General features: G+C 59.1%; 50 protein-coding genes (1 of these 50 only partly in view). 27 read left to right on the top strand and 23 right to left on the bottom strand.

Translation table 11 applies throughout. The features are described 5' to 3' along the window. The first annotated feature begins 34 nt into the window (after positions 1–34). The 9 genes from PQU94_RS08865 to PQU94_RS18200 all read left to right on the top strand — a co-directional run bounded on the left by PQU94_RS08865 (position 35) and on the right by PQU94_RS18200 (position 11,531). Positions 35–811 (top strand): DeoR/GlpR family DNA-binding transcription regulator, encoded by a 777-nt coding sequence (locus PQU94_RS08865; RefSeq protein WP_272741100.1) that lies wholly within the window; start codon positions 35–37, stop codon positions 809–811. Between the two features lie 244 nt (positions 812–1,055). After that, positions 1,056–3,845 carry a TonB-dependent receptor gene (locus PQU94_RS08860; RefSeq protein WP_272741099.1) on the top strand — a complete coding sequence of 930 codons (2,790 nt, stop codon included), beginning with the start codon at positions 1,056–1,058 and terminating at the stop codon, positions 3,843–3,845. A 128-nt stretch (positions 3,846–3,973) separates the two neighbouring features. Continuing rightward, entirely contained in the window at positions 3,974–4,612 is a 639-nt protein-coding gene (locus PQU94_RS08855) for a sulfotransferase family 2 domain-containing protein (protein ID WP_272741098.1), read from the top strand. Then, entirely contained in the window at positions 4,609–5,220 is a 612-nt protein-coding gene (locus PQU94_RS08850) for an aspartyl/asparaginyl beta-hydroxylase domain-containing protein (RefSeq protein WP_272741097.1), read from the top strand. The genes PQU94_RS08855 and PQU94_RS08850 overlap by 4 nt, the downstream gene beginning before the upstream one ends. Continuing rightward, on the top strand, positions 5,220–7,130 hold the full coding sequence (locus PQU94_RS08845; protein WP_272741096.1) for a tetratricopeptide repeat-containing sulfotransferase family protein: 1,911 nt from the start codon (positions 5,220–5,222) through the stop codon (positions 7,128–7,130). Before PQU94_RS08850 ends, PQU94_RS08845 begins: the two co-directional genes overlap by 1 nt. 3 nt (positions 7,131–7,133) lie before the next feature. Next, positions 7,134–8,924, top strand: a complete 1,791-nt coding sequence (locus PQU94_RS18205; protein WP_368407070.1) for a sulfotransferase — start codon at positions 7,134–7,136, stop codon at positions 8,922–8,924. A 53-nt stretch (positions 8,925–8,977) separates the two neighbouring features. Then, entirely contained in the window at positions 8,978–9,460 is a 483-nt protein-coding gene (locus tag PQU94_RS08830; RefSeq protein WP_272741095.1) for an RHS repeat-associated core domain-containing protein, read from the top strand. Positions 9,461–10,095: 635 nt separating this feature from the next. Next, complete coding sequence (locus PQU94_RS08825) at positions 10,096–10,536, top strand: hypothetical protein (RefSeq protein ID WP_272741094.1); 441 nt, start codon at positions 10,096–10,098, stop codon at positions 10,534–10,536. Positions 10,537–11,192: 656 nt separating this feature from the next. Further along, positions 11,193–11,531: a helix-turn-helix transcriptional regulator gene (locus PQU94_RS18200; protein ID WP_368407069.1), complete on the top strand. Its 339-nt coding sequence runs from the start codon at positions 11,193–11,195 to the stop codon at positions 11,529–11,531. A gap of 843 nt (positions 11,532–12,374) precedes the next feature. On the opposite strand, the gene PQU94_RS08815 is transcribed toward PQU94_RS18200, so the two are convergent. From PQU94_RS08815 to PQU94_RS08805, 3 genes are all read right to left on the bottom strand, one after another. Then, positions 12,375–13,283 (bottom strand): DUF5694 domain-containing protein, encoded by a 909-nt coding sequence (locus PQU94_RS08815; protein ID WP_272741093.1) that lies wholly within the window; start codon positions 13,281–13,283, stop codon positions 12,375–12,377. 209 nt (positions 13,284–13,492) lie between these two features. Then, positions 13,493–14,977: a carotenoid oxygenase family protein gene (locus PQU94_RS08810; RefSeq protein WP_272741092.1), complete on the bottom strand. Its 1,485-nt coding sequence runs from the start codon at positions 14,975–14,977 to the stop codon at positions 13,493–13,495. Between the two features lie 17 nt (positions 14,978–14,994). Continuing rightward, positions 14,995–15,435 (bottom strand): DUF2141 domain-containing protein, encoded by a 441-nt coding sequence (locus PQU94_RS08805; RefSeq protein WP_272741091.1) that lies wholly within the window; start codon positions 15,433–15,435, stop codon positions 14,995–14,997. A 421-nt stretch (positions 15,436–15,856) separates the two neighbouring features. On the opposite strand from PQU94_RS08805, the gene PQU94_RS08800 reads away from it, so the two are divergent. Next, positions 15,857–16,636, top strand: a complete 780-nt coding sequence (locus PQU94_RS08800) for a LytTR family DNA-binding domain-containing protein (RefSeq protein ID WP_272741090.1) — start codon at positions 15,857–15,859, stop codon at positions 16,634–16,636. A gap of 196 nt (positions 16,637–16,832) precedes the next feature. On the opposite strand, the gene PQU94_RS08795 is transcribed toward PQU94_RS08800, so the two are convergent. Together PQU94_RS08795 and PQU94_RS08790 are read right to left on the bottom strand one after the other, a co-directional pair. Then, positions 16,833–18,485, bottom strand: a complete 1,653-nt coding sequence (locus PQU94_RS08795) for an alkaline phosphatase family protein (protein ID WP_272741089.1) — start codon at positions 18,483–18,485, stop codon at positions 16,833–16,835. 165 nt (positions 18,486–18,650) lie between these two features. Beyond that, positions 18,651–19,973, bottom strand: coding sequence for an ABC1 kinase family protein (locus PQU94_RS08790; RefSeq protein ID WP_272741088.1), 1,323 nt, complete (start codon positions 19,971–19,973; stop codon positions 18,651–18,653). Positions 19,974–20,147: 174 nt separating this feature from the next. Here PQU94_RS08790 and PQU94_RS08785 point away from each other — a divergent pair, with 174 nt between their 5' ends. Next, positions 20,148–21,200: a pyridoxine 5'-phosphate synthase gene (locus tag PQU94_RS08785; protein WP_272741087.1), complete on the top strand. Its 1,053-nt coding sequence runs from the start codon at positions 20,148–20,150 to the stop codon at positions 21,198–21,200. Positions 21,201–21,202: 2 nt separating this feature from the next. Here the strand turns inward: PQU94_RS08785 and PQU94_RS08780 are convergent, their stop codons facing one another. From PQU94_RS08780 to PQU94_RS08770, 3 genes are read right to left on the bottom strand one after another with little or no spacing between them, the layout of a single operon-like run. Beyond that, complete coding sequence (locus PQU94_RS08780; protein WP_272741086.1) at positions 21,203–21,658, bottom strand: DUF3429 domain-containing protein; 456 nt, start codon at positions 21,656–21,658, stop codon at positions 21,203–21,205. Between the two features lie 13 nt (positions 21,659–21,671). Then, positions 21,672–22,844 (bottom strand): FAD-binding domain-containing protein, encoded by a 1,173-nt coding sequence (locus PQU94_RS08775; protein ID WP_272741085.1) that lies wholly within the window; start codon positions 22,842–22,844, stop codon positions 21,672–21,674. Continuing rightward, the gene (locus PQU94_RS08770; protein ID WP_272741084.1) at positions 22,834–23,778 is read right to left on the bottom strand and encodes an NAD(P)/FAD-dependent oxidoreductase; all 945 of its coding nucleotides are present in this window, start codon (positions 23,776–23,778) and stop codon (positions 22,834–22,836) included. The genes PQU94_RS08775 and PQU94_RS08770 overlap by 11 nt, the downstream gene beginning before the upstream one ends. A gap of 194 nt (positions 23,779–23,972) precedes the next feature. Here PQU94_RS08770 and PQU94_RS08765 point away from each other — a divergent pair, with 194 nt between their 5' ends. From PQU94_RS08765 to PQU94_RS08755, 3 genes are all read left to right on the top strand, one after another. Beyond that, positions 23,973–25,004 carry a PAS domain-containing protein gene (locus PQU94_RS08765; protein ID WP_272741083.1) on the top strand — a complete coding sequence of 344 codons (1,032 nt, stop codon included), beginning with the start codon at positions 23,973–23,975 and terminating at the stop codon, positions 25,002–25,004. Positions 25,005–25,316: 312 nt separating this feature from the next. After that, positions 25,317–27,017, top strand: coding sequence for a methyl-accepting chemotaxis protein (locus PQU94_RS08760; RefSeq protein ID WP_272741082.1), 1,701 nt, complete (start codon positions 25,317–25,319; stop codon positions 27,015–27,017). Next, the gene (locus tag PQU94_RS08755) at positions 27,014–27,340 is read left to right on the top strand and encodes a hypothetical protein (RefSeq protein WP_272741081.1); all 327 of its coding nucleotides are present in this window, start codon (positions 27,014–27,016) and stop codon (positions 27,338–27,340) included. The genes PQU94_RS08760 and PQU94_RS08755 overlap by 4 nt, the downstream gene beginning before the upstream one ends. A 74-nt stretch (positions 27,341–27,414) precedes the next feature. On the opposite strand, the gene PQU94_RS08750 is transcribed toward PQU94_RS08755, so the two are convergent. After that, positions 27,415–28,833, bottom strand: a complete 1,419-nt coding sequence (locus tag PQU94_RS08750; protein ID WP_272741080.1) for an alkaline phosphatase — start codon at positions 28,831–28,833, stop codon at positions 27,415–27,417. 505 nt (positions 28,834–29,338) lie between these two features. Between PQU94_RS08750 and PQU94_RS08745 the strand changes: the two genes are divergently transcribed. From PQU94_RS08745 to PQU94_RS08720, 6 genes are all read left to right on the top strand, one after another. Next, positions 29,339–31,045: a methyl-accepting chemotaxis protein gene (locus PQU94_RS08745; RefSeq protein ID WP_272741079.1), complete on the top strand. Its 1,707-nt coding sequence runs from the start codon at positions 29,339–29,341 to the stop codon at positions 31,043–31,045. A gap of 523 nt (positions 31,046–31,568) precedes the next feature. Beyond that, positions 31,569–31,991, top strand: a complete 423-nt coding sequence (locus PQU94_RS08740) for a Ros/MucR family transcriptional regulator (protein WP_272741078.1) — start codon at positions 31,569–31,571, stop codon at positions 31,989–31,991. 226 nt (positions 31,992–32,217) lie between these two features. Then, complete coding sequence (locus PQU94_RS08735) at positions 32,218–33,582, top strand: TolC family protein (protein WP_272741077.1); 1,365 nt, start codon at positions 32,218–32,220, stop codon at positions 33,580–33,582. Further along, complete coding sequence (locus tag PQU94_RS08730) at positions 33,579–34,493, top strand: efflux RND transporter periplasmic adaptor subunit (protein ID WP_272741076.1); 915 nt, start codon at positions 33,579–33,581, stop codon at positions 34,491–34,493. Before PQU94_RS08735 ends, PQU94_RS08730 begins: the two co-directional genes overlap by 4 nt. A 1-nt stretch (position 34,494) precedes the next feature. Next, positions 34,495–37,575: an efflux RND transporter permease subunit gene (locus PQU94_RS08725; RefSeq protein ID WP_272741075.1), complete on the top strand. Its 3,081-nt coding sequence runs from the start codon at positions 34,495–34,497 to the stop codon at positions 37,573–37,575. 279 nt (positions 37,576–37,854) lie between these two features. After that, complete coding sequence (locus PQU94_RS08720; protein ID WP_272741074.1) at positions 37,855–38,559, top strand: LuxR family transcriptional regulator; 705 nt, start codon at positions 37,855–37,857, stop codon at positions 38,557–38,559. A gap of 397 nt (positions 38,560–38,956) precedes the next feature. Here the strand turns inward: PQU94_RS08720 and PQU94_RS08715 are convergent, their stop codons facing one another. From PQU94_RS08715 to PQU94_RS08705, 3 genes are read right to left on the bottom strand one after another with little or no spacing between them, the layout of a single operon-like run. After that, the gene (locus PQU94_RS08715; RefSeq protein WP_272741073.1) at positions 38,957–39,271 is read right to left on the bottom strand and encodes a hypothetical protein; all 315 of its coding nucleotides are present in this window, start codon (positions 39,269–39,271) and stop codon (positions 38,957–38,959) included. 11 nt (positions 39,272–39,282) lie between these two features. Beyond that, positions 39,283–40,962: a methyl-accepting chemotaxis protein gene (locus PQU94_RS08710; protein ID WP_272741072.1), complete on the bottom strand. Its 1,680-nt coding sequence runs from the start codon at positions 40,960–40,962 to the stop codon at positions 39,283–39,285. A 35-nt stretch (positions 40,963–40,997) separates the two neighbouring features. Beyond that, complete coding sequence (locus PQU94_RS08705) at positions 40,998–42,650, bottom strand: methyl-accepting chemotaxis protein (RefSeq protein WP_272741071.1); 1,653 nt, start codon at positions 42,648–42,650, stop codon at positions 40,998–41,000. Positions 42,651–42,922: 272 nt separating this feature from the next. Between PQU94_RS08705 and PQU94_RS08700 the strand changes: the two genes are divergently transcribed. The 3 genes from PQU94_RS08700 to PQU94_RS08690 all read left to right on the top strand — a co-directional run bounded on the left by PQU94_RS08700 (position 42,923) and on the right by PQU94_RS08690 (position 45,922). Then, the gene (locus PQU94_RS08700; protein WP_272741070.1) at positions 42,923–45,088 is read left to right on the top strand and encodes a putative bifunctional diguanylate cyclase/phosphodiesterase; all 2,166 of its coding nucleotides are present in this window, start codon (positions 42,923–42,925) and stop codon (positions 45,086–45,088) included. A gap of 224 nt (positions 45,089–45,312) precedes the next feature. Next, positions 45,313–45,711: a hypothetical protein gene (locus PQU94_RS08695; RefSeq protein WP_272741069.1), complete on the top strand. Its 399-nt coding sequence runs from the start codon at positions 45,313–45,315 to the stop codon at positions 45,709–45,711. Between the two features lie 7 nt (positions 45,712–45,718). Then, entirely contained in the window at positions 45,719–45,922 is a 204-nt protein-coding gene (locus tag PQU94_RS08690; RefSeq protein WP_272741068.1) for a hypothetical protein, read from the top strand. Positions 45,923–45,961: 39 nt separating this feature from the next. Here PQU94_RS08690 and PQU94_RS08685 read toward each other — a convergent pair whose 3' ends face one another. From PQU94_RS08685 to PQU94_RS08670, 4 genes are all read right to left on the bottom strand, one after another. Next, the gene (locus tag PQU94_RS08685) at positions 45,962–46,348 is read right to left on the bottom strand and encodes a helix-turn-helix domain-containing protein (RefSeq protein ID WP_272741067.1); all 387 of its coding nucleotides are present in this window, start codon (positions 46,346–46,348) and stop codon (positions 45,962–45,964) included. A gap of 81 nt (positions 46,349–46,429) precedes the next feature. Continuing rightward, positions 46,430–46,867 carry a hypothetical protein gene (locus PQU94_RS08680; RefSeq protein WP_272741066.1) on the bottom strand — a complete coding sequence of 146 codons (438 nt, stop codon included), beginning with the start codon at positions 46,865–46,867 and terminating at the stop codon, positions 46,430–46,432. Positions 46,868–46,881: 14 nt separating this feature from the next. Beyond that, entirely contained in the window at positions 46,882–47,241 is a 360-nt protein-coding gene (locus PQU94_RS08675; protein ID WP_272741065.1) for a hypothetical protein, read from the bottom strand. A 60-nt stretch (positions 47,242–47,301) separates the two neighbouring features. After that, positions 47,302–47,988: a response regulator transcription factor gene (locus tag PQU94_RS08670; RefSeq protein ID WP_272741064.1), complete on the bottom strand. Its 687-nt coding sequence runs from the start codon at positions 47,986–47,988 to the stop codon at positions 47,302–47,304. A gap of 581 nt (positions 47,989–48,569) precedes the next feature. On the opposite strand from PQU94_RS08670, the gene PQU94_RS08665 reads away from it, so the two are divergent. Next, a complete protein-coding gene (locus tag PQU94_RS08665; RefSeq protein WP_272741063.1) occupies positions 48,570–49,847 on the top strand; it encodes an O-acetylhomoserine aminocarboxypropyltransferase/cysteine synthase family protein in 1,278 nt (425 codons plus the stop codon). Between the two features lie 239 nt (positions 49,848–50,086). Here PQU94_RS08665 and PQU94_RS08660 read toward each other — a convergent pair whose 3' ends face one another. The 7 genes from PQU94_RS08660 to PQU94_RS08630 form a co-directional block, all read right to left on the bottom strand. Then, entirely contained in the window at positions 50,087–50,368 is a 282-nt protein-coding gene (locus PQU94_RS08660; RefSeq protein ID WP_272741062.1) for a type II toxin-antitoxin system RelE/ParE family toxin, read from the bottom strand. Further along, a complete protein-coding gene (locus PQU94_RS08655) occupies positions 50,355–50,651 on the bottom strand; it encodes a type II toxin-antitoxin system RelB/DinJ family antitoxin (protein WP_303651402.1) in 297 nt (98 codons plus the stop codon). Before PQU94_RS08655 ends, PQU94_RS08660 begins: the two co-directional genes overlap by 14 nt. 471 nt (positions 50,652–51,122) lie before the next feature. Beyond that, entirely contained in the window at positions 51,123–51,788 is a 666-nt protein-coding gene (locus PQU94_RS08650) for a tetratricopeptide repeat protein (RefSeq protein WP_272741061.1), read from the bottom strand. An 18-nt stretch (positions 51,789–51,806) separates the two neighbouring features. Continuing rightward, a complete protein-coding gene (locus PQU94_RS08645; protein ID WP_272741060.1) occupies positions 51,807–52,562 on the bottom strand; it encodes an SDR family NAD(P)-dependent oxidoreductase in 756 nt (251 codons plus the stop codon). Next, complete coding sequence (locus PQU94_RS08640; protein ID WP_272741059.1) at positions 52,552–53,235, bottom strand: iron-containing redox enzyme family protein; 684 nt, start codon at positions 53,233–53,235, stop codon at positions 52,552–52,554. Before PQU94_RS08640 ends, PQU94_RS08645 begins: the two co-directional genes overlap by 11 nt. Beyond that, entirely contained in the window at positions 53,232–54,695 is a 1,464-nt protein-coding gene (locus PQU94_RS08635; protein WP_272741058.1) for an AMP-binding protein, read from the bottom strand. The genes PQU94_RS08640 and PQU94_RS08635 overlap by 4 nt, the downstream gene beginning before the upstream one ends. Before the next feature lie 3 nt (positions 54,696–54,698). Then, a complete protein-coding gene (locus PQU94_RS08630; RefSeq protein WP_272741057.1) occupies positions 54,699–55,412 on the bottom strand; it encodes a thermostable hemolysin in 714 nt (237 codons plus the stop codon). Between the two features lie 173 nt (positions 55,413–55,585). Between PQU94_RS08630 and PQU94_RS08625 the strand changes: the two genes are divergently transcribed. The 3 genes from PQU94_RS08625 to PQU94_RS08615 all read left to right on the top strand — a co-directional run. Next, positions 55,586–56,110, top strand: coding sequence for an RNA polymerase sigma factor (locus PQU94_RS08625; RefSeq protein WP_272741056.1), 525 nt, complete (start codon positions 55,586–55,588; stop codon positions 56,108–56,110). A gap of 109 nt (positions 56,111–56,219) precedes the next feature. Beyond that, positions 56,220–57,254, top strand: coding sequence for a FecR family protein (locus PQU94_RS08620; RefSeq protein WP_272741055.1), 1,035 nt, complete (start codon positions 56,220–56,222; stop codon positions 57,252–57,254). After that, positions 57,208–57,671 carry the beginning of a TonB-dependent receptor gene (locus PQU94_RS08615; protein ID WP_272741054.1) on the top strand. It continues 1,918 nt past the right edge of the window, so the window shows 464 of its 2,382 coding nt (coding positions 1–464); its start codon is at positions 57,208–57,210; the stop codon falls past the right edge of the window. The genes PQU94_RS08620 and PQU94_RS08615 overlap by 47 nt, the downstream gene beginning before the upstream one ends.

The raw sequence follows: 57,671 nt of genomic DNA, 5'->3' as shown, positions 1-57,671 counted from the left end.
GTTGCGGCAAAACAAAACACAACAGAAGCGTCGTATGTTTATTCTCCCCCGGGGCCGTATGCTTCAGGATACCCGCCAGTCCGAAATCTACAATCTGCTTCAGGTGCATCGGACCTGCACGATCACCGATCTGGCGCAACGTTTCGACGTTAGCGACGAGACCATCCGCCGCGACATCCGTCAGCTTGAGGAGGAAGGCTTCGCCTTCCGGGTGCGCGGCGGGGTGACGCTCAAGGAAACGGCGGCCGAAGCCCCCTATCTTGTGCGTCGCAACCAGAATGCCGAGAAGAAACAGGCCATTGCGCTGAAGGCGGCGGCTCTGGTCGAAGACGGCATGACCATTCTGATCGACTCGGGCTCGACCTCCTACTGGCTGAGCCGGGCCCTGACCAAGCCGCGCAATCTGACCGTCATTACCAATGCGCTCGATGTGGCGCGGGAAATGACCGGCCGCAATGGCTGCAAGGTGTTCTTTGCCGGGGGCGAAATCGACTATGACTATCAGTCGTGCTTTGGCCCGGACACCGAAGCCTTTATGAATCGCTTTACGCCGGAAATCGCCTTCTTTGCCATCGGGGCGGTGGACTCGCGGCGCGGGCTGCTCGACTTCCACTATCCCGAGGCCTCGCTGAAGGCGGCCATCTGTGCGCAGGCCTCGCGCGTCGTGGCTCTGGTCGATTCCACAAAGTTTGAGCGGCAAGGCATCATCAAGGCGCTCGATTTCAAGCAGATCGACATTTTCGTCACCGACCAGACACCGCCGCCGCAATTGCTGACGGCGCTGAACGAGGTTGAGGTCCTGATCGCCTAGGCCCTACCCCAAGGCGCATGTGTGTGGATTTAGCCGCGAGCGTGTGTGGAAAAGCCCTGAAAACGCGGCTTTTTTCGGGTTTTGCCAACACCGTTGCACAAAAACCTCACAAAAACTCACATTTTCAGCTCCAAAATACACATCTGTCACAAACCGCGGCTAAATGTGTCCTCCGCAGCCGGCCGCGGGGGGCATCTTCCGTGCATCGCGATCGCTCGGCGCGCTCATCCACGGAGACATTCCTATGAAGATGCTTATGACAGGGGCCGCCGCCGGCGCGCTGTTCTTCATCGCTGCGCCGACCTATGCGCAGACCACCACCCCGACCGCTCCGAAGGCGGGTCAGGCCGAAAGCGACGCGATTGATACGGTTGTCGTCACCGGCTATCGCGGCTCGCTAACCAAGGCGCGCAAGCTGAAGCGTGAATCGAACGTCATCAAGGACGTGATCGTCGCCGAAGACATGGCCAAGTTCCCGGAACTGAACCTCGCGGAATCGCTGCAACGCCTGCCGGGCGTGCAGATCAACCGCGAAGCCGGCGAAGGTCGCCGCATCTCTCTGCGCGGTCTGGGGCCTGACTTTGCCCGCGTGCAGCTCAACGGCATGGAAGTGCTGGGCAATGTGGACTCGGCGCAGGACAGCCGGGGTCAGCGTTCGCGCGACCGCGCCTTTGACTTCAACATCTTCGCGTCCGAACTCTTCTCGCGCGTCGAGGTCGAAAAGACCTATCAGGCCGCGCAGCACGAAGGTGGCATGGCAGGTACGGTCGGTCTGTTCACGGGCAAGCCGTTTGATTACCCGTCGGGCACCAAGGGCGCCCTTTCGGTGAAGCTCGGCACCAACGAGTACACCAAGGACACCCAGCCGCGCATCGCTGCGCTCTACAGCCGCAACTGGGACGACAAGTTCGGCGTCGCCCTGTCGATCGCCTACGGCAAGCGCGAAACGACCGAGCAGGGCCACAACACCTATAACTACTCTAAGCCCAGCGCCTCGACCCTGGCGGGTCTGGTGACCAAGGGTCTCAACATTTCCAAGCTGAGCAGTGCGCAGCAGGCCAAGTTCCTGTCGGGGGATCTCTATTTCGCCGACGGCAACCGCATCTCCTCGTGGAACGCCAAGATGGAGCGTCTGGGCCTGACGGCCGCCGTGCAATGGAAGCCCGCTGAAAACGTGCTTCTGACGCTCGACGCCCTGCACGGTCAGTTCACCACGGAGCGCAGCGAACTGCACCTGGCGACGCGCCCGCTGGCTTCGACCGGCTCGGTGGCTTTTGATACCGCCGCCAGCACTGTCTGGCCCGCCGCCTTCCAGACGAATTCGGTGATCAACAATATCGCCTGGGACAGCACCAACTACGTCACAATGACCGACGTGACGAACATGACCTTCGGCAGCGAAAACCGCCGCTCGCGCAACGAAAACCGCTTTGACCAGCTGGTGCTGACGGGCAAGTGGGATGTCTCCGAGCGCCTGTCGTTCGACGGCCATATCGGTTATGAGAAGTCCACCTATAAGACGCCTTATGACGACAAGCTCTATATGCGCGCCAAGGGCAACCTGATCGCCAACTACGGTTCGGACGGCCGTTCGGCGTCATTCCAGTATCCGGGCTGGGACACGACCAATCCGGCCAACTATGCGCTCGATTCCTTCTACTACCGCGGTTTCAACAACTCTTCGGAGCTGAAGGAAGCGGTCTTTAATGGCCGTTACTCCCTGTCGGACGTGTGGACCCTGCGTGCGGGCGTGGCCTATCACGAGTTCACCCAGGACGGCATCGACAAGTTCTATGACGACAACGTCAACGGCACCCGCAGCAAGATGCGTGGCAAGCCGGTGGCCGACGTCACGACGGTCTTCACCAACAACTTCGGTTCGTGGCTGATCGGCGACTACGCCAAGACCTTTGCCAAGTATAACGAATATCACCGCTTTGGCCCGAACACCGACGGCACGGGCGGCGCGCTTCAGGACATCGAAAACGTCTATACGACCAGCGAAAAGACCACCTCGGTCTATGTGCAGGCCGATTGGGACAGCGACATCGCGGGTAAGCGTTTCCGCGGTAATGTCGGCCTGCGCGGCTATCAGACCGACACCAACTCGACGGGCTGGATTCAGGGCGACTCCTACGCCTATCTCGGCACGACCGACGTGGACGGCAACTATAGCGGCGTCCTCCCGACGCTGAACACCGTGCTCGAAATGACGCCGGAAGTTCTGGTGCGCTTCTCGGCCACGCAGAACCTGAACCGTCCGGGCATGGGGTCGATGGCCGCCAAGGGCAGCGCCTTCAAGGATGACACGAGCGGCGAAATCAGCGCCTCGCGCGGCAATCCGAACCTGAAGCCCTATAAGGACACCACGCTCGATCTGGCCGTCGAATACTATTTCGGCAATGTCGGCCTGGTGTCGGCCGGTGTGTTCCAGAAGGACGTCAAGAACTTCATCGGGTCTGCCGATTACAGCACCAAGGATAATAACGCTCTGACCTTTGCTCAGGCGGGTATCCCGATCTCTTCGATCCCCGGTGCGACGGCGAATACGATCATCAACGACTTCTCCATGCCGATCAATATCGAGGGCACGCAGCGCATCAAGGGGATCGAACTGGCCGGTCAGGCGCAGTTCACCTTCCTGCCCGCGCCCTTCGATAAGTTCGGTATGCAGGCCAACTATACGTCGCTGGATATCCCGGAAAAGATCACCGGCATTTCCAAGACCAGCTATAACGCCACGGTGTTTTACGAAACCGATCTTTGGGGGGCGCGCGCCTCGCTTAGCCATCGTGACCTGTGGTACAGCGGTCGCAACGACTCTGTGATGAGCGCCAGCACCCGTGGCTTCGAAGCCGGCACCTATGTCGATGCGTCGGCCTTCTGGAATGTCAGCAAGAAGCTTCAGCTCACGCTGAACGGCATCAACCTGACCAATCAGAAGGACACGCAGTTCTGGGGTCAGAACCGCTACCTCTATAACCAGAACCAGAGCGGTGCCACCTATATGGTCGGCCTCAGCTACAAGTTCTAAACCAAGGACGGGACACGGGTGCGCCGTCGTTCACAAGATGACCGCTCGCTCTGTCGCCCCTTCCGGTAATCCGGCGGACGCCCTCTTCTCAGGAAGGGGGCGTCTTCCGCCTTCTGTTCAGAGCGTTCATGATCGTCTCTCACCGTCACCGCTTCGTCTTCGCCGCCGTCCCGAAGACCGGCACCCATTCCGTGCGGCAGGCCCTGCGCGAGCAGATGGGGGATGAGGATGTCGAACAGGTGGGCCTGTTCGTCAACAAGCGCTTTCCGTGGGATGATCTGGCCGCCATTCGTCACGGCCATCTGTCCCTGCAACAGGTCCGCCCCTATCTGGGCGAAGAGGCCTTTGCCGCCTATTTCAAATTCGCCTTTGTGCGCAATCCGTTCGACCGTTTCGTCTCCTATTGCGCCTTCATGACGCGCGACAGCGACGTCTTTGCGCAACGACCTCGCGACGTGATGCACCACTTCCTGTTTGTCGCACCGCCGGAGGGGCATATCCTCTTTCAGCCGCAGTCGGCCCTGCTGGTCGATGCGGACGGACGCACCCTTCTGACCGACCGCGTCGGACGCGTCGAAGACATGCAGGGCTCCTATGACGCCATCTGTGCGCAGATCGGCCTGGCCACCCGCCCGCTCGACCGCGTCAACGGCAGTCGTCACGGGGATTATCGCCACTATTATGACCAGAGCTTGCAAGACGCCGTAGCCGCGCGCTACGCTTTGGATATTGACCTGTTTGGCTACACGTTCGAAGGCCTGAGATGAGCGAACCCGCTGCCAATCCGCGCAAGACGACGGGTGTGCGCGCGCTCGGGAAGGTCGATGTGGCGGCCCTGACCGAGGCCGTTCTGGGCATTCCCGAAGCCGTGTGGGCAGCGGAAAATGCGGCCAAGCCCAACAAGTTCGGCGTGTTGGAAGACACCCGTCACATCGTCTTTCGCTTTGTCGATAGTCCGCGCGACTGGCGCGGGTCGCACGACCGGCCGCTATGGGCGGGCTGGCGCGCGCAGCTTGAGCCGGTGCTTGCAGCGGCGGTGCGCGACTATGGCTATGCGCGCGGCGTCTTTCCGCGCATCATGCTGGCGCGTATGCCGGTGGGCGGCGTCATCCAGCCGCATATCGACGCCAATCCCGCTGCCAAATGGCCGCACAAGATTCATGTGCCCCTGACCACAAATCCCGGCGTCATCTCCTTTTTCGGTGGGGCGGAGTGCCATTTTGCGGTGGGCGAAGCCGTCGAGGTCGATAATCTGGGGCCGCACTGGGTGCGCAATACGGGCGACTGCGATCGCATCCATCTGATCTTTGAATATTATGACGCCGACCAGCCGGACCCGGCATGGCTTGAGCCCTTTTTGCGCGGTGGCGCGTGATGAGCACAATGGCCGAGCGTGACCGTCGCCTGCGCGACGCGCAGACCCTGCGTGCGCAACAGCGGCTGTCCGACGCCCTGCACGCCCTGTCACAGTTGGAAGCCCTCTATCCGCGTTTCAGCCGCCTTTATCAGGAACGCGGTCACTGTCAGATTCAATTGGGCAATGCCCCGGCGGCCATCGACGCCCTGCGTCAGGCCGTGGCGCTCAATGCGACCCTGCCGACCAGTTGGGATATGCTGGCGCAGCTTTACCGCCTGAGGGGCGACAAGACACAGGCGGACGCCGCCGAGCGGCATCTGGAGACGTTGCGCCAACTGCCGCCGGAAATCGTCGTGGCCAACAGCCTCTATGCCGACGGCGATCTGGAGCCGGCCGAAGAGGTGCTGCGGGCCTATCTGGAACAGGCGGACGACAATGTCGGGGCCTTGCGTCTTCTGGCGCGTATCTGCTTTGAGCGCGGCGCGTCCGAAGAGGCCGAGGCGCTGCTGGCGCAGGTGTTGGAACTGGCGCCCGACTATCACGCGGCGCGTTTCGACTACGGCATGGTGCTGCTGCACCTTCAGAAGCCTCTGGCGGCGCGGCAGGAGGCCCTGCACCTGCTGCGTATTGAGCCGGATAATCGCGACTATCTCAAACACTATGGCGCGGCTTCTGTGGCGCTGGGCGATCATGAGCCGGTCATCGACCTCTATGCACGGTTGCTGGCCACGACGCCCGCTGTGGGAGCAGAGGCCGCCGACCTGCGCCTGTGGCGGGCCAATGCGCTGAAGGTCACGGGGCGTCAGGCGGAGGCGATTGCCGACTATCAGGCCTCGCTTGTCGCGCGGCCCGATAATGGCGTGGCGTGGTTCAGCCTGGCCAATCTCAAGACCTATCGGTTCTCCGAGGCCGATATGGCTCGCCTGCGCGCCGCCGAAGCGCGGCCGGATACGCAAGCGATGGATCGCATCTATCTCAACTTCGCTCTGGGCAAGGCGTATGAGGATCGCGGCGACTATGCCGCCTCCTGGGCGCACTATGAACGCGGCAATGCCCTGCGGCGGACGCTGAGCCGCTGGCGGCCGGAGGTGGCCGAGGCGTGTGCGCAGCGTCTGCGCACGGTCTTCACGGCAGAGGTGTTCCGTGACCGGGCGGGCTTCGGCGTTGACGACGCCGACCCCATCTTCATTATCGGCCTGCCGCGTTCGGGCTCGACCCTGATCGAGCAGATACTGGCCTCGCACCCGCAGGTCGAGGGGACGCAGGAGCTGACCGAGATCAGCCGTTACGTGGCCGAACGCTGCGGGCGTGATCCGGAATGCGGCCTGCCGCTTGAGCCCGAAGCCCTGTTACGGCTCAGCAAGACCGAGGCGCAGGCGCTTGGGGCGCGGTATCTGTCAGAGACGCGCACCTACCGGCGGCTGGGGCGACCGGTGTTTCTTGACAAGATGCCCAACAATATCTGGCATATCGGTCTGATCCAGCTCATCCTGCCCAGGGCGAAGATCATCGAAGTACGCCGCGAACCGATGGCTTGCGGTTTCAGTAATCTCAAGCAGTTGTTCGGCACCACCAATCAGGAATTTACCTACGACGCACAGGATATTGGCCGCTACTATCGCACCTGTCTGGAGCTGATGCGCCACTGGGACACGGTGCTGCCGGGTCGCGTCCTGCGCGTGTCTTACGAGGATCTGGTCGAAGATCTGGAGGGCGGGGTGCGGCGTCTGCTCGACTATTGCGGCCTGCCGTTCGATGCCGCCTGCCTGCGTTTTCACGAGACGCAACGCAGCATCCGCACCCCCAGTTCCGAACAGGTGCGTCAGCCCTTAAGCCGTGACGGCCTTACCCAATGGCAGGCCTATGCGCCGTGGCTGGGTGATCTGCGCGCCGCGCTGGGTGATGCCGTAAACCGATATCGGGAGTAGCCGATGCGTCTGTCGCGTCCCTTCTATCAGTTGCCCGTCCTGTTCGATGTGGCGCGTTTGCAGGCCGAGGTCGCCGCCTTGCCGCCGCAGGCCTTTGTGCCGCATCCGGACCGGGTACCGGGCAACAGCGCCGTGCGCCTGATCAGTGCCGAGGGGCAGGAGACTGATGCCGTGCACGGCACGATGCGCCCGACGCCGTGGCTGGAGGCCATGCCCTATCTGAAGCAGGTCCTTGCCGGGTTTGGTGTTGTGTGGAGCCGCTCGCGCCTGATGCGTCTCGATCCCGGTACCGGCGTGCCCGAACACGCCGACATCAACTATCACTGGCACACCCGCGTGCGGCTGCACATACCGGTTTTTACCCGCCCCGAAGTGCGCTTTCACTGCGACGGCGAGGCCGCGCATATGGGCGCAGGCGAGGCGTGGATTTTCGACAACTGGCGGCGGCACCACGTGGAAAATCGTGCGGACCACCCGCGCATCCATCTGGTGGCCGACACGACCGGAACGGCGGCCTTCTGGCAATTTGCCACGGCCGCAACACCGCCGCGCGATCAGTGGCCGCGCGTTGCCTTCGACCCGCAGGCGCAGATGCCGTTGCTGACCGAAACCAATGAGCGCGCGGCCGTCATGCCCGCCGCCGAGGTGCAGGGGCTGGTTGAGGATTTACGCGGCGAGCTGGTGGCCACAACGACGCAGACGCAAGGCGAGGCCTTCCATACCCTGCTGGAAAACTTTGTATTCGACTGGCGGCAACTGTGCGCCCTGCACGGCACGTCGGGCGAGGGGCTTGACGCCTTCCGGCATCTGGCGACGGCGGTTCAGGTCAGGGCGGGTGAGTTGTCCGAGGGACTGGTCATGCGCACCAATGGGGCCAGCGCCCGGCTGGTGCTCGAAAAGCGCGTCCTGCAACACCTGGTGGCCGAACCGCAGCCACGCGCCCCGGCTGGGGTGCGGTCAAAGGCTAAGGGGCCGCTGGACCGCCCCGTCTTTATCATTGCCGCGCCGCGATCGGGCAGCACCCTGCTCTATGAGACGCTGGCCGCGACGCCCGGCTTCAACAGCTTTGGCGGCGAAGCCCACTGGCTGATCGAGGATCACGCGGACTTACGTCCCGGCGCGCCGGGGATGGATTCCAACCGGCTGGGGGCGGCCGAGGCGACGCCTGACCTGATCGCGGCCATCCGGGAAATAGCCTCTAACCGGCGGCGGGGTCCGCAAGGGACATCCCCTTCTGAGGGCGCGCCGCTGCTGGAGAAGACGCCCAAAAACGCTTTGCGTATCCCCTTCCTGAAACGGGTCTTCCCCGATGCGCGCTTCATCTTCCTGTGGCGCGATCCGCGCGAGAACGTCAGCTCGATCATGGAGGCGTGGAAGGCCGGGGGCTGGGTCACCTATCGCACCCTTCCGGGCTGGGAGGGGCCGTGGTCGCTGCTTCTGCCCCCCGGCTGGCAGATGATGAGCGGGGCCCCGCTGGAGACGGTCGCCGCCTGGCAGTGGCGCAGCGCCAACCAGATCGCGCTCGATGATCTTCAGTCCCTGCCGGATGAAGATTGGACCGCGGTCGCCTACCACGATTTTCTCGCCGATCCGGCGGGCGTCACGCGCCGCCTGTGCGACTTTGCCGGCGTGTCATTTGATGCGGCACTTCAGGCCCGCACGGCTGCCCCCCTGCCGCTGTCGCGCCATACCCATACGGCGCCTGCGGCCGACAAGTGGCTGCGTAATCGCGAATCCATAGAGCGCGTGCTGCCGGGCCTTGAAGCCCTCTGGTACCGGCTGGCGAATCTATAGGGCTCAGGCGAACCTGAGCCGGCTCCAATATGACCAATGATGGGGCGCATCAGATGACGTACGACCTCTACAACCGCATGCTGACCCTCACGGGTAATGGCCAGAACCTTCAGATGACCTATGACCCGGAAGGTCGTCTGGCGAGCTACACTGTCAATGGCGCGACGACCACCTTCCTTTATGATGGCGTGAAGCTGATTGCAGAGTATAACGGCGCAGGGCAGATGCAGAAGCGCTATCTGCACGGCATCGGGACCGACGATCCCTGGGCCGAGGTCAATGGCTCTGATGTCACATCGTTGAACACGAGCTACCTTTACGCCAACTACCAGGGCTCTATCTTCGCCCTGGCCAATGGCAGCGGTGCAGTCACGGACGTCTACAAGTACGGTCCCTATGGTGAGCCGAAGAATGCACTGAACCAGACCAGCTTCGCAGGGAGCCGTTTCCGCTACACAGGTCAGACGGTGCTACCGGAGGCGCAACTCTACTACTACAAAGCCCGCGTCTACGACCCCATCCAGGGACGCTTTTAACAAACTGACCCGGTAGGTGGCGATGATGATTTAGATCTTTATACATATGTTGGCGGAGATCCAGTTAATAAAAGTGATCCAAGTGGGCTCTATACTTGTACAGACTCCGGATCCAAAAAATGTGAAGATCTTGAAAAGGATCTATCTACACTGCGCGCAGCTCTTCAAGGCGACGGATTAACAAAAAAGCAGAGAGGTTACATAGAACAGGTTGTTAATGCCTATGGTGCAGCAGGTGTCAAAAATGGAGTTTCGGTCAAATTTGCTGATTTAGGACGTGGTACTCAAGGGCTGACTTCAGACGTAGTGAATGGAAACGTCACTGTAACATTTAAAAACAGCCTCTACGGAAGGACAAAGGGTCAGGGACCCCTGAGAGGCACCTTCTCTTCTAGAGGAGCTGTTGTCATTCACGAGGGTTACCATTTGTATCGGAGGCTAGCGTATGGTAATCTAATCTGTGATGGTGGTAGGCCTTACAAATCGTCAGTGTACCAGGATGAACTTGCCGCTTACACCGCGCAAAAGAGTTTTCTTGAAAAGAATGTCCCTGATACCGCAGCGTCTTTGAATGTAGAGGAGGGGGCTGAAAAAAGCGCGGCATCTGTTTGCAAAATTAATCAGAAAGATGAGGCATGTTGGTGATGAAAAAAGCATGGCTGTTATCTATACCTATTGTAGTCTTGGTCCTGTGTGGACTAGGTGTTATTGCACCAAAGGATGTGAGGTTCGCAAATAGGACGTTTGATTACTATCCAGGATTTGTAGATATTGAAGGTGTTGTTAATGTTTTCGGACAAAAAGTTTTTCTCAATAGCAAAGCATGTGACGCAGGATTTGAGATAATCCCTACAAAAAATGATGTTATCGCTTATAACAACATCAAAGCGCTCGCACGGGAATATAATGAAAGAAATTTGGTTTTGTACGCTCAAGCAGAATACAAGTACGTTGTGAAGGGTGGGGATAGAAAGCTAGGAATTGTAAAATTGAAAAAGTCATTTTTTATATCCCCAGAACAGGCTCATAACTATGCTGTTTCCGATAAGTGTTTCGCTGATCTACAGTTCGGATAGCTTCCTTACTACGTGATTACCATGTTTTTGGATCTCTTTATTAGCATCGTTTGATGCGCCTTCTCCCTAGAAGGGGATTAGATGTAAAGTTGAAGTGCTTTTGTGCAAATCGGGATTCCTTCATATTCAGCTGGATCAAGAGCGCACGGGATATGCTGATCGAGCACCCGTTATATCTACGGATGTAGCTATCACGACGTTGCCCCTTGGAATTGATCCTGCTTAGAGTTCGTTCTCGCAGATTGTGACCTGGTGGGACGGATGGCTCTCCAGTGTTGTGATCTTCGACAGTCAAAGTGTGGCGCTCAGATGCCGTGAGCGGGAGCAGTCCATCCCATCAGGTCACTGATAGGCTGACGATGTAGACGCACCGTTAAGGAAGTCGTTGATTTGCCTGTGCTGGCGCCATTATTGAATGTGTGTCTAACCTTTTATATTCTTTTGTTATTGCCAAAACCTCCGCGCCTACCAATTTTTCTCAAAAAATATTGTCTTTCTGTCTTTTTTGGCCGTTGAAGTGAGTTGGACACTTGGGTTAGACACTTTTCGTCTGATAATGGTATGTGTGTCGACTTTCTTCATAGCCACTTTCGCCACGCTTTTCTGGTTCACGTCAGCGGTGTAAAGAGCCGCTTACTTGATGGCGGAGCCACGGTATGTTGTACCCTGCCGCAAAGTCTCCGCTGGCCTCTACACATTGCTATGCTTCCAGGCATGATGCGTTGACTACTCTTCAAGAACGGGAGGCAGCAATGGCTGTTACCGCGAAACATGAAAACGCTGCATTGCAAACACCGTCACCGATGAGAATCGTCCGATTGCCCGAGGTGAAGGCGCTCACGGGCCTTAGTCGCCCTACAGTTTATGAGCGTATAAGGGACGGAGAGTTTCCTAGGCCGGTTGGACTCGGTGGACGCACTGTCGGATGGGTCGAAGGGGAGGTGACGGCTTGGATCCAGGGGCGGATAGCGATCGCCCGGGGCCACGATTCCTAACGGTTTCCGATGGGAGCTCATTGGGGGGCTTGGGAGCCAGATTGGGGTAGGGGCCTGTCATTTCAAACCGGCCCTCACTCCGCGCATGCGGGACTGTATTTCCCGGAGTCGATTTGGCCGCCATGACGGCATTTCCGTGACCGTGTCCATGCCATAGTCGGTCCTCAGCATCGCGACGGGTTTCACATGCTCTCCAACTGATCTGCCCTGTCTCCGCGGGTGGTTCGCCCGTCGGATAGGACGGAACCTGTTTCAGCTAGTTGGTCGTATTGCCCTCATTCGAACCAATTGGTTTGGCTGTGTTGAGCACGGGATAACGTCAATGTAACCGAATCTCGGCCGACCAAAGGCTTTTTAACCGAATTTTTCCGCTAATATAATACCGCCACTGTGGGTGACTAAGACGTTAAAAAAATGAAAATAAATAAGGTACTTGGCGCGGGTTCGATTCCCTGCGCTGTCCCCATTTCTGCAAAAATTTGGGGGGTCTATTTTGGGGTTTCCAAGAATTGTTACAATTGAGTTTGTGTTTATTTTCAATGACGTAAAAAAAACTCTTCGTTCCGGCTTCAGCACCATTTCACCCTCCGGGAGTGTATGTCGCGTTGAAAAAAGTCCCATAAAATTGATAGTTTAGGGCCTCAGTGAGGTCCGCCGAAGTCCGACCCGTTCCGCCCGCATCCGGGCGTATTGGGGGTCTTTTTGGGGGTCTCGCACCGAACCTCAAAAGCGAGTCGCATGCATAGGCGTAGCCATAGAAGTTCATACCCCGTGTATCAAAACACAGCATTTTCGAACTTTTCAGGCCGCCATAAAACACGGGTTGGGCTTACGCTTGCGTTTTCAATGAAATTTGGACTGTTTATCCAGATAGGATGTTACGTCTGTTACGACTACGTCGTGCATGAGTGATATGTACCTCTCAAGGTAAGGTTTGTGTGAAGCGCCGACAATCATTATCACCCGAGCGCCTGGGTGATTTCCAAAACTGGCCCGAATGTTAGCCGCCATTCGGAGGTTTCGGGTTTCCCACCACGCAACATACTGTCGTCCAAGTAGATCATCTGAGCGCTGGCGCAGTGCGCCGCGCCATTCACCATTAATCACGCCCTCCTGGCCGTCGGTGCTGTTGAGAAACGAGTAAAGGGAGAGCAAATCTTGTGCTGAGTGGAGAGAGGCAATTCGTCGTCTATATTCAGCACTATAGGCATCGGGTTGCTTCCATAGGCTCTGGATCGCTGATGTCAGTTCATCGGGAGCTGAATTCAGGATGCTGTCAGCCGTATGATCATCTGAGGGGTGCAAGCGCTCTAGTCCTAGTCGGGCGGCCAGTGGCACCGCTATCTGCGAGACCTCGTTCTGATCTTCCAGAAGACGGTTCAAAAACGCAACCATCTCGTCGCTAATGAAGCGATCGCTAACCCGTTCAGCCTTGGGAAGTCTTGCCCATTGAACAAGAGCGGATCCATAGTCACCTGCAGCACCGAACACCGCAGCCAGGTGCCGACGGTCGGAACCTGTGGGCAAATCGGGCCAGGATTTCAGCAACCGCTCTGCTTCTTCTTCAGCGTCGGGAACGTTCAAACCTGTAGTAAGCGAAGTAAGCTTTATAATGGCTTCTTGCCGAACGCAGTAGTCCGTCGAAACGCCATCGTATTTAAGTTTATAAAATTTTACGCGTAGACAGTCTTCGCCAGTAAGAACTTCCGTGGCCACGATGTTGGGCGAGTAAACGGCGAGTCCATTCAGCAAAGGGGATAACATCTCCCCTTCTATTTTCGAAGGTATCTGATGGAGGTGTGGGGTTCCCAACACCATGACCTCCGTCAAAGGGCCGGCTACATCCCCTGGTAGGGATCGCCAAGCATCGGCGGGAAGTTGGGCTTCACTGGGCGTGGCTATCATCCACGCAAACGCACAAAGGGAAGCACAGAAGGGGTTCTGCCTTTTCATTGGAGCTCTCAGATAGATGTCGGAATAAACTGGCCGTGCAGGCCCAAGGGCGCGGCGACCGGCAACCATGCGCACGCCGCTGGGCCATTGGAAATGTTGGCTGCATCAAAAAGGCTTAGGCAAGTGCGCCGCGTCGGCCAGTGAAGCGCCGTTCCCAGCAACCAGCCATCGCCCTCCCGTGTTGAGCCAGACCTCGGAATAAAGACGTGTTCTTCCACGAGGTAGTCGCTACCATACCCGTATCTGTCAACGGCCCCCGTTGTGAGATCGACTCGCCGAACCGCATCAAACCAATGCGAAATTGCGTTGGATCGTTCGGCAGTAAAGACAAATCTGTACTGTCGGCTAGAGACGCGCGGATCAATCCTTGGAAACTCGGCCTCACCAGGTATTGACGCGCTCTCAAAGCGCCCATTTGCATGCAGACTGAAACGCGTAGTCGTGCCTATGTCCCAAGGGTTTACGATCCTGCGGCCCCGCATCACATCTCGAAAGGACTGTAAAGCGCGGGCATCAGGTAAGAGGTTAATGTCAAAATGAAGGATGCCGTCGCGGCCTTCCCATGCGTTGCCGCCATGAAACCAAAAACCGCTAGGCAGTTCAGACCGGCGTACGACGTTTAGCGTTTCCCGGTCGACGATTAGAACCTGCATAGCCTTATCTGGGCGATGGCGGATCGAACCGAAATAGCTTTCCCCGTCGGCCGTCAAATCGGAAGAAGGAAGAACAATTACCATCGATTTTTCTGTTAGGAAGAAATCGTGGACCATCCCGACGGGGTCAATTTCGATCACCTTAAAGGCTTCTAGTCGGGCTGACGCGGTTAATCTGTAAAGCGCCATTCGGTTTCCAAAGACGCCAAAATTCCATATCCGACCGTCGGCACCGTGACGGGGATGGGCTGAAAAGGGGGCGCCGGCAAGTTCCGGAGATAGCGAAACGACGCCCTGCGTCTCGAGGGTTTCAGGATCAAGAGCGTAAGGGCTTCCCGCCTCCCAAAGTGCCCAAAGCTCCCTGCCTGCAGCTAGCAAATTAATATTGGCCGCGTTGACGCTATCGGGTGACTTGACGACTCCCGGTCCGCCCGTAAGTGTCCCTGCGGTATCGTAAAGAAGTCTACCGGCTGCTGTTTCTTCCTTGTATTTTTGCGTGCGGACAAATCGGGCGTTGTACCTGATTTTCCCATCCTTAATCGCATACCGATGCACCATGCCATCGCTGTCAAAAAAATGGTGATACCGCTGTCCACCCAATTCATGTCGTGCAGGGCCATTGCGGTAGAATACCCCGGAAAGCGACGCCGGCCATTTCCCTTCCGTTTCTAGAAACCGATATGGGCGATCATCTGTCGCGCTGACAAAGCCAGCCAGCCAAGGTGCATTGGCATAGGCTTGCTTGAACTGTGTCAGTGTATCGTCGGGTGTTTGCCCATATAAAGGGGTGCCGCTGGCAAGTACTGCACCTGTAGCGGCCAAGAATTCTCTGCGTCTCATGGCGCGAACCTCCAGATTTAGTAAGCAATAGTAACGGAGGTATTTGCAACTTTTCCAGCAACGACAGTGAATTTCATTTGACTAAATTTTGGCGGCCCAAAGCTCCCACGAGCATTGTTCGAGAAGCCATAGCCTTCGGAGGGAATGCCCAAGAGGTTTTTATCCATTGTGCCGTTTTCATTTTCGTCATGGAATAACATGATGCAGTAGTCGCCTGGCGGAAGGTCTTTGAAATGAAGCTCGGTCTCCGGCGCCACCGCGGCTACTTTCGCACCTGAAAAGGCTTCTGCAACGCCCCTGTCGGGGTTCGCCTTTAATAACTGTGCGGAAATCTGCCCCTTCGAAGACCTGACATTCTTTACGCTCACAATAAGATCATCGGCAGCAGCTGTCGTGGCGGCGCTGAGACAACAGCCAGAGCAGAGTATAGCGGCTGCAAATTTGGAAAAGAGGCGCATCGGTTACAAACTTTCTTTTCTTGAAAATGCCAAAGTGGCGTTGGGTCCTTCATGGGAGCCTCGGGGTGTCGCCCAGCAGGTTGCGTCAATGAGAGGGTGCGAAGAGGCGAACAAATTATGCGCAAGGGGATTTCTGCGTCTGGAGGCGTCTGTGCTTTCGCCGTTTTCCGCGTGCGTTGATTAGCCAGCAGTCGCCCATTGCCATTTTCTCCATCCAGTGTTGAGACGTTTGCATCGCCAGGCAAACTGTGAGAAACGACGATTATACGAAGTGCGAAAATGACAAATTTTATCGTGTTACATCAATTTCTTATTCGCAAATTTCCGCACAAAATTCGCGAATGGGCCTTAGGTACGGTTCACGATGCGTGAGCGGGTAGTTAGCAAAGAAACTCGACCTCTGGGCAGCCTTAGGAACTGGATGGCGGCACCGGTAATGAAAGTGCTTTTGGTCGCAATCGGCGCGGGACTGCTCTTCGGCCTCATCGGGCCTTTCGGGACTTTCGGCAATCTCCCCCTGATTTCACGCATTGGGTATTGGGTCGTGCTTATGGGGGGAGGCGCACTCTTCTTCCCTGTCACTTATGAGGTTCTAAAGCGTAGGCTTCCGTTGTCTAATTCGTGGTGTCTGATGGTAACTACCGTTAGCTTGATCGGGACAATTCCGATGATGGGGCTTGTGTGGCTCGTGACGCGGATATTTTACGGAGAGGGTCTTCCTTTTAGTTTCACACTTTATGGATTCACCGCCCTGATAGCTCTGCCCACGGTGATCATACACCATTTCATGCATCAGTTTGGAAGCCGGCAAGGTCAACCCGATGTGGCGGTTGGACAATTGGCGACGGATCAACTTTCGGGAGAGGCAAGTCGTCGTAACGTGTTGCTCGAGCGACTTTCGGGGGTACGCGCTTCTGAAATCCTCTGCATGCAAGTCGAAGACCACTATGTCCGTGTCTATACGTCTGCCGGGTCGCAAATGGTCCTGATGCGGTTCTCAGATGCCGTTGCTGCGATGCAGGGCGTCGATGGCGTTCGGGTGCATAGGTCTTGGTGGGTTGCACGAATGGCCGTCACTAAAATTCATAAAAAAGGACGCAAGCTAGAAATTGAACTCTCAAACGCGCTGTTAGTTCCGGTATCCCGAGAGGGGAAAAAAGCGTCTCTGGCCGCGCGGCTTTGGAATGCAAATCAGGGATAAGGTTTGCGAACTTTCACGCACCATTGTTGATCCTTGACATAACCGTTACATCATCAACCGCCATAGGCAAGTCTAAACTGGATTAATTCCAAGGGGCAACGTCGGGTCTATTTTGGGGTCTGATTGAATTGTTACAGACCGATTGCTGAATAATTTCAATCGCAAATCCGATTTGTGCGGCGTTGGCTCCATCAGGCTATTTCACAGGCGTCAGGCGGTTGGCGTCGATGAACTGACGCGCGACGCCCGGTCCCTGATAATAGGCCCCCAGCCACGACCCGCCGCCGCCATTGAAGTATTCGACGCGCAGGCGGTGCTTGCCGGGCGTCAGGTCGGCCGAGCCATTGGCGCTGACGACGCCGTGGTCGCCGTCATTATCGACGACCGTGCGCCCGTCGATATAGAGCTTACTACCGTCGTCGGACGCCAGAATGAAGCCATAGCTGCCTGCCGTTACGATGTCGAGATCGCCTTCAAATACCACGGCGACATTGTCCGTCTGCGGCAGGGTGAGGCCGTCGAGACTGAACTCATAGGCATGGCCGCTGGCGATGGGACTCAGGCGGTTAAAGTCCGGCAGACGCGCCGTCCCTTCGGGCAGGGCGTAGGCGTGCCAGGTGACGCCCTTGGGGGCGGCGGGTGTGTCCTGCACAAGACGGAAATAGCCGGTCGTCGGCACGCTGGCCGGTTTGCCGTCCACGAACAGGGCGGCGCGCACGATGGTCGATCGGGTAATGGCCACCGGTTTCGAATAGAGTGTCGAGGTGGCCGTCGGCGTGCTGTTGTCGAGCGTGTAGCGCACCTCGCCCGCCGGGTTCGGATTGCGGATAGTCAGGGTCGCGCCCTTGTTGACGAACAGGCCGCCGGAGGGCGAATTGCCCGCATTGACCGGCTCGATAACCGGCATGGCGTAGAAGCTGCTGGTGCGATAGACCTGATCCGGCGCGGGTTCGCCTTCCAGCGCCAGAGCCACCGGACGCCCCAGCCACGCATAGGGGATTTTCACGCCCAGCAGTCTGGCCACAGTGGCGGGCGTGTCGAAGGTGTTGATCGGCTGATCCACATCGCGGCCGGCGCGGATGCCGTGGCCATAGGCAATCCACGGGATTTCCAGCTCCGCCAGACTCTCGCCGCCATGCCCTTTGCCGACGCCACCGTGGTCTGAGGTGACGAGGATGGTCGTGTCCTTGTCGATCCCGGCGTCAACGGTCGCCTGACGGATGAGGCCGATCAGGCGGTCGGCCTTTTCGACGGCCTGATAATATTGCGGCGTGCCGTGCCCGTCGGCGTGTCCGACATGATCGACATGATCGAGGTGGATGAACAGGAGGTTCGGTTTCTTGCGGCGGATATAGTCAGCCGCCAGACTGGCCGTTTCGTCTTCGGTTTTCGGGTTCACGTCGTAATCGACGAAGCGATGGTCATAGAGATTGCCAAAGCCGTCCCACTGATAGATGGACCCGACCTCCCACTCCGGGTGCTGATCGGTGACGATCTGAAACAGCGACGGGAAGAAGCCGCCCGAACCGGTGACCGAGGTCGGGAAGTTGAAATCCCCAACCTGCCAGTCGTTCTTGGTCACACCGTGCTGCTCCGGGCCGGCGCCATTGAGGATAGAGGCCCAGTTGGCGGCGCTGGTCGTCGGCAGGACGCCGCGCGCGTGCAGGCTGGAGCTTCCCGTCTTCATCATCTCGTGCATGACTGGCGTCCTGGCGGTGCGCACGCCGTCCGTGCTCATGCCATCGACGCCGATGATGATGACGTGGCGGGACGGCTCGGCGAAGGCAGGCGTCGCCAGAGCCACCAGAGCTGTGGCGGCAAGGGTAAGAGATCGCAGATTGTGTAACATCGGGGACTCCGGTCCTGAGACAAACCGCGCGCCCTTCCGGCGCGCTCATGAGTCCAATCCTAGAGCCGATGTGTGACAGTCATGCGAAACGGTCAAAAAATGTGAGAAAATGTGAGATAATTTCTTTAATTTGACCGAATTTGCAAAAAGCAGGCGGGCACGCCTTCAAACTATCGCTTGCGCCACGAGGCCGCGCAGCGGGATGACGGCGCGGGTTCGCACCCCCAAAAGCGCCATGCCGCTGATCTTTCGCTGCACGAACAGGGTGTCGGCGGGCGGGCTTTGCCAGGTCGTCTGATCCATGGCGATTTCGTGTGCCTTTTCGCGGATCAGCGGCACGAAGTGACGGTCGGCGAAATCGAGCCTGGGCTGGCGCAGATGGCGGATCATGATATCCAGCATGGCGTTCAGCCGCACGCGGTGCGTGGTCAGTACGGCGTCATTGACCGCCCCGATATCGCTGAGTGCCACGATCAGCCCTTCGCGATCTTCGTTGAGGCCCGCCTGCATCAGGGCGCGATAGGCCTCAACCGTGGCCTCAGGAACGGCGCGCGTCGCCCCGAAATCGAGCAGCACGACCTGCCCCGTTAGCGGCCGCCATTTGAAATTGGCGAAGTTGGGATCGGTCTGCATCAGCCGCAGGTCAAACAGCTCGCGCAGAGCCAGACCAAACAGCGTCTCCATCACCTGATTGCGCGTGGCGGCAGGGGCCTGCGTCAGCGTCTCAATCGGCTCGCCCTCGACGAAATCCATCGGCAGGATGTTGGGGCGCAGAAGGGCCGCATGGGCGCGCGGCACGACAAAGGTCGGGTTGTCAGAGAGCGCCTCGGCATAGCGTTCCATTTGGGCGGCTTCGCGTAAGTAATCAGCTTCCTCATGAAGCTGCACACGCGCCGTCTCGATCAGGTCGGGCAGGTCCTTCACCTTCTGCGCCACGCCCAGCAGCTTCAGGAGCCCGGCGATGTTGGCGACGTCGGAATCTATGGTCTTCGTCACGTTCGGGAACTGCACCTTGATGGCCAGAACCTCACCGGTTTTCAGTTGCGCCCGATGCACCTGCCCGATGGAGGCGGCGGCAAAGGGGGTCAGCTCAAAGCGCACAAAGTGCTGGCGCCAGTCGTCGCCCCAGGCACCCCGCAGGACGCGCTCGAGGTGGTCACGCGGCATGATGTGAGCCTCTTGTTGCAGACGGCTCAAGGCCTGTGTGAAGGCCGCAGGCAGGATGTCGCCGCTGTCCATCGACAGGATCTGTCCTACCTTCATGGCCGCGCCGCGCATTCGCGCGAGTTGCTCGGCCATACGCAGGCCGTTGGTTTCATCGAACAACAGGCGGGTGAGATCGGGTGTCTGGCCCCGCGACATCTGCCTGGCGCTCTCCTTGACCATGTGACTCAGCCCGGAGGCCGCAAGACCGCCCAGCGCAAACAGGCGCGAGGCAGGCCCGGCCGGCATGGCGGAGGGTTTCAGGATCGGCGGTTTTGGGGACATATGGGGCACCGGGTTCAGGCTTGGTACGTTACAGACTCGGGTATGGATGCGTAAGGCATCTGAGAAGACCTGTCCGGCCCTGCGACATTTTGGCCGTCATCGGGCGTCCGTACCCAGACGTAAACCACACGAGTCATCACAGGCGTGCCGCCGGTATGATGCGAGGAGGTTACGATGTTGGGACACAGGCCCGGCCCCCGACTGGCCGTCAGTCTTGAAAGTGCGGCGCTCCTGCCGGGGCTCGGCATCGGCGAAACCGTAGACCTGTCGCGACTGGCCGAACGCGTGGTCGAAGGCGGGGCCGACGGCGTGATGATCCACCTGACCTCTGACCATGGTCTGATAGAAGACGCCGACCTCGAACGGGTGGCGGCAGTGTGTCGGGCGCATCAAAGTGCGTTCAATCTGCGCATAACGACGGCCCACGACCATGTGGAGCGCGCCCGCCGCCTGAAGGCTGACCGCGTTTATCTGGGGCGCGAAGCGCGTGTTGCCCAATGGACCGGCACCAGCCTGTTCCTCAAATCGCACATCGGCCATATCCAGAAGGTGCAGAAGGCGCTCAAAGACACCGAGATCGCCCTCTTTGTCACGCTGGACCCGACGCTCGAAGCCGCCGAGCAGGCATTGAAGTATGGTCTGTTTGCCATCGAACTGGATATGACGCACCTCTCGGCCTGTCTGCACAGCGGCGATATCGACCGCGCCTTCGATGCCCTGTCTCAGGTGCTGAGCCTTGGCCGTTATCTCAACCGTCACGGCGTTGAGGTGCATCTGGGGGGCGGTTTGCGCCCGGCCGACCTGCCTGTTCTGGCGCGGGCACGCGGCTTTCGTCAGATCAATATCGGGCGGCGGTTCCTGCCCGAAGCCCTGTGCGACGGGCTTTCGCCCGCGGTAAACCGTCTGCATCAGCATATGGTGCAGGCGGGTACGGGGCCGGATGCGCTGGCCGAGCGACGCAGGCGCTTTCGTGCGCAGGTGGACGCTTTAGGGGAGACACGGCTGAGGCCGTTACTGCGCGTCTTTTGCGACATGGAGTTGTCGCGTTTGGAGGACCCGCAGCTCTATGCCGCCGAACGCCTGCTGACCCTGCCGCCCGCCTATCTGGACCATCTGGTGTTCGACGCCGCCCTGCCGGCCAGCTTTGCCGGTATCGCACTCCTCAAACATCTGCGCGCGTCGTGGCTGGCAAACCGGTCGGCTACGCCCGTACGCCGGGCGGGCTAAAGTCAGGCCAACAGCGCGACCACGATGAGGCAGGCAACGACGAGGCTGGTGATGACCACCCGCAGGCGTAAGAATTTACCCGACAGCCAGCCCCGACGGCTGAGTGCCGTATCGACGGCCAGAAGGCTCAGGAAAACGGCCACCTCTATGCCGAGCGCGGCCCTTGCGTGACCGGTCAGGGCCAGAAGGGGACCGCACCAGGCAAGGAGGCACAGGAGATTGCTTAGGATCAGAAGCCAGAGCGCCTGAGCGCGTCCGCCCAGCACAAGCCCCCAGTGCAGGCCGCACAGAAAGGACGCGATGACCGCCCCATAGGTGACGGCTATCCCGGTGCCGTCGAGGCCCAGCACATGCCTTTGAAGCACCGCCATCAGCGCGGCAGCCCCAAAGGGCAGGCCGCCCGACAGGGTCAGGGCCATGATCCAGCCCGACTCTTTTTTCGATAGAATGTCGTCCATCCTGACCTCCGACCTAGGGTCTGTCCCAAAACCCGCCGGGGTCCGTCAGCGCCATAAGGTGGGCGATGACGGGACGGTAGGCGAAAAAGCCTTTAGCGGCGGCGGGCCACGCCACCGCGTCCCATTGACGGGTGCGTTCATAAAGGGGGATCGGCCCTTCGTTGTCGCGCAGCAGGGCGTCTAATCCGGTCCGCGTCCGGCCAAGCGGCAGGCGGCTGGTGAGCAGGCTGCGGGTTCCAAACGCCGTCAGGGCGTCTTCCAGTTCGGTGCGCGAGGTAAATGGGCGGACCTCGGTCCCGATTTGACGGGCGACGGTCTGTGCGGCCGCAGCGGTGGCGGCGGCAGCCGAAGCCTTTCCTGTCACGAAGGCGGCCACCCCGACGATGGAGAGGTTATCCAGACGAAATCCGTCGGCGCCCAGGTCTTCGGGCGTTACCATCAGGACGCACGGCCAGCGCGGGGCGGGCACGGGGACAGGGAGGGCCGCCACAGGCGCGGGCGGCTCCGGGGCGACCGGGGCCGCGTGTCGCGCCAGTCCGGTCGGACGAAAACGCCCGGCGGAACAGGTGGCTATGGCTTCGGTTGAGGCGAGATAGACCTTGCCCGGTGTGTGCAACCCGGCCACCCAGCGCCATGACAGGGTATTGGCCGCTTCGTCACCGTCGAGGAGGTGCTCTAGGAAAAAGGCCGCGCCCAACTGCCACGGCAGGCGCAGTGTATGCATCCAGATGCTGGCAAACGACATGCGCGCGTGATTGTGCAGATAGCCGGTCGTAATCAGCTCAGAGGCCCAGACGTCGAAGGCGTCAATGCCGGTGCGCCCTTCGACGGCGGCCTGATAGTCGCCTGTGGCGCGCACGCTCTCGGCCTCATCGCTGATCAGATAGGCGACATAGCGCGTCCACAGAGCCGGACGCATCTCCAGATAGCCGCGCCAATAGGCCCGCCAGCACACTTCGTCGATAAATTTGGTCGCCGCCGCGCCATGGGCCTGCTCTGCGGCGCGCGCCAGTTCCCACTCCCCGATCAAGCGGTGGCGCACAAAGGGCGACAGGCGCGACACGTGCCCCGCTTCCTGTGGCCCGGGGTCGACATTGCGGTCGCGGGCATAGGCGCTTCCGGCGCGCGGCAAGAAGGCGCTCAGCCGCGCAAGCCCCTCAGCGCGGGTCGGGGTTTCAGGCGGCAAGGACGGCCTCCGCCAGTTCCAGACCGGACAGCCACGCCGCCTCAACGCGCGGGCCTTTCAGCCAGTCGCCGCACACGCCCAATCCCATTGCCGCGTCGTAAAGCCTGCCCTCTACACCGTCGCCCGTCCGCGCATAGCGCCATAGATGTGCTTTAAGCAGGAGCGGTTCGGGCAGGGGGTGGTTCAGAAGCGCCTGCCACGCGGCAAACATGGGCGCGGCCGCGTCTTCGCGGCTGAGGTCGATATAGGCGGCGGTCCAGTCGGGCGTCGCCTGCAATACCCAAGCGCTTGCAGCCGAACGTCCCGGTTTGGCGGCATTGCTGGCGATCCATGCCAGTACCGGCCCGGCGGCGCGCGTCACCGGCGGCAGACCGGGCGGGTCTGAGGCGAAAGACACCATCGTCGTCCAGCAGGGCTGGGAGAGATGCTGGCGGGCCGTCTGCGCAAAGCCGGGCACCCACGGTGTCAGCAGGTGCGCCGCCTGTTCGGCAGGGATGGCGATAAGGACCTGAGCATAGGGGCCGAAGGTACCGGTTTCGGCGCTGAGGTGCCAGTCGCCGGGCGCGCCGGTGATGGCGTCGATACGTACGCCAAAGCGCACACCGAAGGCCTCACACAGATGCGCCAGAGGCGAACACATCATGGGCGTCCCCACCCACGCCTCAGCGCCTGCCGCTGGCCAGCGGGCGGCCAGCCCCTGCTGCGCCCACCGATCGACCTCAGAGACGAAGTGGGGATCGCGGACGGTGAAATACTGTGCGCCGTGGTCGAAGTGGCGGTTCTCTCCGTTCAGAGTTTCGCGGCGGGTGGACATGCGCCCGCCGGGGCCGCGCCCTTTGTCGAACAGCTCCACTTCAAGGCCCGCCTGCCGAAGCCGCTGCGCCGCCGACAGACCGCTGATTCCGGCCCCGATGATTGCGATACGATGTGACATGGATCGCTTACGCTCAGGCAGCAGCGACGGATCAGAAAATGCAATTGACGCTAGGGAAGCCTCGCGGGACGACGTTATATTTTATACGCTTGCCTCAGCCTATGCCGCCCGTATATTCCAAGATTCCGATTTCAAGGAAATGTCCACCAGAGAGATGACCTTGAGGAAATGCCAAAAAACGTCGGGCCGCTCAAATGCCAATTCTGTCCTCAAGTCATATCCTGTCCTTGATCGAAGAGACGTTCAGCATTGCCTGGATCGGGTTTCCTTTTGATGGGGGTGACTGGACCGGTTCCCACTCTCTCGACTACTTCATCGGTTTTGACGCGGCGAGCGGGCCTCTACGACCGCGATTTTTCGATGCGGTCCACCCCGATGACCGGGCGGATTTACATTTTGACCTGCATTTGCTGACCAAGCGCACAGTCCCGCCCCCCCGTACCGTGCGACTCTTGATCGCGGGCCGGTCCGAGCGACATGTTCAAATCGAGTTCCGTCGTGTCCCCGGACCGTCTTTCGAGACGCTGAACCTGCTCCTGCTGAAGGACGTGTCTCAGGAGGTTCACAATATCCAGCGACTGACACAGTACGACCGTCGTCTGGAACAGGCGATGCGCACCTGGCAGATCAAAGGCCTGTGGTGGGCCGACAAAACCTATCGTCTGGTGGATTATGTCGGACGTGACGAACTGGTCTTTGACCGCGACCTTCTGGGCATGAACTATCTGGAGCTCGTCCCCAGGGAGGAACGGGCCCCCCTTTTGCAGGAATTCATGACCATAGCCCATGCGGAGGCGCCTTTTAGCCTGCCGGTGCGCATAGTGGGTGCCGATGGCTTGACACGCACCTATCAGATCAGAGGCGCGCCCTATATCGAAGAGGGTCGTTTTGTCGGCTGGTCTGGCTATGTCAGCGCCGCGCCGCTGACCGTGATGGCCCAATCGGCCGGTCGCACAAAAAGCAGATTCATCGCCCGTCTCAGCGCCGGCCTGCTTCGCGCCGGTTGCGCCGCTCTGGGCTGGAGCTACGGCGAGCTGGCCAGCCGGGCGCAACTCTCGACTTCCACCGTCAATCGCATCCTGACCACCTCCGGTCCCCTGACCGACGCCTTCCGACTCTCCAGCCTCGTGGCTATCCTGGAGGCCATGGAATCCGCGGGTGTGACCTATGCCACAGATGCTCAGGGCCGTCTGACCCTGAGTGTGAGTTGTGTGAACGAGCCTTAATGTAAAACCCTGACGCTTTCAGCGTTTAGAAAAGCCGCTATTGAGTGTATTTAGCGCAAAGTTTGGCCGAAACGGCCTGAAATGAATGTAAAACTATCAATTTCTGTCGCAACTGTGCCGTTCTGTCGCATTCCGACACATATTTTTATTTACCGACATATTTAACCTTTTACCGGTGCGAACCCGCCCTGTCCCGAACGCTTAGGACCGGAAAGAGCGCGCACCGGCAGAGGAGGGTGTCTCCGAAGCCGATACCAACCCGAAACGTCATAGGGGCGTTTTGTTCGTATTACCAGTTATCGGGGGCTAAAAATGCAAAACTTGCGTATCGGTACAAAATTGCTGATCCTCATCGTCATGATGGGATTAATAACCGTCGTTATCTCGGCGTTCGGAATATCGAGAATTAACTTCCTCAATGAAAATCTGGGTACGGTAGATAAGGTGAATTCTGCGGCAACGCTGGGTGCCCGCATGAACCAGAACGCCATAATACTCAACCGAGGTGAGTATCGCGTTGCGGCCGATCCCTCCCTACAGACCATACAGGCGGCGTCTGAAATCGCCGACAACAATCGCCAGCAGTTCGCGGAACGCCTGAAAAAGGCCTATGAGACCGCCGATGACGAGGAAAAGCGTCAACTCGACAATATTCAGGCGGAATACACCGAATACATGCGGGGCCTTGATAAAACCTATGAAATGGCCCGCTCTGTCAGCAGCCATGTGAACCTGTCCGAAGCCCAGCGCACGATCAACGGGCAGGTCGCTGAAAACCGAAAGCGTGCCGACACCTTACAAGCGGCCGTCAAGGCCTATGTGGATCGTATTGATGCGCGCGGCTCCAAAACGGCCGAAACCGCAAAGGCGCAAGGCAGTCAGGCCGCTATGGTCATGATCATTGTCGCGGCTCTGGGCGTGATCTCAGGCCTCGCGGCGGGTCTTTTGATGTCCCACTTCGGTATTTCGGTGCCGCTCAACCGCTCGGTTGAAGAGTTGCGCAAACTGGCCAATGGTCAGCTTGAAACGGAGATCAGCGGTGCAAACCGCGGTGATGAATGCGGTGATATTGCCAAGGGTCTGGTTATTTTCCGCGACAATGCGGTGCGCACCCGTGAACTGGAAGCGGACGCTGCCGCACAGAAGCTGCGTACCGAACAGGAGCGCAAGCAGATCATGCTGGGGCTGGCTGATGATTTCGAAAAGTCGGTCGGCGGCATCGTCACTCTGGTGTCTTCTGCGGCCACCGAAATGCAGGCGGCGGCTTCGCAACTGAGCGCCACGGCGCAGGAGGCTTCCGCGCAGTCGGTCGCCGTTTCCGCCGCCGCCGAAGAGGCTGGGGCCAATGTCACCTCTGTGGCGGCCTCTACGGAGGAGCTGGGGGCCTCGGTCGGTGAGATCGGCCGTCAGGTCGAAACCTCGGCGACGGTCGCTGCGACAGCGGTTCGCGAAGCCGAAGAAGCGCAGATCGTGGTCAGCGAACTCAATGAAACCGCCACCTCCATCGGTGGCGTGGTCGATCTGATCGCGGGTCTCGCCAGCCAGACCAACCTTCTGGCGCTCAACGCCACCATCGAGTCGGCACGCGCCGGTGAAGCGGGTAAGGGCTTTGCCGTCGTCGCCGCTGAGGTCAAGGCGCTGGCTTCGCAAACCGCCAGAGCCACGACCGACATCTCTGAAAAGGTGGCCAAGATTCAGGAGGCCACCGAGCGCGCGGCGACAACCATGCGCAATATTGCGGGCACGATCCAGAGCCTGAACCATTCCAGCACGGCTATCGCCTCGGCGGTCGAGCAGCAAAGCGCGGCGACGCAGGAGATTATTCAGGCGGTCAATCAGGCCTCGGTCGGCACTCAGGAGGTGACCTCCAACATCACCGGTGTGGCGCAGGCCGCCGAACAAACCGGGGAAGCCGCCGTGCAGGTGCAAAACTCCTCCGCCGAACTCGCGGTTCAGGCTGAACGTCTGCACCACGAGATGGACAAGTTCCTAGCGACGGTGCGTGTGTCATGAGGAAGCCGCGCACCCAAAAGTCTAAGACTTCGCACGATGAGTCGCAGTCACGCATTGTCTATCTCGATGATGTGCCCTCCTTACCGCCCGAAGCCCAGGCCACGCTGGAACAGCTCGTTTCAGATATGTCGAGGCAATTGTCAGGCGTTTATGATCAGTGCCGAGATATGAAGGAGCGACACGGGGTGAGCAGTGAGGCGGAACTCCTGACCATCAGCCACGCCCTGGCGCAGTTCCGGGAGGGCTTTCGCGGTCTGCTGCTGCGCAGTCTGAACGCTGAGGGCGCAGACCCGCACCCGGCGCAACCGGATCGTCCGGTCTGAACCCACAGTGACGCGTAAGAGCGGAATGACGGTCGATGACATCGTCAGTCCGCTCAGTGGGTTTGTGCTCCGGTTTAACGCCGGGAGGCCGCGTAGCGCATCACTTCATACAGGAAGGTCGATTCCACCGTCCCGGTCAGAAGGTGCGCAAAGGGACCGGAAGCATAGACGGGCACGTCCTCGCCGGCGTGCTGGGCGCTCGACATGGGCGTTAAGGCGGGCTGATGGAAGTCGGGCGATAGTGCCTCGTCTTCCGTCAGCGGCGGGCTGCCCGCCGGGCGCGCGCCTGGGCCGGTGGCATAGCTGAGGCTCAGACGCGGCTGGCCGGTCCTGTCCGGCTCATTGACGCCATTCTTGCGCGCCAGCCCCAGAATGGGCTCGTTGCGCGTCGATCCGGCATTGAGCGTCAGGCCGTGACTATGGTCGGCGGTGACGATAATCAGGGTGTCAGCGGCGTCGGTCATGGCGAGGGCCGCCTTCACCGCCTTGTCCAGCTCATCGACGTCGGTCAGGGCGCGATAGGCGTTGTTTTCGTGGTGCCATTTGTCGATCGAAGCGGACTCGACCAGCAGGAAGAAGCCGTCCTTATTCTGTGACAGGACCGAGATGGCGGTACGGGTCATCTCTTCGAGAGTGGGCGTTGGCCCCTGATCCTTGTGATCGACGACCGAAGGCAGGTCGCCATCGGCAAACAGGCCGAGCAAAGTCTTCGTGGTTTTGGCATCCACCGCGTTCAGCCCCGCCTTGTCGCTGACGAGTACCGCGCCCGGCAGGCTGCGCCAGTCGGCCGTGAGGTCGCGGTCCTGACGCTTGCCGCCCTGCGCCTTTGTCACAAACCGCGCGCGGTCACCGCCGAGTGCCACATCAAGGCGCATGGCCTTCGGCGCTTCGATCATCTGGCGGGCGAGGTCGATACACCCGGCCTCTTTCGCCGCGGCGGGCAGTTCGGCGTCTGAGCGCCAGCCGCGCGACGGCACGTGTCCATAGGCCCCGGCCGGTGTGGCGTCGGTCAAGCCGGCCGTCGTGACGATACCCGTGGCCTTGCCCTGCGCTTTCAGGGTTTCGGCAATGGTCGGGATGCGGCCCTTCAGAGACGAGGCGCAGTCATCGCTTCTGACGGTCGCATCGACGCCGATGGCGGCATTGATCGTCTTGACCCCTGTGGTGATGGCCGAAATCCCGTTGGCGGAGTCGGTGACGAACTTGTCGGCCGAATAGGTCTTCGACAGGCCCGTATAGGGCAGGCCCTCAAAGGTCAGGCGATAGGAGGCCCCGTCAACGCCGCGCGTCTGACCGGCCAGTATCCGCCCGGCTGTGACCGAGTTGATGCCCATACCATCCCCGATGAAGAGGATGATATTGCGCGCCTTTTTCGTATTCGGCGTCCGCGCCAGGGCGGCGCGCAATTCGGGCGACAGAGGGGCCGGGGCCTCGGCCATAGCCGGGGCAACGCACAGAACGGACAGGGACAGACAAACGAGCAGGGACTTCATAGACGATCCTGAAAACGGAGGCACGGAGGGTCGCAGCACATGGCCGCCGCGAAGGGCAGCCGCCACTGTTGTGTCGATATGACTATTCTCCGGTCTTGTGGTGGTGTTACGGCTCAAGCCTTCACCTCGATACGCGAGGCGCCGATTTATAATATAATGTTGGGGCCTGTCTATCTTTGGACCTGATCGCGCCGATTTTTCAGTCCGCGCATATCATTGACCCAAAGACGTTGCAGATCACGGGTCCTAGGCAGACTGAGCCGGCAAGGTACCCACAGCGTTTTCGCCTTCACTCGGGAAGTCGCAACCGCACGCGGAGCGCCCGCTCGACGGCGGTTCGTGGCCCGTCCCCCCCCCCTGACGGGCCCTGGCCTGGACGGCACACGGGTCCTGCCCTCAGTCGAGACAAGTTCAATGGGCGGGTTGTGCGGGGCGAAAATACACGCCTTGTTAACCGATTGCCAAGTAGCTTCGCGTAACGTCACTTTTTCAAAAAAGAGGCCACATGTTACAGCGTAGACTCACCTTATTTGCCGCCGCTACCCTGACGCTTCTTCTGGCTTTTGCCTTGGTCATGGCGTTTAATTTGTTGGGTCAGCTTAAGGTGGCGAGTTCGACCCGACGTGACGTCGAGATCTTCGAGGCCGTCGCGGACTTAAGGGTGGGGGTGCGAAAAATTCAGTATGACGTCGTTCAGGTGCAGCAGTTCCTGACCGATTATTCGGTGACGCGCGGCTGGAACGGTCTCGATGACGGTCCGGCACAGGCGGATAAAGCCGCAAGAGACTTCGATATTCAGGTTGAGAGCGCAAAGACGCTTGCTCACAGGCTGGGCCTGACCTCGGTCGTCTCCAAGCTTGACAAATTGCGCGCCACTTTTCCGGACTATTATGCGACCGGCCGCACTATGTCGCAAGCCTATGCGGCTCAGGGGACGCAAGCCGGTAACGCGATGATGGGGCGCTTTGATGCCGCCGCAAACCGCCTTCTCGACGCGCAGGAGGAGGTTTTGCAGGCTGTGGGCACGGCCGGTGAGCGAACCAAGGGTGAAACCATCAGGGCGGCTGAGAAGGCGCAGGACATGGCCAAATCCACGCTCTTTCTGACAGGCCTGAGTAGTGTGGTCCTCATTATTGCCTTCATCGGCATGGCGATCTTTGTTGCGCGCGCGGTGTTAAAGCCCCTGAGCCGAATAACGGGATATTTGCAGAGCGAGACGACCGTGCGAAGCGGCGATTCCGTTCCCGGCCTCGGTCGCCGTGATGAGATCGGGGCCATCGCTACGGCGATTTCCGCAGCTGAACGTCAAAACCTTGCCTTTGAAGCGGAAAAGAAGGCTCAAGAGCAGCGTCTTGCGCAGGAACGCCGAACCGCAGCGCACAAGCTGGCGGAGGCGTTTGAGCGTAAGGTTGGGAACATCATCGAGCATGTTTCGGCGGCAGCGACAGAGTTGCAGGCTTCTGCGCAGCAGTTGACAGCGACCGCTCAGGAAACCTCCGCCCAGTCTTTGGCGGTCAGTTCGGCCGCACAGCAAGCCGGCGAGAGTCTCACGTCTGTTGCCAGCTCGGCCGAGGAACTCGGGGCGTCGGTTGAAGAGATTGCACGGCAGGTCGATACGTCGGCGGAAATCACCCGCCAGGCCGTTGGCGAGGCGAAGAGAGCGGCCGATGTGGTAACCGAGCTTAATCGTGTCGCCGCCAGCATCAATGAGATCGTCGATTTCATTTCCGGGCTGGCGAGCCAGACTAATCTTCTTGCTCTCAATGCGACGATTGAGTCTGCACGGGCGGGCGAAGCGGGCAAAGGCTTTGCAGTTGTGGCCTCGGAAGTCAAACAACTGGCCGCGCGCACCTCATCGGCAACGATGGAGGTCAATGCCAAGATCGCCCAGATTCAGGTGGTCAGCCGCGATGCGGTGAACGTCATTGAAGGGATTAGCCGCACGATCGGACATGTTGACGAAGCCGGGACCGCAATCGCCACCGCCGTTGACCAGCAAGGGGCGGCAACGCGAGAAATTGTTGTGGCGATGAACCAGGCCTATGCAGGGGCCACCGAGGTGTCTTCCAATATATCCGGTGTGGCCACCGCCGCCGAGCATACGGGAGATGCCGCGGCGCAACTCTCCTTGTCCTCGAGCGATCTGGCGGAGCAGGCCGCACTTTTGCACGAAGAAATGCAATCATTTCTGGCGAGCGTCAGGGCGGCCTAGTGCCAAGGGTCCGTTCTGGCGAAGGCCAGAGGCCCCTCTGCCTTGAGGGCAGCCGTCGCTTAGCGGTAACCTTTAGTGGGTGAGCGACCTCCACGTCACGGCGCGTCCGAGATCGACCTAAGGGTCCTGAGGCGTGACCCTTTTTTTTGCGCGAAGCGCTGTGCCGCTTATCGGTACGCAGAATAGATCGGGCGTTTCCCTCCCTTCGTTCAGGGTGCGCATATGTCGGGATACGCGGGTATTCTTTGTCATTTTCGCGCCGTGAACTTTAAGGGTCAGCGAGGCAAAAACCGGAATATATGGATATAGGGTGGTGAGACGTGTGTAGAAAATTTAGTTGTAAGACATCAGGCTTGACCGGTTCGAGTTCGCGCGGATGAAACCGTGTGCGCATATTCTTTCGATTTTATATTACTTTACATTTGATCTTCGTATGATTTCATTTAAATGTAATGTTTTATGTTTTTAAAAGTATTCTCATTTTTACGAAAGCGAATATGAAAAAAATTCACAAATCACTGAAATGGTTGTTGAAATCGTTTCGGCTTATGTTGGGCACAACCAAGTTCCGTCTACGGAGGTCCCGCAGCTGATTCAAAGCGTCCATACGGCACTCACAGGGCTGTCAGCCCCTTCAACGCCTAAGGTCGTGGCTCAGGCACCTGCCGTGTCGGTTAAGAAATCGGTGACCCCTGACTACCTCATTTGCCTTGAAGATGGGCGCCGCTTCAAGTCCTTGAAGCGTCACCTTTCCACCCATTATAATCTCTCCCCGGACGAGTACCGGGCAAAATGGAACATGCCTGAGGACTACCCTATGGTCGCGCCGAGTTATGCGGCCGCGCGGTCTCAACTGGCAAAGGCAAACGGGCTCGGACAGAGCGCGCGAAATAAGCCCAAAGCCCGCACGCGCGGCGCATCGGGCAAGCTGCGTGTAAAGTACTAACTGGGCGGCGATCGATTTGCAGGACTGAGCGCTTTTTGGATTCGCAGAACACGTCTGCTTGAAACATCTGTTCGCCAAGACACCCAACGCGTGGCTAAGCAAAGCCGTCCAGGTTTGTGGGGTGGGGGCATACTTAGCCCTCTCGTTAACTATGGAGTTACGTGCGCACCTTTATCATGGGGTGGTTACGTTTGGCCGCAATGCATGGGCGAAAAGGACCTGAAGGATGAGAGGCTCTCTGATCTCACGCTCCGTCCTGATCGCGACAAGCACATTCGGAATTGTCTCTTGCGCTCAATACACGGCCCGTCCAATCGACGTCGGCGCATTTAAATCGCCTTCGGTGCAGACGCCGGCGCTTTACGGCGGCTCGGGATCGTTCGAAGCGTTGTTTCAGCAGGTTGCCAGGTATCACCCGGCCGTGCGTTCGGCGCAGGAGGCCTATCGCGCAGCGCAGTCTGACGCCCGTATCGCCGGTCAGTATCCTCCTGTCGGGTTCACCCTGACAACCGAATATTCCCGACAGGCCGATGCGGCCCGACCCTGGATGCTGGGCGCGGCCTTTGATCTGCCTGTCGATGCCGGTGAGCGCCGCACCACCCGGACCCACGAAGCGGCGCTTAATCTGCGCCTCGCGCGATATGACCTGTCAGACGCGGTATTTACGCTGCGCAGCCAACTGGCGAGTGCGCTGACCACTTTGCAGGCCACTCAGCATCTCAGTGCCTTATGTGACGAAGGCCAGACACTCAGACTGCGCACGCTTGATCAGGCCTTAGCGCGAGTGCGAATGGGGGAAGAGGACTCATCCGCTGAAACAGCGGCCCGGCTCGACCTCACCGGCACCCGCAGTGCCTGCCGGGAGATAGAGACCCGTGAGGCGGCGGCGCAGGCAGACCTTGCGGCGCTTCTCGGCGTCTCGATTTCGGACCTCACGACCCTTCGGTTCCCCGCCTATCCCTCCGGCCTTGATCTTCCAGGTGGGGATCTTCTGAACCGTCGCCGGACGACATCGCTCTATACGCGCGCCGATATCTTCAAGGCGATCTCAGACTATGACCGCAGCGAGAACGCCCTTCGCCTCGCCATCGCCTCGCAATATCCGCAAGTGCGGATCGGCCCCGGCTATATCTGGGAGCGCGGTCTCGCAAAATTTCCGTTGACCGTCAGTCTTGTCCTGCCACCAGCGGACCTGAACCGCGAGGCTATTCGCGCAGCCGAGGCCAGACGCGCCGCTGCCGGCACGTCTCTTGAAGCCGTCGTGGCGACGCACTACGCCGCTGAGCAGAAGGCCCGTTCTGACTTTGAGGCTGCCCTTGTCCTCGTGCAGCAAATCGAACGCCAAGACCTGCCGATAACAGCCTCTCAGTTCAAACGTGCGCAGGACCTTGAGCGTCTGGGGGAGGGTACACGGGCGGACCTTCTGGCGGCTCAGACGGCGCAGAACTCAGCGCAGATGCGTTACGAAGAGGCGAGGCTTGCGGCAGGACTGGCCCGTGTTCAGCTGGAGGCCGTCTGGCGGCAGCCGGTCAGCGACGAAGAGATGCAGTCTCTCAAAACGCTCATGCAATCCCTGGAGGTATCGCCGTGAACGTGCGCCTTGCGGTCGTGGCCGCCTGTGTTTTTCTTGCTCTCCCGCTAACCGCCGGGGCGCAGGCGCCGGTGAAGTTGAGTTCGGCGCTGCAAAAGCGTCTTGGGGTGCAGACCGCACCGCTTCAGGCGGGCACGGCGAGTGCCGACCTGAAAGGCTTTGCCAAAGGGCTTGATCCTTCGCCTCTGGTGGCGCTCCTGAACGACCTCGAGGCTGCCAAAGCGACGGCGCGCCTTTCACAGACCGAGGCTGATCGCACCAAAGCCTTGCAGGCGCTAGACAATACCGTCTCCCGGAAGGTGGCTGACGCTGCGGCCTTGCAGGCTCTACTCGATAACCGAAAGGTGAGGGCCTTTCAGCAACGTCTGGCGCTGGAATGGGGCCCTGCCTTTCCCCGCATGGGAAACGCAGGCCTTGACCAACTGAGCCGCGATCTGGTCAGCGGGGAGGTAGCCTTACTTCGCATAGATAGCCCTTCGGGTAAAAACCTTTTGGGTTTGAAGACGCTTACGCTGGACTTGCCCGGGACGGGTAAGGTTCTGGCGACGGTCATTGGGCCCGCCCGCACAGCCGATCCGCTGATGAGGTCTGGCGGTCTTTTGGCGAAGGTGAGCGGTCCACAGGCGAAATACCTGACGCCGGATCTGACCCTGCCGGCCACGCTCCCCGTGCAGGGCGGGGGGCAAGGCGTATGGATTCCTGCGTCTGCCCTGCTGCGGGCCGAAGGTCGGGTGTGGGTCTATGTTACACGCGACAATGAGACCTTTATCCGCAGGCCTCTGGCCAACAGCGTCTATACGCCTCAGGGCGTGATGGTCCGTTCCGGATTTTCGGTTGGCGAGCGCGTAGTGACGGTGGGGTCGGCGGCCCTCTACACCGCTGAAAATCCGGTGGGGGGAGCGGACAAGTAGGATGCTAAACGCGATCGTCAGGGCCTGCCTGCGCTACCCTCGCTTGGTGGTTCTGACTGCCGTGGCCTTCTTTATCTATGGTGCCTTATTTCTGACGCGGGCCCCCTACGATGTCTTTCCCGACTTTGTGCCGGCGCAGGCCGAAGTTCAGACCGAAGCGCCGGGCCTTTCGGCGGAGCAGGTCGAACAACTGATCACCCGTCCGGTTGAACAGGCCATTAATGGCGCGGCCGGGGTTGAGACCGTCCGTTCCAAAAGTCAGCAGGGACTGAGCGTCGTCACTGTCGTCTTTAAGTCAGGGATCGACCCCTACCGGTCGCGCCAGATCGTGTCCGAGAGCCTGAGCGAGGCGGCGGACACCCTGCCGCTCAGCGCCCGGACCCCGCGTGTGGCACCCCTGACCTCATCGACCATGGATTTGTTGAAGGTTGGGTTCACATCTGAGCGCCTGTCACCGGCGGATTTGCGCGATTGGGTGCAATGGCGACTGAGGCCGCGCCTGATGTCGGTTCCCGGCGTGGCGCGTGCGACCGTTTATGGCGGCGTCGTGCGTCGCTTCGAGGTGCAAGTGCGGCCGGACGACCTTCAGACGCGCGGCCTGGGGTTGAATGAGGTCGTAACCGCCGTGCAGGGTTCGACGGCCATGATCGGGGGCGGTTTTATTGATACCGCCGAACAGCGCATCCTGATCGAGCCGAGGGCCCAGGCGACCACCCCGGCAGAGATCAGTGAGGTCGTCGTGCGCCAGGCGAACGGCGTCGTCGTGCACCTGTCCGATGTGGCCGATGTGGTCGAAGCGGCGGCCCCAGACGTGGGGGATGCCGTTATTATGGGCAAGCCTGGCGTTCTGATCAGCCTGTCGAGCCAGTATGGCGCCAATACGCTGGCCACGACGCGCGCTGTGGAAGCCGCTTTGGCAGAAATCAGGCCGTCTCTTGGCGCACTGGGGATCACCCTTCACGAAAATCTTCACCGGCCGGCCAACTTTATCGAAACCGCGCTGCGCGGCATTACTGAAGACCTCCTGATCGGAGCGCTGTTGATCGCGGTGGTTCTGTTTGTCTTCATGGGCAACGCGCGCACCGTCCTTATCTCCTTCGTTACCATTCCGCTGTCCTTGCTGCTGACCCTTCTCGTACTGGATCGACTGGGACTGAGCATCAACACCATGACTGTGGGGGGACTCGCGGTTGCCCTAGGCGTCGTGGTAGATGATGCGGTGATCGACGTCGAAAACATTATGCGGCGTCTGCGCGTTGCGCCGGCGTCTGAGGCGCGCGCACAAACGGTTCTCAGGGCTGTGCTCGAGGTTCGTGGTCCGGTAATCTACGCCACACTGGTCATCGTGCTCGTACTTGCGCCGGTCCTTCTGATGGAGGGTCTGCAAGGTGCGTTTTTTGTGCCGCTGGCCGCCGCCTTCTGTCTGGCCACCCTGATTTCCCTGGGCGTATCCATGACGCTGACCCCGGCGCTCAGCTATCTGGCGCTGCGGAGCGCCCGTGTTCCCACGGAACCTAAGTTTTTGGAGCGGCTGAAGGACTGGCATACGCGCCGGCTCTCAGCCACCTACACGGCACCAAAGATTTTACTCAGCTTGTGCGCTGTGGTTACCCTTGTCGCGGTGGTCGGGCTGAGCTTTTTCAGCCACTCTCTTTTGCCCGCGTTCAGGGAAGGCCATTACGTCCTGCAAATCGCAGCGCGTCCGGGTACGTCGCTTGCAACCCTTCGGCGCTACGGTGAGGCGATATCGCGCGATCTTCTGGCCATACCTGGCGTGGCGAGCGTCGAGCAGCAAATAGGCCGCGCCGAAGGCGGGGAGGACACGTGGGGCACCGAAGCCGCCGAGTTTCATGTGGAGTTACGCCCGCATCTATCTAGCGGGGCGCAGGACGAGATACAGGCAAAGGTTCACACCGTGCTCGACAGCTATCCCGGGCTGCAATCCGAAGTCCTGACTTTTCTGGGCGATCGTATCGGCGAATCCCTCAGCGGTGAAACGGCGGCACTGGCGGTCAATATTTACGGTGCCGACCATGCGACACTCGACCGCGTTGCCGATGAGGTGGCGGCGCGCATGGAAAAGGTGCCGGGGGCCACAGATGTGACGCGCTCAACGCCGCCGCAAACGCCGTCGGTTCGTATCGACGTGGATATGGCGGCTGCCGCGGCTAACGGCCTGACACCGCAGGAGATTGGGCTGGCGGTTCAGACTGCCTATCAGGGTAATCGGGCGGCACAAATTTTTGAGACGGAGCGGGCCGTCGATATCGCCGTCACCTTGCCGATCGAGCAGCGCGATAGCCCTGAAACGGTGGGCGAGCTGTTGTTGCGCGGCACAGGCGGCACGCTGGTGCATCTCTCCGATGTGGCACGGGTCTATCCGTCGCAAGCCCGCACCTCGATCAGCCATATCGGTGGCCGTCTTGTGCAGACAGTTACCGCCAATCCGACGCCTTCTGAGGCCGCGCGGGTCACGTCGGCCGTTAAGACCGAACTGGCCAAAATGGCCTTACCCAAGGGTGTTTATCTCGAATATCAGGGCGTGTCCGCCGCCGCTGATGCGGCCCGATGGGCGCTTTTGTCTCTATGCGGGTTGGCCTTCGCCGGTATTGTCGCGCTTTTGCTCCTGGCTTTCAAGGACGGGCGCGCTGTCGCACTGGTTTTGGGCTCTGTACCGGTGGCTTTGGCCGGGGGCGTCGCGGCTGTGGCGCTGACCGGAGCGACGTTGTCCTTGGGGTCGCTGGTCGGATTTATAACCCTTTTTGGGGTGGCGGCGCGCAATGCCATCCTCCTGATAGCCCATACGGATCACCTCACCCAGACTGAGGAACAGCCTTGGTCTACAGCCGTCGTGACCCGAGCGACGCGCGAAAAGGTAACGCCCATCCTGATGACCGCGCTGGTAACTGCTCTGGGGCTTTTACCGCTGGCTGTGCAAAGCGGACAGGCCGGTCGCGAAATCCAGGGGCCTATGGCGCTGGTCATTCTGGGCGGGCTCATCACCTCCACCCTGATGAGCCTGTTCGTCATGCCGTCTCTTATCTGGGCGTTTCGCCAAAAACGACCATCTATGTTAGTCTAGCCTTGCGCTGGCTCGCCGCTTGCCCAACCCCTTTCGCTCAACCTGAAACGCAAGCCCGCAAGAGCGGCTTGAGGGCCCACCCGTTTGCCCCCAGTGGGATTTGACAAGGTAGAGCGCGGTTCTTCAAAGAATAAATTAAAAGCGTTTGGGTGAGAGCGTTTTCCGATAGCAGCGCGTTGCAATTGAGAACGGAATCGCTAAACTCTTTGCCCGTCTTTTGTCTTCCTACGGGTTGATGCCGCATTGCCGAATTCAAACTCAACGCGATGGAACGACCTTTTGGGTCAGGCTGAGAGGGTTACACAAGCGATCGACTTTGGTCGGGCAAACGCTAAGTCTCCAAAGATTGAAACCCTACGCTCGATCGTTCCTTTTGATAAGTTTATCCTGTCCGGCATCCCCTACTTTGGTCCAGAGATTGGGTCGAAGGTTGTGCTCGCCACCGACCTCGCCGAGGCGTTGATCTACCGACTTGCCTCCGAACACTTAGTGCTTGGCGACCCTCTCGCCAAGCACTCGACAAGGCAGGCACCTTGGGTGAGCGCCCTAGATAGAGGTCAGGAAGAGCCCGCCAGCTTGGCGTCCGCGCGCCTTGAAAGCTTGGAGCAGCCATTCGGATTACCGCGTCGGAACTTCGTCGGTTTTTTTCAAGGCGAAGGACTCTACGGCGGCGCGACCGTTTATCGGGCGAAGCCCTTCGAAACCCAAGAGGCGTTTATACTTACGATGGCGTTCCGCGTTATTCACACAGAGCTATCACAGCGCTTTCTGCAAACCATGAACCAGTTCCTCGGCCTTACTGAGCCCGAGCTAACTTGCCTGAAGCTGTTTTCAATTGGGAAAAATCTGGCGGAGGTCGAGAGTTCAACGGGTTATACGCGACGCGCTATATATGCCCATGGGCAGTCTGCCGCCCGAAAGATGGGGTTAAGGGACCAGACTCACTGCGTCGCCCAGGCGCTTCGCCGAGAGATGTTTTCGTAAGCCGCTCATCAGATCTCATATCGCCGGTGTTAATTCTCGCGGCGAAATGTGAAGCCAGTTCGTGGATTACGCGGCGTGACCTTCGAGTCATATTCGTGTTGGGGCTTTTGAGTTTGAAGCCAAGTTCAGCCTCCTATTGAACCGAGTTTAGCGCCCCGGTGTCATCCGGTGGAGACGTATCCAAATGCGGCCCGTCCTTGCGCCGTCCCGTCGTGCCGACACTGAGGCTGCCATCGGGGAGGGGGCGTAGCAGCGCCAAAACCTCGTTCCATGAGCCCGTCATCCAAGGATCGCGCTGGCCGTCGTCTTCAGAATAACGGGCATTGCCTTGTCATGAACCGCGCCCACCTCGGCGCAATGGGCGAACCGGTGTATGACATTGTTGCTGCCCCCCTGTTCAGGCTGTGGTTTGCCCCAGGCTGTCGAGCATGGCCATCAGTTCGATAAGCTTACGGGCGTAGTCGGTCAGATGGCGAGTCTCCTCGAAAATCTGATCGCGTAGACCTTCGTCACACTGGGTGGCTAATGCTTCCAGTCGGGCGATTTCTGGCAGGAGCTGACCGAGCGCGCCGTTCATCATCTCAAAGTGGTCGCGAAGAAAGGCCTCCAGACAATCGAATGGAATCCCTTTCAGTTTGTCTTCGACATCTGGCTGGGACCAGAATGTGGGATGGAAATAAACGGACGCCATACCGGGATTGGAGAGGGGCATCGTCATCCCCCTCAGGCCGCGCGGACACTGATCAGGAAGGTTTCCATTTCGTGATGCAGCCGTTCTGATTGTTGAGCCAGCTCGCTGGAAGAGGCGAGCACCTGCGACGCCGCGGCCCCTGTCTGCTCCGTGCCCTCGGCAACGCCAATGATGTTGGCTGTCACCTCCTGGGCTCCCAGAGAGGCCTGCGCGACCGCCTTAACGATCTCGCTGGTGGCGGCCGACTGTTGTTCGACGGCGCAGGCAATGGCCGAGTTTGTCGAATTAATGGTCCGTATCGTCTCAGCGACGCCCTGAAAAGTTTGGGCGGCCCGCTCGGTCGCCGCCTGTATCTGCGCGATCTTCTCAGAGATCTCCGTTGTCGCGCGGGTGGTCTGACCGGCGAGCGCCTTGACCTCAGAGGCCACAACCGCAAAACCCCTGCCGGCTTCGCCTGCACGTGCCGATTCAATCGTGGCGTTGAGCGCCAAAAGGTTGGTCTGGCCAGCGAGGCCGGCGATCAGGTCGACGACACCACCAATCGAATCGGCCATCGTGTTGAGCTCAGAAATCACAGAACCGGCCCTGTCCGCCTCTTCTACCGCCTTTTGCGAGATTGCTGCAGACGTTGAGACCTGACGACCAATTTCTCCGACGGAGGCCCCGAGTTCTTCGGCCGCCGACGCGACGGATGTTACGTTGGTTCCCGCCTCTTCCGCAGCTGCGGACACAGCGGTTGACTGGTGCGACGTCTCGGTTGCGGTGGCGGTGAGTTGCGTTGCCGCTGCCTGCATTTCGGTTGCAGCCGATGATACCATGGAGACGATCACGCCGACTGACCGCTCAAAATCGTCGGCCAGTTTCAGCATGGCCTCTTTACGCACTTCTTCAGCTCTGACACGCAACGTCTCTGTCTCTTCGCGAAGCCGTTTCGCCTCCCCCAAGACATCGCGGAAAACGAGGAGCGTCCGGGCGATCAGGCCGATTTCATTTGACTCCTTTGTATGGAGCACTTCCGTTGCGAGGTCGCCGTCTGATATTTTTTGCATTGAGTTTGTAAGGGAGGCGAGCGGAGAGGTCACCTTGGTGATGATCACCCATCCCGCGATCAGGACGAGGACGAGCCCTGCAGCTATTGCGCCAAGCATGACTGTACGTGCCTGGTCGAAAGTCGCCTGGGACTCTCTGCGGCTCTTATCGGCCCCTTCTCGATTCAATGTGATGAGCTTGGCCAGTGTGTCTGAGAGCCCATCGAAATCCTGTTTCATCTCGCCGCGAAAAAGCTCAGATGCCGCCCCGTTCTCGTTCTTGCGAGACAATGCGAACAGCGCGTCGTGAAGTTTAAGATATTGGCCGAGCTGCGCTTTGAAGTGCGCGTAAAGCCCTTGCTCTTCCGCTGAAGAGATCAGCTTTTCATATCTGGCTTCGTTCAAGGTGAGCGTTTGAACGACCGTTTCGAAATTGGTTTCGGCCCTTGCCAGCTCCTCAGGCGAGGTTGAAAGGATGTGTGATCCTTCGGCGATGCGAAGATCTGAGGTGTTCGTGTTGATGGCATTGACAACGTCGACAGACGGCAGCCAGTTGTTTGCCAGCTCACGGGTATCGTGGTTTGTTTCACCCAGTTCGCGGATGCCAATAAAGCCTTCACCAATGACGGCGATGGCAAGCAGGCCTATCAGACCCAGAAGCATGTTTTTAAGGGAAAGCGACATGGTCGAGTGCTCCTGGAGCGGCTTTTAGGTTGGACTCAGGCGGCGCGGACGATGTTTTCGGCTTCCGAGGAGGCAATCTGCATGTTGCGCGCCATATCCTGAGACGTGGCGCTTTGTTCTTCGACGGCACCTGCCGTGAACAGGACCTGTTCCTGCACATTGGAAACGGTGGTGCGGATGGCATCGAGCGCATTGACCACGGCGGCAGAGGAGGCGCGCACGCCGGCGATTTCGCCCACAATCTGTTCGGTGGCCCTGCGTGCCTGAGTCGCCAGATTTTTAACCTCGGTCGCCACCACGGCGAAACCGCGCCCGGCTTCGCCGGCACGCGCCGATTCTATGGTGGCGTTCAGCGCCAGGAGATTGATCTGGCTGGTGATATTGCTGATCATCTCGACTATGCCGTCCATCTGCGCTGCCGCAACAGCCAGTTGCCGGGCGCTGTCGTCGGCTTCGTTGACGGACTGATTGGCCTGATCGGCCGCCGCCTTGGTTTGTGACATGGTCTCGGAAATCGACCGGCCCGTGGCCGCCATCTCCTCAACCGCCGCCGACAGGTCCTGCAGCGAGTGGGACAGCTCCGTCGTCCGGTTGAGCGCCATGCGTCGGGCAGTAACGTCGGTCGCAAACTTGACGACCTTATAGGGCCTGCCGTCGACGTCCAAAATCGCATTGTAAGAGGCCTGAATATAGACGGTTCGCCCGCCTTTGGCCTGACGATGAAACTCGCCGGAAATGAAGTCACCCCGCGACAATCTCGCCCAAAACTCGCGGTAGGCTTCAGAACCAGCTGTCACCTCATCGACGAACATTCTGTGGTGCTTGCCCACAATGTCGGGGAGTCCGTAGCCCATCACTTTCAGAAAATTGTCATTCGCCCTGAGAACCGTGCCGTCCAGATCGAATTCAATGACAGCTTGTGCCCTTGAAATGGCGTCGATCTGGCTATGAAAATCCGCCTCCCTCTGAGCTTGCTCGGTGATGTCTGAGGCGAATTTGACAACCTTGAGCGGCCGGCCGTCTATGCCCAGTATGGGGTTATAGGTGGCCTGAAGGATGACCTCACGCCCCTCCTTACTGACGCGCTTGAACTGTGATGAGACGAACTCCCCCGCTTTCAGCCGGTGCCAGAAGTCCACGTAGGCGGGGCTCTTGCGTTCAGATTCCATAACAAAAATCTGATGGGGCCGACCTACTATTTCCTCAAGGCGATAGCCCATCACCTTCAGAAAATTGTCATTGGCCGTTATCACCGTGCCATCAAGAGCGAACTCAATAACCGCCTGAGAGCGAGACATTGCCGCAACCTTACCCTCCAGGTCGAGATCCCGCAGCCTGCGGGCAGTCACATCGGAGGCGATTTTGACAATCTTGTAGGGCTTGCCCGAACGGTCGAGAATGGGGTTATAGACGGCTTCCAGATAGACGTTACGCCCGTCTTTGGTCTGACGCCGGAACTCTCCTTTTTGCGCAACCCCGTGTTTCAGGTCGGCCCAGAATTGCCGATAGGCCGGCTTTTCAACCTCAGCCGGATCGACTAAGGCCGAGTGGTGCTTCCCCAGCAGCTCCGAGATCGAATAGCCCATCAGGTTGAGAAAGTTGGCGTTGGCTGAAAGTACCCGCCCGTCAAGATCAAACTCGATAAGACTTTGACTTAGATTGACTGCGGCAAGTAAGTCATGATTCACCCTGTTTGTCTTTCCGGCTTTTTTTCCAGCAAGCGCTGACCACATTGGCCTGCCTCCCTCTATGCAATGGATTTCATGATCGGCTTCATTGGTTTATCCACAGTAAACGCTCTAAAGACGTGCCCGATCTGACGATCACGTTTCCGAGAGGCGCTAGTTTGAAGAGAGATACCCCTCGGACGGTGCCTTAATCGCTTTTTTATCAGATTGTGAAACAGTGTTACGCGATTGACGGCGTCAGTTGGAAGCGCACCGTCAAGAAGGTGCGTAGGGTGTCGTTTATCCTGAAACTCATATCGGGCTCTTCACGGGCCATTGGCCTGGCCTTGACGGGAGCAACGCTCTTATCACTGGCGCTCTACGGCCTTTTCGTAATGCACGCCCTGCGGTCTGTAGGTGAAGAGGCCAATTCGGTTGAAGAGGCTCGCTCGGTGGAATTGACGCGAGGGGCGGTGGGTGCGGCGGTTCGCGCCGTGGCGAGCGTAACCCTTGATAATGCGCAGTGGGATGAAGCCTACACCCAAACGCAGCGCGATCTTCTGGATGATGCCTGGATTGATCAGACCTGGGGTATCGTCAGTGCTTCGGGCGACAACTACGATGCTGTGTTTCTCGTCGATGAACAGCGGCGCATAGTCAGAGGCTACGTGCAGGGGCAACGGGTGAGCCCATCCGGTAGTGGAACGATAAGCCTGCCGCCTGACTGGGTATCGCGCGAGCTCGGGGCCACACCGCCCGGGGGCGAGGTGAGCGGCGTCGTGAGCCTTCTTGGCCGTCCGGCTGTCGCGGCTATCAGTCTGATTCACCCCGTAAAGCGCGAGGCAGCTCAGGTCGGCCGAAGACGTTACCTTATGTTTGTCCGGTTTTTAACGCCCCAACTCCTCAGGCAGTATACGGATTTGTTCTCCCTGACGAACGTGCGCATCGCAACTGACAGCGCAAGGTCGCCGTCGTTGCCTCTGAAGGACATAAGGAGACGCACTATTGGCTATGTGGAATGGGTTGCCAGAAAGCCGGGAGCAGAAGCGGTAAGCGCGGCTCAGCCTGGAATTACGACCGGATTTATTGCGATGGTGGTCGTGAGCCTTGGACTTCTGTCCGGTATTTTGATTGCGCTCCGCGTCGTTGGTGAAAAGCATAGGCGTATTCAAACGCTCGCCCTGACCGATACCCTCAGCGGCTTGCCGAACAGGGCGGCTTTTTTACAGTCTCTGGGCAGCCTGCTCAACACGAAGGCGCCGGTCACGGTCGTCATGATTGACCTCGATGGATTTAAGGAGGTCAATGACACCTTCGGTCACGACGTCGGTGATCAGCTTATCGTTGCCGTGTCACGGATCCTTCTTTCACATTGCCCCTCCCACAGCCATCTCGCCCGATTGGGTGGTGACGAATTTGCGGTGGCGCTCCCCATTCAGGGTCGCGCTCTTGATGTCGACGCCTGTTTGAATTCGGTCATTGCCACGCTCAAAGCACCACTTGTTGTGAATCAACACGTTGTTCAAGTTGGCGCGAGTTGCGGCATTGCTGTCTCGCAGCCTCCTCACTTCTCTACCGCGGAGCTAATGCGCCGCGCCGATGTGGCGATGTATGCGGCGAAGTCGGCTGGCAAGGGCCAGATGGTGACGTATAGCGTCGAGCTTGATGCCGAGCGTCAGGTTGTCGCGACGCTGACAGAGGAGATGCGATCGGGTCTCATAAACGACGAATTCGAGGTCTTTTACCAGGGTATCTTTAACTCGCGCACGCAGACCTATTCGGGCGTCGAAGCGCTTTTACGCTGGACGCGCCGACCTGCCGGTGCCCTTAGCCCGTCCGTGTTCATCCCAGTGGCAGAGCAGAGTGGACTTATTCATGAACTCGGCCTGTTCGTGTTGCGGCGGGCCATTTCAGACTGGGTCGACTATCCGGATGTCTATGTCAGCGTCAACATCTCACCGTCTCAGTTTAGTGATTTCGCCTTTGAAACCAACGTGCTGTCAATCTTAGAACAGATGGACTTTCCGGCTGAGCGTTTGGAGCTTGAGGTCACTGAGGGCTATCTTATTGATCGTCCGGAGCGTGCAAAAGCCGCCATTGAGACCTTTCAATCAGCCGGTGTTCGCATGGTGCTGGACGATTTTGGCACGGGTTTTACCAGTATCGCCTATCTCCAGGCCTATGGCTTTAACAAGATCAAGCTCGACAAAAGCCTTATCGACGATCTCGTGACGAGCAAAAAGTCCGCTGTTCTTGTTCAGGGCGTGATGTTTCTGGCCAATGGCCTCGCTATGGAGATCACCGCTGAAGGGGTGGAAACAGAAGGACAAGCGAAATTGCTTGAACTTGCTGGTTGCCGTCTGATGCAGGGCTACCTCTACAGCAAACCCGCTCCTGCGGCGGAGATGAAGGCGCAGTTGTCTCAAACTCCGTCCGCAGCGAAAACGGGGACGGGGTAGCGTCCTTTTGGGGTGAGGGCCCATTCCAGTCTTCACAGCGTAATCGCCTGTTTGCCAAGGCCGGATGAGAATGTGCTATTCAAGTCCGACGCACGTCTGATGAGTGGGCAGTCGTAAGCCCACCCTCAATACCGCCATTTTGCGTCTTAAGTGCCGGTCGTGCGACTGACTGTGAAGCCCCCGATACGGGCCCTCGGACAGCGTCGGGCAACACGGCCCCGGTTTTGCGTTCCGCGCTGGAAACCCTGTGCGCGACCAAGACTGAGGGGCCCGTGTCCTGTTCAACCGAAATCGGTGCAAGGGCGGCCGAGCGTCTTGCGAAGAGCTGCCGGAGCGTGTCCCCGGCGACGCATCCGCCCTGCAACGTTGCCAACAGCTTCGCGATCATATCCGATGAGATTGCCCGCAGTTGCGCGCTGTTCGATGAGAAGGACGCGCCGATCGCTGACTGCCAGCCTGATCCCAAAAGTGCGAAAGCGGCTGCGGCGGTCATCCGCCTCTATTATTCGGCCATCAATGCACGTGATTATGGCACGGCCTGGTCGCAGGGGGGCGAGGACGGGCCGCCCAACCAGTCCTTAACCGCGGTTCAGCGCAGGCTTTGCGGAGACGAAGTCGACTAAGGTGACGATGGGGGAATTGCCCGAGGGCGATGCCGGAGCCGGGTCGGTGTTTCAGAGCGTGCCGGTCACTATCGATGCGGTGCTGAAGACCGGAGAGCATCAGCGCTTTAAGGGGAGCTACACGCTTCGCCGCGTCAACGATGTGGACGGGGCCACCCCGGCTCAGCCCCGCTGGCATATCGAGTCGGCGAAGCTGGCGCTGGTCAAATAGTTCGATGAAGAGCCAAGACGCCTGCCACTGAACCCGCTTTTACTCTTTCTGTTCGGCAAGCACAGCCTTGACCACGGAGACGACGCTACGACTCATGGGCGCGCTCAACTGACTGAAATACCTGGAAAGCGTTTGTCCCTCCGAGGTGCGCGTGAAAGCCCAAATACTGGCTTCTGCCTCAGACAGGCCTTCGGGCGCTAAATCATCCAGTCCCTCAAAGAAGTCGGACACCGGCACTTTCAGGAAACACGCCGCGGCATGTAGCCTTGAGGCGCTGATGCGGTTGTGACCGCTTTCGTATTTCTGGACCTGCTGGAAGGTGACCCCTAACGCACTGGCCATATCTGTTTGGGAAAGTCGTTTGGCTTCGCGAAACTCGCGAAGGCGTTTGCCGACGTGGACGTCAATGTAGTGGGGATGAGACATGAACCCGAACGCGACCCCGTATACCTAAAAGCAGAAACCCCAGCTTAGTTTCATTGGCATAAGAACATCAGCCACTACACCTCAGGCGTGTATTTTGGGCGTCTTTCGTAAATATTCTGCTTCCAGCGCGGCGCCGCCCAAGGTCAATGCAACGCCATAGCCACCAAATAAGCCCATAGTCGTCACATAAGCAAAATACCCGACACCCGGCATGACGTCCGCTGTGAGGTGGGTTAAAAAAGTCCCAAACATAAACGCGGTCATGAAAACCGTCCAGATTCTACGCGAGTAGTAAGAGACAGCAAATACGAATGCGGTAACTGCCCCATCCAGAATCGTCGTCATCACCCCAGGATCATGATTTTGCTTTTGAAGTACCGGGGTGATAAACCAGGCGACCCAGATAACGACGGCGGTTGACCGTTCAGCCCAACCGCCTCGCCAGATGGCTAAGCTACCACACACCAACACCGTCAGGTTTGCTGTCCAGACCCAGATCAGATGTAAAAGGGGTAGCATCTCTTCTCCCTATCTTAGCTCGCAGTCACAGCCTCGTTATGACCTTGAGCCGGAATAATTTTATCGCCGGAAGTCCCTGGCTTTGTATCTCCGGCCCCCACGGCCACCGTTGCACAACCCATCTGAGTTTTAACCTTATTGAGGTGACCGTGCACGGTGATGATTTCGCGACGGGCCTGGGCCAGCGCGGTGGCGCTGCTAATGATGCCTTCGACCGCTTCTTGTCCCATCACAGCCGAAAGGCCGCCAGCCATGCGCATGCGCAGGAGGGCCGCGAGCATTTCGCCCGTCTCTGTAAGCGCGCGATCAACTGCCTCTTCGGTCTGAAAGAGACGTTCAGCGCCAGCCAACACCATTTCCGATCGTTTCATCATCAGGTCTCCAGTTAGGGCCGGTCTCTTACCGGCTGGGTTAAACGCCCAGCCGGATAAAGGTTATCCGGTCTGGCCGCTGAGTTCGCGAATGGCCTGGAAAATTCCGATCAGGGCCCCCATCACACCGCAAATGATCAGGACGACGGACAGGGTGAGACCCAGAGTCAGAAGTGTCCATTGAAGGAGGTTGAGCTCTGCGAGCCAGCCATGGAGGCCGTCTCGTCCGTGAGCCAGGCGCAGGCTGAGATCAGGGTAAAGACGAGCTTCTCCGGCGTGGTCTGGTATTCCTGCCGGATCGCCGAAAGCGTCTCGCTGATCAGATGCGCCTTCTCTGGCACTGCCAGATATCTGAGCGCGGTCTCGATGTGCGCCCACTGCATCGTGACTGACTGCGGGCAAGGGGGCGTCGAGGGAAACGAGGGGTTGGTCATCGCTAGCGCCTTCAGGGGAGGGATGACCGGAGGATGAGCGTTCTGGGGCGGTCTGCACTATTCCCGATGACTGATATTCCCGCTCAGGGGGGAGGCCCAGAACGTCCGCGTGGTCACTCAGAAAACGGGCCGCTTCACGTCGGCTGACGCCTCCGAGCTTTTGACGCACAGCGTCAGCATGCGCACGTGCTGTGTGCTCGCTGATGTTCATCAAACGCGCAATTTCTTTATCGCGGTAATGCCGGGCGATGTAGCGCATCACCTCTTTCTGCCGCGGCGTCAGCGACGCCAGCTTTTCCTCAATCTGATCGGTCAATGTTCGCCAGCCCCGCTTGACGCACCCCACGAAAGGTTAATGGAATAGGTGCCGACTGACCAGTTAAGATTATGACAGGTCTGCTTGGGGACGATCATGCCCACCGGTGTGATGGACCGCCGGTCTCCGGACCACGCTGTGCGAGGAAATGAAGGCTGGCATCTCCGGTTTCAATGACGCCCGTACGGCAGCCGCCAATCCATATCGCCTGCGTCAGCCCGAGACGCTCTGAAAGGTCATCCGTCCGCTTCCCCGCAGGTTTCAGGTGCCACCTGATCCTTAAGACGTGGGCGCAGGTATTGGATGCCTTACCGTGCAATCGAATTAGACCGACTATCCTGTGTCGCGAAGATTTCTTCCTTACGCGATCAAAGGTTCGATGGTACGGCTATGCAGTCTGATAAGTTCGCAATAGCAATAGAAAAAATCAATTAATGCCTGTGGCTTAGCCCAAAAAGCCGGTATCGGCCTAAATCTAAAAAAAGCGGCTGAAGACGGTTACGTGCCGCACAGCGATTTAACAAGGGCAGCGAGGGTGCGCTGTCTCAAACCCCTAGGCTTACAATTTACAGAGAGGTACTATGAAACCTGAAACTCTTGCTATCCACCACGGTTATAAGCCGGAAGCGCCGCAGCGTTCGGCAGCTGTCCCTATCTATCAGACTACGTCCTACACCTTCGATGATACTCAGCATGGCGCCGACCTGTTCGATCTGAAGGTCGCGGGCAATATCTATACGCGGATCATGAACCCGACGACTGCTGTTCTGGAACAGCGGGTTGCCGAGCTCGAAGGCGGCGTCGCTGGACTGTGCGTCAGTTCGGGCATGGCGGCGATTACCTATGCGATTGAAGCGATAACAGATGCCGGCGACAACATCGTCTCGGTTAGCCAGCTTTATGGGGGCACCTACAATCTTTTCGTCCATACCTTTCCGCGTCAGGGGATAGAGGTGCGGCTCTTTGATGCCGATGACTTCGATGCCCTTGACAGTTTGATCGATGAAAAGACTAAGGCGGTCTTCATCGAATCCATTGGTAATCCGGCGGGAAACATCGTCGATATTCGCCGCGTCAGTGAGATTGCACATCGCCACGGTGTTCCCGTCATCGTGGATAATACGGTGGCGACGCCGTTTCTTTGCCGGCCTTTCGATTTTGGGGCCGATATTGTTGTGCACTCCCTCACAAAATACATCGGTGGCCACGGTAACGCCATCGGAGGCATCATTGTCGATTCCGGTCGGTTTGACTGGGTGAAAGAAAAGGCCCGCTTCAAGTGTCTGAACGAACCGGACCCGTCTTATCATGGCGTTGTCTACACAGAGGCTCTGGGGCCCGCGGCCTATATCGGTCGCTGCCGGGTTGTCCCGCTGCGGAACAAGGGGGCGGCGTTGTCCCCTCACAATGCGTTCCTTATCCTCTCGGGACTTGAGACTCTTGGGCTGCGCATCGAGAGACATTGTTCCAATGCGCAGGCGGTCGCCGAGTATCTTACCAAGCATCCGGGTGTCGCCTGGGTCAACTACGCCGGCCTCAAAGATAGCCGCTATAAGGCTCTGGCCGAGATATATACGAAAGGTCAGGGGTCGGGCATTGTGTCCTTTGGCCTCAAGGGCGGCCGCGAAGCGGGGGCCCGCTTCATCGACGCCTTGCAACTCATCTACCGACTGGTGAACATCGGGGATGCCAAGTCGCTGGCGTGCCATCCGGCGTCCACGACACACCGTCAGTTGAACGCTGAGGAACTGGCCAAGGCAGGGGTCTCGGAAGATCTTGTGCGGTTGTCGATTGGCATTGAACATGTCGACGACATCATCGCCGACATCGATCAGGCCCTGAACCGCGCGGCTGGGTAACCCGCACAGGTGTTAACGCGGAAAGGACATTCCGTCCCATGGGACGGAATGTCCAATGACCCTTTGTCCCGTTCTCATGTGCCCCTCAAAGCGCTACGTCGGCGTCTAAATGACTTCGGGGCTCCCACTTCATCACTTCAAGACCGCCTTTTGTCAGACACTCCAATCTTTAGCATTTGGCTTAGCGCTTAACAGAGATCGGACCTTCGATGACCGCTCGGCGCTGGAGCGACAAAATTTTAGCTCGCGGGCCATTGCCTTGCGGTATGTAGGACTCTCAAAATTGAAACCTTCTCAGCGTCGAAAGTGTAAATGACAACGTAACTGGAGTGGACCATCATTTCGCGCGTTCCCGGCACTCGGCCTGGTCGAAACAGTTTGGGCCGGGCCTGAAGCTTTGCGATCTTCGTTTCTATGAGATCCTTCAGCCGTTGTGCGGCGTCCGGATTATTATCTGAGATGTCGTCGATTATCGCGAAGAGGTCTGCGCGCGCTGCCGAACGCCATTCAAGCGCCAGCACGACGCTTCCTATCGATAAGAGCTTGGGTTTCGTCCATCACCTGCTGATGATTGATGCCGGAACCTTCTTCCTCAAGAGCTTCATAGACCTTCGCTTTAAACCAGTCATCGTAGGCCTCTTGTGAAGTCATGAGCCCAACTGGCAGGCTGCCGTCTTTTGCGACGCGGGTAAGCAAGATGCGAACAGCATCGGAGATAGTTAGGCCGAAGTCAGCTAGTTTCTCAGCGGCAGCGGCTTTGAGTTCGTCATCAACGCGAACGTGAAGCATTGAAGTCTGGGCCATAATAGCCTCCTCTCGCGCATCAGTATGTATCTCAATTGAGAGACGCGCAACTTATTTAGTGTTTTGCGTATGCGCTCAGGTAATTGGGCCCTTCATGATGTCCGCAATGGGAGCTGGCGGATGAACGTCCGTCGAAGGGCCGCTTCGGGCGCCCTCGAGACTTGTCGCTTAGCTGCTCGCCAGTCGCCCAGCCGAGCGCAGCATGAGGTTGCTGCGCGACTGAGCTATGGTGGTGATGTCTTGTCCGTCTGCCATGTGGGTCTCCGAAGCCAAACGCGGCGGGTGGAGACCCAAGGTGACATCGACAATGCGTGTGCCGACAACCCCGAAATGACAGGCGTAGGGGTGTAGCGTAGTTTTAGATTCATTTGACGGATATTAATCCGTATACTGATGGTATATTTGTCCTGGTTTAGCGTTAAGGAGAGATGCGAAACCAGCCAACGTCACGTTACAATCCATCTGCCACACTCAAAGCTTAGCCTTCGCCCTAGCTAACAGACTGGCGGCCTCAGCGCGGCGACCACGGTCTGCGACGTCTCTGTGAGGTCGGGCGGGCGCATTCAGGGCCTGCGTCAGAACCCTGGCCGCTTTGGCATAGTCACCCTGACGGAAGAGAAAATCACCGTAGAAATAGTTGGGGTCGATGCCGGTCGGGTTGACTGCGACCGCCTTTTCCAGATAGGCCCGGGCCTTGGCCGGATCGCCGAAACCGATGGGAAAGCCCGGAACCTGCGCGTAAAGAGAGCCCAGACTGGTGTAGACAGACCCATCGCCCAGCGCATTCGGGTTCAGCTTTTCGGCCTTTTCCAGCAGGCCTTTCGCCTGCTTGACCAGCCCCAGCGCCCCCATGCCGCCACGCGCACCGGCTTCCGTGCTCAGCGCAATGGCTTCCCAAACAAGCGGTTCAGCGCGGGTAGGGCTTTCGTGGGCCATTTCCCCGGCCTCTACCGCAAGCTTATGGGCTGCCACCGCCTGAGCCGTCTTGTCCGGGATTTCGTAATTGATGTGGGCCCAGTTGAGCGCCAGATGTTCAATTCGGTTGTCGAAGGTGGGTGTTTGCGCCCACGTCTGACCGCTGCATGCCAGCGCATAGAGGAAGAGCCCCTGCAGAAAGGCTTTGAAGATGGGTTTCATGGGAATGTCCTCAGAGGATCAGGAAAACAGGGTGCGGGCTTTGAGGTCGTTGGCGGCCAGAGAGCCATCGACCAGACCGGGGAAGATGCCGTTGATGCGAACGAACAGGCTTTCAGGAAAGCCGAGATAGACGTCCTTTTCTTCGTCACGGATCGCCCGCAGGAGGCGGGCTGCGATCTTTTTCGGATCGTCCATATTCATGTGGGTGAGGCGGGCGAAAGCCATCACCTTTTCGGTGTTCAGGGCCGTTTTTACGGCGCGAGGGGCGACATAGGTGACTTTGATCCCCGTGCCGGTCACTTCGCGCCGCAAGGCCTGCGACAGGCCGCGAAGCCCCGCCTTGGCGCTGGAATAGGTCGCAAAGTGCGCGAAATTGATTGAGCCGAAGATCGACCCGACGTTCACAATCTGTCCGCTGCGCCGGGCCTTCATGCCTGGCAGGACGGCCTGAATGAGGCGCGCCGGTGCCACGACATTGACCATGTAAGACGCGTAGAGATGCGCCGATGACTGGGCTTCGACGGGGCCGAAATGCTGAATGCCGGCCAGATTGATCAGGATGTCCCACTTCGCCCGGTCGATAACGTCCACGATGTTGTCGATGCCCGTCGGCGTGCTCAGATCGCCGCGCAGATAGGTGGTGCCTTCCGGTCCGGTCTGCGCGCGGTCAATGACCGTGACGCGAGCACCGCCGTCAAGCAGGGCGCGCGTAAGCAGGGCGCCGAGGCCGCCGCAGCCGCCGGTGATGAGAACAGATTTATTTTCAAAGGGCATGGGAAATGACCTCCTGAGGTGCGGGGAGGTGAGGGATCGAACGGAACATGTCGGCAAACAGGGTGAAGACACGGCGCGCGACGTGGATGATGGCGTCCTGATCCGCGGGGTTATCGACCTGTCCCATCAACCCTTCGAAGAAGGCCATGTGCGAGAGATCCAGCGATCCATGCGACAGCAGATAAGAGAAGCAGTTGGCCTTCAGCCCGAGAGTGGCCCGTACCGCCTCCGCTCCATGGGTCGCCAGTTGCACCGAGGTCCCTTCCAGCACGAAGACCATGCCGAACATGCCCAGAGGATTGATACGGTGGATATAGTCATAGACGAAGGCGACCATCAGTTCTGTGGCCGCCGAAGGCTGACCGTGGCGCACGGCTTCTGCATCGCCGCCGGCATTGCGGATATCGTTCAAGATCCATTCCTCATGCCCGGTCTCTTCGGCGATATAGTCGTCAAAGGCGGCCATGAACGCGTGATGGCGGCTGTCGAGGCCGGCGCGTGCCGCCTTGAGCAGGGGCACGGTATGTTTGACGTGGTGATAGGCCTCGGTGAGGTAGGCGATGTAGGTCTGCAGACTGATGCGACCGGTCAGGCCGTCGCGGATTTGCTGGACGCCGAACAGGGCTTGCTGTTCGGTCTGAGTTTCACGAATGAGACGTGCATAGAAGGTCATGCCATGTCCTCTGGGGCTGGGGTGAGGTAGTCGGAAAGAATGATGTCGCGGCGCAGTCGGCCATTGGCCGTCAGATGACCTAGGCTGGCATCGAAGGGCGCGACGATCCGCCACGCGCTGATCTGCGCGTAAGGGGGGAGGGAGGCATTGACCTTTGCGATGGCCTCGGCCAACGCCTCCTGATCAGCGTCCCCGCGCGGAACGATCAGCGCCGAAAGGGTGGCCTGCGCCTCTCCAAAAACGAAAGCCTGTGCGATTTGAGGGCTGGCCAGCAGTTCGGCCTCAATCCATTCCGGGGAGACGTTGCGACCATTCGACAGGATCAGCAGGTTTTTCTTGCGGCCGGTAATGCGCAGATAACCGTCGGCCGCCCATGTCCCGAGATCCCCTGTCTTTAGTTCGGCCTCCGCCTCCGGGCCACCGACATAGCCGAGGAAGCTCTGGGTGGCCTGTCGGTGGCGGATATGGATTTCGCCGCCATCGTCTATACGCAGATCGAGATGCGGCAGGGGCTTGCCTACAGTGCCGGTGTGTCCGGCCAGCGGGGGATTGAGTGCCACGACTGACGCACATTCGCTCAGACCGTAGCCTTCATAGACAGGCAGGCCGAGCTGTGCCGCCTGCATCAGCAGGCCGGGGGAAACCTTGGCACCGCCTACCGCCACAAAGCGCAGGGCGGGCAGGCCCAGACCGCTGCGTACGAGGGCAGCCATCAGGAACTGAAGCAGGTCGGGTACCAGGATCAGGCTTGTCACCTGACGGCTGACCAGTGCCGTCAGAAAGGTTTGAGCGTCCGGGGTGCGCGGATTGCCAAAGCCCAGTCTGGCCAGTCCGTTCACATCGTAAACGCCGCCTGCCAGCAGGGTTGTGTAAAGCCCCGCGACATTTTCCAGCAGAACACCGAGCGGCAGGAGGGCCAGATGACGGCCTGCATATTGGGCCCCGATCACGTCGATCAGGCTGAAGGCGACGGCTTCCATCTGCGCAAGCGAGAGACAGACGCCCTTTGGCGTGCCCGTCGAGCCGGAGGTATAGGTGATCTTTGCCGTGCCGGTCGGCAAGGGCCGAGGGGAGAGGTCCAGTATAGAGAGGTCCACCCGTTCACCGGCGATCAGCCTCCCCTCGTCAGGTGGATAGGCGCTTTTAATAATGGCGATGGCGCCCGCATCGTTCAGGGCGTGTCGGGTCTGATCCGGCGAAAAGAAAGGCGGCAGCGGCAGGCACGGCCAGCCGAGTTGAATCAGTGCCAGATCCAGAACCACCCAGGCCGGTCCATTGTCTAGGGCCAGCGCCACCGGGCGCATTTCTTTGTTTTCAATACTGTGGCTAAGCCAGAATGCGGCCTGGTCAATGGCGCTGATCAACTGCTGCAGGCTCAGGCTCTGATCATTGCCGACCAGGGCCAGGCGGTCAGGGGTAAGTGACGCTTGATCTTTCAAATGCAAGAGAATACGCGACATGGCCTATTCGCCCTTCCGGGTTGCCGCCATGTGCAGGCGGGCATAGAGGTCGGGCAGCCTCACCTCTTTCAGCGGCGCAGCGCAGCGGCTGATGCGGCCAAAGAGGACGCGCGGATCATGATCGTAATAGCGCCCCCAATCGGCGGCGTTGTTCAGGCGTTCTGGATGGGCCTGTGCTATTTCTGAAATCTCAAAAGCGACCCGGCTGAACAGACGGCGTAACGGTGCCGTGGCGGTCGCCACCGCATAGGTGAGGCCTTTTGATGCCAGATGCTCGGACAGCGCTTTAAACAGAAAGATCGCCGCACCGCGCGCCTGCGCCTGGTCGGACGCGGCCAGATTTCCGATTTCGGCGATCTGATGCCGCCTGACCGCGCTTTGCTCATGCTGAGCAAGGGTCGCTTCAACGGAACGGTCGAGGTAAGCCTCAAGGAACAAGGGCTCCAGAGCGGCAAAACGGAAACCCGCTACCGCTAAAATCGTGTCCGAGCGATCGCGCACGCTCATCAGTATAGGGTAGTGGTGGCGGATTATGCCGTCATAGGCCTTCGCGAAGGCCGCTTCGACAAAGGCTTCTGCTCTCAGGCGTTCTGGATGAAAGGCGGTACAAAGCGTGATGATATGGCTGTCAGAACGGGCATCCGCAGTCTCAGCTCTCGCAAGAACAGACTGAGGCGCAAAGGGCATCGGGACGGGATTGGGCAAGTGGGCGGTCATCAGGCGGTTACGCTCCCGGAGACTTACACGCCTGAACATCAGGCCGTTTCCCCCCGTAAACACCGCCCGCTACGAAACGTCGTAAAGCCTATCGCAAGTTTTTTTGGCATAACCTAATTAGGCCACTTTCCCCGGCCCAATTGGCTCACCTGTTAAACAAGCCCTTCAAACCTATGACCTCCGCTCCCTCCTCAGCGCTGATTGAGGCCTATCTTCAGAAACGGGCCATGCTGGTGCGCTATTTCACGGGGCGTACGCGCAATGCCGAACAGGCTGAAGATATTGTTCAGGCGCTTTATCTGAAGATCGAACGGTTGCCGCCGGACTACGCTGCCGATAATCCGACGGCCTTTTTGTTTCGGGCCGGCACGCATATTTTGCTCAATGAGATCCGCACCCGTCGCCGGGCTCACGACCGCGATCAGGCCTGGACGAGCAGTCAGTCGGACCAGATGGGCGACGAACTCGTCGCGCCCATGCCCTCGCCTGAGGCCGCCGTTTCGGCGCGTCAGCAACTCCAGGCCGCTCTATGTGCGCTGGAAGAACTGCCGCCCCGTACGCAGGACATTTTCAGACTGCATCGCCTCGAAAGGCTCACACAGGCCGAGGTGGCGCAAAGGCTCAGCCTTTCCAAAAGCTCTGTTGAGAAGCACCTCTATGCGGCGCTCAAACACCTTGTTGCACGGCTTGGCCCCTGATGCGTCAACCGCCGTCTGCAAAAAATGTGAGTGTTTCCCATTTTCTTTTACGGCTTTTCTGAGGCGATGGTGTTTCCCTTCATAAGCCACAACGGTTAGACTCGTTTCCATGTCACAGTCCCATACGCCCGCCACCGAGATCGAAGATGAGGCCCTTGCCTGGGTCTTGCGCGTGCATGGCGATGAGGTGCGCGATGCGGACATTGAAGCGCTCACCCTGTGGCAGGCGCAATCCGACGCGCATCTGGCGGCCTATGACCGGGCTGAACGTCTCTGGCTTTTGACGTCGCCCATCTCTGACGTCGAACCCCGCCCGGACGTTCCAAATCCCACTGCTGAAAATGTTATTAAATTCAGTGATTTCACGAGGCGTTCCCAACCATCCAAGGCACCCGCAATTAAAACGTCGTGGGTCGCCGCCGCCGCTGCCTGCCTGGTTCTGGCGCTGGGTGTACCCGTATATCTTACGACACGCCCCGTTAAACCTGAGATCTATGAAACCCAACGCGGGGAAACGCGCTGGGTGAGCTTGAAGGATGGGAGCCGGGTGCACCTCAACAGCGATACACGCCTCAGTGTCCGCATGGCGCGCAATGAACGTCGCCTGACGCTGGAAAAGGGTGAACTGGCGCTCACGGTTGTGCACGATGCGAACAAGCCGTTCCGTGTTGAGGCCGGACAGACGGCCTTGTGGGACGTCGGGACCGAATTCAATGTGCTGCGTCACGCGGGTCGGGTGAGCGTGACGGTCAAGTCGGGCGCGGTTTCGGTGACGCCGGCCACCGCGAAGGTGATGGATTTGAATACGGTGCTGCGCCCGGGCGATCAGGCTGTGGTGGATGAGGCCAGCGGCCACATCCGTCGCCAGACGGTCGATCCCGCGCAGGTTCTGGCGTGGCAAGACGGGCATGTCGTCTATGTCGATCGTCCCCTGACGGAGGTGGCGGAAGATCTGGGCCGCTATTTCGACAGGCCCCTGAAGGTGGACAAAGGGGCGGAAAAGATCAGACTGACGGCGGTTTTGCCGATTGATTCGGAGGCTTCGGTTGTCTCGAGATTACAGGCCTTCGCCCCGATCCGGGTCAGGGTGGCAAAGGATGCCCTCTATCTTGAGCCTCGTCACGACGATCGGCCTGCTCGCTAGCGCAGACGCGCGCGCGGCATCGACGGCTCTACATCCGTTTGACATTCCCCGTTCGCCTGTCGGCCAGGCGCTTGTGACAGCAGCTATTCAGGGCCACTTTGCGCTTGGGGGTTTGAACCCAAGGCTTTGTGGCACGCATACGGTCAGCCTGAAGGGGCACCTTACCAATGCAGAGGCCCTGACCCAACTGACGGCAAACTCAGCATGTACTTTTGAGTCGCTGGGTTCGGAAACCTACCGGCTGATCATGCGCCCCGCACCCGTACAAAGGGCGAAGCCCACGGGCCTCGAAGACGCGCCTCCCGAAGAGGTTACCGTTGTTGCAACCCGACGACCGCAATTGCTGGGCGACTCGCCTTCCGCTTTAAGCGTTCTTTTGCCCAGGGACATCGAAGGACGCGAAGGCGGACTGGGTGA

This window comes from Asticcacaulis currens, assembly GCF_028550395.1.
Lineage (GTDB): Bacteria > Pseudomonadota > Alphaproteobacteria > Caulobacterales > Caulobacteraceae > Asticcacaulis > Asticcacaulis currens.
This window is presented reverse-complemented; position numbering and strand designations above follow the sequence as displayed.

Excerpts from the sequence above, each read along its gene's own strand:
- PQU94_RS08865 (WP_272741100.1), top strand. The coding sequence starts at position 35 with ATGTTTATTCTCCCCCGGGGCCGTATGCTTCAGGATACCCGCCAGTCC.
- PQU94_RS08860 (WP_272741099.1), top strand. The coding sequence starts at position 1,056 with ATGAAGATGCTTATGACAGGGGCCGCCGCCGGCGCGCTGTTCTTCATC.
- PQU94_RS08855 (WP_272741098.1), top strand. The coding sequence starts at position 3,974 with ATGATCGTCTCTCACCGTCACCGCTTCGTCTTCGCCGCCGTCCCGAAG.
- PQU94_RS08850 (WP_272741097.1), top strand. The coding sequence starts at position 4,609 with ATGAGCGAACCCGCTGCCAATCCGCGCAAGACGACGGGTGTGCGCGCG.
- PQU94_RS08845 (WP_272741096.1), top strand. The coding sequence starts at position 5,220 with ATGAGCACAATGGCCGAGCGTGACCGTCGCCTGCGCGACGCGCAGACC.
- PQU94_RS18205 (WP_368407070.1), top strand. The coding sequence starts at position 7,134 with ATGCGTCTGTCGCGTCCCTTCTATCAGTTGCCCGTCCTGTTCGATGTG.
- PQU94_RS08830 (WP_272741095.1), top strand. The coding sequence starts at position 8,978 with ATGACGTACGACCTCTACAACCGCATGCTGACCCTCACGGGTAATGGC.
- PQU94_RS08825 (WP_272741094.1), top strand. The coding sequence starts at position 10,096 with ATGTTGGTGATGAAAAAAGCATGGCTGTTATCTATACCTATTGTAGTC.
- PQU94_RS18200 (WP_368407069.1), top strand. The coding sequence starts at position 11,193 with ATGTTGTACCCTGCCGCAAAGTCTCCGCTGGCCTCTACACATTGCTAT.
- PQU94_RS08810 (WP_272741092.1), bottom strand. The coding sequence starts at position 14,977 with ATGAGACGCAGAGAATTCTTGGCCGCTACAGGTGCAGTACTTGCCAGC.
- PQU94_RS08805 (WP_272741091.1), bottom strand. The coding sequence starts at position 15,435 with ATGCGCCTCTTTTCCAAATTTGCAGCCGCTATACTCTGCTCTGGCTGT.
- PQU94_RS08800 (WP_272741090.1), top strand. The coding sequence starts at position 15,857 with ATGGCGGCACCGGTAATGAAAGTGCTTTTGGTCGCAATCGGCGCGGGA.
- PQU94_RS08795 (WP_272741089.1), bottom strand. The coding sequence starts at position 18,485 with ATGTTACACAATCTGCGATCTCTTACCCTTGCCGCCACAGCTCTGGTG.
- PQU94_RS08790 (WP_272741088.1), bottom strand. The coding sequence starts at position 19,973 with ATGTCCCCAAAACCGCCGATCCTGAAACCCTCCGCCATGCCGGCCGGG.
- PQU94_RS08785 (WP_272741087.1), top strand. The coding sequence starts at position 20,148 with ATGTTGGGACACAGGCCCGGCCCCCGACTGGCCGTCAGTCTTGAAAGT.
- PQU94_RS08780 (WP_272741086.1), bottom strand. The coding sequence starts at position 21,658 with ATGGACGACATTCTATCGAAAAAAGAGTCGGGCTGGATCATGGCCCTG.
- PQU94_RS08770 (WP_272741084.1), bottom strand. The coding sequence starts at position 23,778 with ATGTCACATCGTATCGCAATCATCGGGGCCGGAATCAGCGGTCTGTCG.
- PQU94_RS08765 (WP_272741083.1), top strand. The coding sequence starts at position 23,973 with ATGCCAATTCTGTCCTCAAGTCATATCCTGTCCTTGATCGAAGAGACG.
- PQU94_RS08760 (WP_272741082.1), top strand. The coding sequence starts at position 25,317 with ATGCAAAACTTGCGTATCGGTACAAAATTGCTGATCCTCATCGTCATG.
- PQU94_RS08755 (WP_272741081.1), top strand. The coding sequence starts at position 27,014 with ATGAGGAAGCCGCGCACCCAAAAGTCTAAGACTTCGCACGATGAGTCG.
- PQU94_RS08750 (WP_272741080.1), bottom strand. The coding sequence starts at position 28,833 with ATGAAGTCCCTGCTCGTTTGTCTGTCCCTGTCCGTTCTGTGCGTTGCC.
- PQU94_RS08745 (WP_272741079.1), top strand. The coding sequence starts at position 29,339 with ATGTTACAGCGTAGACTCACCTTATTTGCCGCCGCTACCCTGACGCTT.
- PQU94_RS08740 (WP_272741078.1), top strand. The coding sequence starts at position 31,569 with ATGGTTGTTGAAATCGTTTCGGCTTATGTTGGGCACAACCAAGTTCCG.
- PQU94_RS08735 (WP_272741077.1), top strand. The coding sequence starts at position 32,218 with ATGAGAGGCTCTCTGATCTCACGCTCCGTCCTGATCGCGACAAGCACA.
- PQU94_RS08725 (WP_272741075.1), top strand. The coding sequence starts at position 34,495 with ATGCTAAACGCGATCGTCAGGGCCTGCCTGCGCTACCCTCGCTTGGTG.
- PQU94_RS08715 (WP_272741073.1), bottom strand. The coding sequence starts at position 39,271 with ATGCCCCTCTCCAATCCCGGTATGGCGTCCGTTTATTTCCATCCCACA.
- PQU94_RS08710 (WP_272741072.1), bottom strand. The coding sequence starts at position 40,962 with ATGTCGCTTTCCCTTAAAAACATGCTTCTGGGTCTGATAGGCCTGCTT.
- PQU94_RS08690 (WP_272741068.1), top strand. The coding sequence starts at position 45,719 with ATGGGGGAATTGCCCGAGGGCGATGCCGGAGCCGGGTCGGTGTTTCAG.
- PQU94_RS08685 (WP_272741067.1), bottom strand. The coding sequence starts at position 46,348 with ATGTCTCATCCCCACTACATTGACGTCCACGTCGGCAAACGCCTTCGC.
- PQU94_RS08680 (WP_272741066.1), bottom strand. The coding sequence starts at position 46,867 with ATGCTACCCCTTTTACATCTGATCTGGGTCTGGACAGCAAACCTGACG.
- PQU94_RS08675 (WP_272741065.1), bottom strand. The coding sequence starts at position 47,241 with ATGATGAAACGATCGGAAATGGTGTTGGCTGGCGCTGAACGTCTCTTT.
- PQU94_RS08665 (WP_272741063.1), top strand. The coding sequence starts at position 48,570 with ATGAAACCTGAAACTCTTGCTATCCACCACGGTTATAAGCCGGAAGCG.
- PQU94_RS08655 (WP_303651402.1), bottom strand. The coding sequence starts at position 50,651 with ATGGCCCAGACTTCAATGCTTCACGTTCGCGTTGATGACGAACTCAAA.
- PQU94_RS08650 (WP_272741061.1), bottom strand. The coding sequence starts at position 51,788 with ATGAAACCCATCTTCAAAGCCTTTCTGCAGGGGCTCTTCCTCTATGCG.
- PQU94_RS08645 (WP_272741060.1), bottom strand. The coding sequence starts at position 52,562 with ATGCCCTTTGAAAATAAATCTGTTCTCATCACCGGCGGCTGCGGCGGC.
- PQU94_RS08640 (WP_272741059.1), bottom strand. The coding sequence starts at position 53,235 with ATGACCTTCTATGCACGTCTCATTCGTGAAACTCAGACCGAACAGCAA.
- PQU94_RS08635 (WP_272741058.1), bottom strand. The coding sequence starts at position 54,695 with ATGTCGCGTATTCTCTTGCATTTGAAAGATCAAGCGTCACTTACCCCT.
- PQU94_RS08630 (WP_272741057.1), bottom strand. The coding sequence starts at position 55,412 with ATGACCGCCCACTTGCCCAATCCCGTCCCGATGCCCTTTGCGCCTCAG.
- PQU94_RS08625 (WP_272741056.1), top strand. The coding sequence starts at position 55,586 with ATGACCTCCGCTCCCTCCTCAGCGCTGATTGAGGCCTATCTTCAGAAA.
- PQU94_RS08620 (WP_272741055.1), top strand. The coding sequence starts at position 56,220 with ATGTCACAGTCCCATACGCCCGCCACCGAGATCGAAGATGAGGCCCTT.